The organism is Mycobacterium sp. GA-2829, from assembly GCF_001499965.1.
GTDB lineage: Bacteria > Actinomycetota > Actinomycetes > Mycobacteriales > Mycobacteriaceae > Mycobacterium.
The window spans coordinates 114572-172056 of sequence record NZ_LQIT01000002.1 but is presented as its reverse complement, the minus strand read 5'-3'; the positions used below and the strand labels follow the sequence as shown (position 1 = coordinate 172056).

56 protein-coding genes and 1 pseudogene (1 of these 57 cut by a window edge) are annotated in these 57485 nt (G+C 68.2%); 32 read left to right on the top strand and 25 right to left on the bottom strand.

The features are described from left to right. The 7 genes in view from AU194_RS02690 to AU194_RS02660 are tightly spaced (at most 10 nt apart) and all read right to left on the bottom strand, a layout consistent with a single transcriptional unit that may run on beyond the window. Nucleotides 1-277 carry the 5' portion of a metal-sulfur cluster assembly factor gene (locus AU194_RS02690; RefSeq protein ID WP_059087670.1) on the bottom strand. 62 nt of this gene lie to the left of the window's left edge, so only the first 277 of its 339 coding nucleotides appear in the window; the start codon lies at nt 275-277; the stop codon falls past the left edge of the window. After that, nucleotides 274-732: a Fe-S cluster assembly sulfur transfer protein SufU gene (gene sufU, locus AU194_RS02685; protein ID WP_059087669.1), complete on the bottom strand. Its 459-nt coding sequence runs from the start codon at nt 730-732 to the stop codon at nt 274-276. The genes AU194_RS02690 and sufU overlap by 4 nt, the downstream gene beginning before the upstream one ends. Nucleotides 733-736: 4 nt before the next feature. Further along, nucleotides 737-1990 carry a cysteine desulfurase gene (locus AU194_RS02680; RefSeq protein ID WP_059087668.1) on the bottom strand — a complete coding sequence of 418 codons (1254 nt, stop codon included), beginning with the start codon at nt 1988-1990 and terminating at the stop codon, nt 737-739. A gap of 10 nt (nt 1991-2000) precedes the next feature. Beyond that, a complete protein-coding gene (gene sufC, locus AU194_RS02675; protein ID WP_059087667.1) occupies nt 2001-2789 on the bottom strand; it encodes a Fe-S cluster assembly ATPase SufC in 789 nt (262 codons plus the stop codon). After that, on the bottom strand, nt 2789-3979 hold the full coding sequence (sufD, locus tag AU194_RS02670; RefSeq protein WP_059087666.1) for a Fe-S cluster assembly protein SufD: 1191 nt from the start codon (nt 3977-3979) through the stop codon (nt 2789-2791). The genes sufC and sufD overlap by 1 nt, the downstream gene beginning before the upstream one ends. Then, nucleotides 3980-5443, bottom strand: a complete 1464-nt coding sequence (sufB, locus tag AU194_RS02665) for a Fe-S cluster assembly protein SufB (RefSeq protein ID WP_059087665.1) — start codon at nt 5441-5443, stop codon at nt 3980-3982. Continuing rightward, nucleotides 5440-6255, bottom strand: coding sequence for a metalloregulator ArsR/SmtB family transcription factor (locus AU194_RS02660; protein WP_197417491.1), 816 nt, complete (start codon nt 6253-6255; stop codon nt 5440-5442). Before AU194_RS02660 ends, sufB begins: the two co-directional genes overlap by 4 nt. A gap of 33 nt (nt 6256-6288) precedes the next feature. Here AU194_RS02660 and mptB point away from each other — a divergent pair, with 33 nt between their 5' ends. From mptB to AU194_RS02645, 3 genes are read left to right on the top strand one after another with little or no spacing between them, the layout of a single operon-like run. Further along, nucleotides 6289-7989, top strand: coding sequence for a polyprenol phosphomannose-dependent alpha 1,6 mannosyltransferase MptB (gene mptB, locus AU194_RS02655; RefSeq protein ID WP_197417497.1), 1701 nt, complete (start codon nt 6289-6291; stop codon nt 7987-7989). Then, nucleotides 7986-8918, top strand: coding sequence for an ABC transporter ATP-binding protein (locus AU194_RS02650; RefSeq protein ID WP_059087662.1), 933 nt, complete (start codon nt 7986-7988; stop codon nt 8916-8918). The genes mptB and AU194_RS02650 overlap by 4 nt, the downstream gene beginning before the upstream one ends. Before the next feature lie 46 nt (nt 8919-8964). Next, complete coding sequence (locus AU194_RS02645; RefSeq protein ID WP_059087661.1) at nt 8965-9741, top strand: ABC transporter permease; 777 nt, start codon at nt 8965-8967, stop codon at nt 9739-9741. Here the strand turns inward: AU194_RS02645 and AU194_RS02640 are convergent. Beyond that, nucleotides 9709-10338 (bottom strand): hypothetical protein, encoded by a 630-nt coding sequence (locus tag AU194_RS02640; protein WP_059087660.1) that lies wholly within the window; start codon nt 10336-10338, stop codon nt 9709-9711. The genes AU194_RS02645 and AU194_RS02640 overlap by 33 nt on opposite strands. A gap of 84 nt (nt 10339-10422) precedes the next feature. Here AU194_RS02640 and AU194_RS02635 point away from each other — a divergent pair, with 84 nt between their 5' ends. The 4 genes from AU194_RS02635 (at nt 10423) to AU194_RS02620 (ending at nt 14702) form a co-directional block, all read left to right on the top strand. Next, nucleotides 10423-11004, top strand: a complete 582-nt coding sequence (locus AU194_RS02635) for a TetR/AcrR family transcriptional regulator (protein WP_059087659.1) — start codon at nt 10423-10425, stop codon at nt 11002-11004. Between the two features lie 21 nt (nt 11005-11025). Beyond that, on the top strand, nt 11026-12054 hold the full coding sequence (locus AU194_RS02630; RefSeq protein ID WP_059087658.1) for a heme A synthase: 1029 nt from the start codon (nt 11026-11028) through the stop codon (nt 12052-12054). Between the two features lie 844 nt (nt 12055-12898). After that, nucleotides 12899-13873 (top strand): quinone oxidoreductase, encoded by a 975-nt coding sequence (locus AU194_RS02625; RefSeq protein ID WP_059087693.1) that lies wholly within the window; start codon nt 12899-12901, stop codon nt 13871-13873. 52 nt (nt 13874-13925) lie between these two features. Next, on the top strand, nt 13926-14702 hold the full coding sequence (locus AU194_RS02620) for a DeoR/GlpR family DNA-binding transcription regulator (protein WP_197417490.1): 777 nt from the start codon (nt 13926-13928) through the stop codon (nt 14700-14702). Here AU194_RS02620 and AU194_RS02615 read toward each other — a convergent pair whose 3' ends face one another. Together AU194_RS02615 and AU194_RS02610 are read right to left on the bottom strand one after the other, a co-directional pair. Continuing rightward, nucleotides 14703-15464: an inositol monophosphatase family protein gene (locus AU194_RS02615; RefSeq protein ID WP_231743129.1), complete on the bottom strand. Its 762-nt coding sequence runs from the start codon at nt 15462-15464 to the stop codon at nt 14703-14705. 11 nt (nt 15465-15475) lie between these two features. Then, complete coding sequence (locus AU194_RS02610) at nt 15476-16291, bottom strand: BtpA/SgcQ family protein (RefSeq protein ID WP_059087657.1); 816 nt, start codon at nt 16289-16291, stop codon at nt 15476-15478. Between the two features lie 154 nt (nt 16292-16445). On the opposite strand from AU194_RS02610, the gene AU194_RS02605 reads away from it, so the two are divergent. The 7 genes and pseudogenes from AU194_RS02605 to arfB all read left to right on the top strand — a co-directional run bounded on the left by AU194_RS02605 (nt 16446) and on the right by arfB (nt 23332). Next, on the top strand, nt 16446-17930 hold the full coding sequence (locus AU194_RS02605) for an FGGY-family carbohydrate kinase (protein WP_059087656.1): 1485 nt from the start codon (nt 16446-16448) through the stop codon (nt 17928-17930). Next, nucleotides 17930-18715, top strand: a complete 786-nt coding sequence (locus AU194_RS02600) for an SDR family NAD(P)-dependent oxidoreductase (protein WP_059087655.1) — start codon at nt 17930-17932, stop codon at nt 18713-18715. Before AU194_RS02605 ends, AU194_RS02600 begins: the two co-directional genes overlap by 1 nt. Nucleotides 18716-18774: 59 nt before the next feature. Then, nucleotides 18775-20106: an ABC transporter substrate-binding protein gene (locus tag AU194_RS02595; RefSeq protein ID WP_059087654.1), complete on the top strand. Its 1332-nt coding sequence runs from the start codon at nt 18775-18777 to the stop codon at nt 20104-20106. A gap of 43 nt (nt 20107-20149) precedes the next feature. After that, nucleotides 20150-21010, top strand: a complete 861-nt coding sequence (locus tag AU194_RS02590; protein WP_059087653.1) for a carbohydrate ABC transporter permease — start codon at nt 20150-20152, stop codon at nt 21008-21010. Continuing rightward, complete coding sequence (locus AU194_RS02585) at nt 21010-21825, top strand: carbohydrate ABC transporter permease (RefSeq protein WP_059087652.1); 816 nt, start codon at nt 21010-21012, stop codon at nt 21823-21825. Before AU194_RS02590 ends, AU194_RS02585 begins: the two co-directional genes overlap by 1 nt. Nucleotides 21826-21843: 18 nt before the next feature. Further along, nucleotides 21844-22890, top strand: a complete 1047-nt coding sequence (locus AU194_RS02580; protein WP_059087651.1) for an ABC transporter ATP-binding protein — start codon at nt 21844-21846, stop codon at nt 22888-22890. 9 nt (nt 22891-22899) lie between these two features. Then, nucleotides 22900-23332 (top strand): annotated as a pseudogene (gene arfB, locus AU194_RS02575) (alternative ribosome rescue aminoacyl-tRNA hydrolase ArfB). Here arfB and AU194_RS02570 read toward each other — a convergent pair. Then, nucleotides 23333-24265 (bottom strand): heme o synthase, encoded by a 933-nt coding sequence (locus tag AU194_RS02570; RefSeq protein ID WP_059087650.1) that lies wholly within the window; start codon nt 24263-24265, stop codon nt 23333-23335. Nucleotides 24266-24543: 278 nt separating this feature from the next. Between AU194_RS02570 and tkt the strand changes: the two genes are divergently transcribed. From tkt to AU194_RS02540, 6 genes are all read left to right on the top strand, one after another. Continuing rightward, nucleotides 24544-26634, top strand: a complete 2091-nt coding sequence (tkt, locus tag AU194_RS02565; protein WP_059087649.1) for a transketolase — start codon at nt 24544-24546, stop codon at nt 26632-26634. Nucleotides 26635-26657: 23 nt separating this feature from the next. Next, complete coding sequence (gene tal, locus AU194_RS02560) at nt 26658-27776, top strand: transaldolase (protein ID WP_059087648.1); 1119 nt, start codon at nt 26658-26660, stop codon at nt 27774-27776. A gap of 6 nt (nt 27777-27782) precedes the next feature. After that, entirely contained in the window at nt 27783-29327 is a 1545-nt protein-coding gene (gene zwf / locus AU194_RS02555; protein ID WP_059087647.1) for a glucose-6-phosphate dehydrogenase, read from the top strand. A 61-nt stretch (nt 29328-29388) separates the two neighbouring features. Further along, entirely contained in the window at nt 29389-30300 is a 912-nt protein-coding gene (gene opcA, locus AU194_RS02550) for a glucose-6-phosphate dehydrogenase assembly protein OpcA (RefSeq protein ID WP_059087690.1), read from the top strand. Then, entirely contained in the window at nt 30297-31034 is a 738-nt protein-coding gene (gene pgl / locus AU194_RS02545; RefSeq protein WP_059087646.1) for a 6-phosphogluconolactonase, read from the top strand. Before opcA ends, pgl begins: the two co-directional genes overlap by 4 nt. Before the next feature lie 184 nt (nt 31035-31218). Beyond that, nucleotides 31219-31593: a hypothetical protein gene (locus tag AU194_RS02540; protein ID WP_059087689.1), complete on the top strand. Its 375-nt coding sequence runs from the start codon at nt 31219-31221 to the stop codon at nt 31591-31593. Here AU194_RS02540 and ppc read toward each other — a convergent pair. The 8 genes from ppc to AU194_RS02505 form a co-directional block, all read right to left on the bottom strand. After that, nucleotides 31590-34382 (bottom strand): phosphoenolpyruvate carboxylase, encoded by a 2793-nt coding sequence (gene ppc / locus AU194_RS02535; RefSeq protein WP_059087645.1) that lies wholly within the window; start codon nt 34380-34382, stop codon nt 31590-31592. The two genes, AU194_RS02540 and ppc, sit on opposite strands and share 4 nt — an antisense overlap. A gap of 73 nt (nt 34383-34455) precedes the next feature. Further along, nucleotides 34456-34632: a hypothetical protein gene (locus AU194_RS32110; RefSeq protein WP_197417489.1), complete on the bottom strand. Its 177-nt coding sequence runs from the start codon at nt 34630-34632 to the stop codon at nt 34456-34458. Nucleotides 34633-34682: 50 nt separating this feature from the next. Beyond that, nucleotides 34683-34916 carry a preprotein translocase subunit SecG gene (gene secG / locus AU194_RS02530; protein WP_059087644.1) on the bottom strand — a complete coding sequence of 78 codons (234 nt, stop codon included), beginning with the start codon at nt 34914-34916 and terminating at the stop codon, nt 34683-34685. Nucleotides 34917-34947: 31 nt separating this feature from the next. Further along, entirely contained in the window at nt 34948-35742 is a 795-nt protein-coding gene (gene tpiA / locus AU194_RS02525) for a triose-phosphate isomerase (protein WP_059087643.1), read from the bottom strand. Continuing rightward, entirely contained in the window at nt 35739-36959 is a 1221-nt protein-coding gene (pgk, locus tag AU194_RS02520; protein WP_059087642.1) for a phosphoglycerate kinase, read from the bottom strand. The genes tpiA and pgk overlap by 4 nt, the downstream gene beginning before the upstream one ends. Before the next feature lie 6 nt (nt 36960-36965). Beyond that, on the bottom strand, nt 36966-37985 hold the full coding sequence (gap, locus tag AU194_RS02515) for a type I glyceraldehyde-3-phosphate dehydrogenase (RefSeq protein WP_059087641.1): 1020 nt from the start codon (nt 37983-37985) through the stop codon (nt 36966-36968). Nucleotides 37986-38062: 77 nt separating this feature from the next. Next, on the bottom strand, nt 38063-38719 hold the full coding sequence (locus AU194_RS02510) for an ABC transporter substrate-binding protein (RefSeq protein WP_059087640.1): 657 nt from the start codon (nt 38717-38719) through the stop codon (nt 38063-38065). A 27-nt stretch (nt 38720-38746) separates the two neighbouring features. Next, nucleotides 38747-39940, bottom strand: coding sequence for an MFS transporter (locus AU194_RS02505; protein WP_059087639.1), 1194 nt, complete (start codon nt 39938-39940; stop codon nt 38747-38749). Between the two features lie 24 nt (nt 39941-39964). On the opposite strand from AU194_RS02505, the gene AU194_RS02500 reads away from it, so the two are divergent. Both AU194_RS02500 and AU194_RS02495 read left to right on the top strand, forming a co-directional pair. Beyond that, entirely contained in the window at nt 39965-40540 is a 576-nt protein-coding gene (locus tag AU194_RS02500) for a TetR/AcrR family transcriptional regulator (protein WP_059087638.1), read from the top strand. A 44-nt stretch (nt 40541-40584) separates the two neighbouring features. Further along, entirely contained in the window at nt 40585-41940 is a 1356-nt protein-coding gene (locus AU194_RS02495; protein ID WP_059087637.1) for an HNH endonuclease signature motif containing protein, read from the top strand. A 25-nt stretch (nt 41941-41965) separates the two neighbouring features. Here AU194_RS02495 and lpqB read toward each other — a convergent pair whose 3' ends face one another. The 6 genes from lpqB to AU194_RS02465 are packed head-to-tail and all read right to left on the bottom strand — an operon-like array spanning nt 41966 to nt 48306. Next, on the bottom strand, nt 41966-43711 hold the full coding sequence (lpqB, locus tag AU194_RS02490) for an MtrAB system accessory lipoprotein LpqB (protein WP_197417496.1): 1746 nt from the start codon (nt 43709-43711) through the stop codon (nt 41966-41968). A 14-nt stretch (nt 43712-43725) separates the two neighbouring features. Continuing rightward, nucleotides 43726-45384: an MtrAB system histidine kinase MtrB gene (gene mtrB, locus AU194_RS02485; RefSeq protein ID WP_059087688.1), complete on the bottom strand. Its 1659-nt coding sequence runs from the start codon at nt 45382-45384 to the stop codon at nt 43726-43728. A gap of 49 nt (nt 45385-45433) precedes the next feature. Further along, nucleotides 45434-46120: a two-component system response regulator MtrA gene (gene mtrA, locus AU194_RS02480; RefSeq protein WP_059087635.1), complete on the bottom strand. Its 687-nt coding sequence runs from the start codon at nt 46118-46120 to the stop codon at nt 45434-45436. Between the two features lie 59 nt (nt 46121-46179). Next, nucleotides 46180-46809 carry a dTMP kinase gene (locus AU194_RS02475; RefSeq protein WP_059087634.1) on the bottom strand — a complete coding sequence of 210 codons (630 nt, stop codon included), beginning with the start codon at nt 46807-46809 and terminating at the stop codon, nt 46180-46182. 37 nt (nt 46810-46846) lie between these two features. Further along, a complete protein-coding gene (locus AU194_RS02470) occupies nt 46847-48115 on the bottom strand; it encodes an amidohydrolase (protein ID WP_059087633.1) in 1269 nt (422 codons plus the stop codon). Further along, entirely contained in the window at nt 48112-48306 is a 195-nt protein-coding gene (locus tag AU194_RS02465; RefSeq protein WP_059087632.1) for a hypothetical protein, read from the bottom strand. Before AU194_RS02465 ends, AU194_RS02470 begins: the two co-directional genes overlap by 4 nt. A gap of 42 nt (nt 48307-48348) precedes the next feature. Here AU194_RS02465 and AU194_RS02460 point away from each other — a divergent pair, with 42 nt between their 5' ends. The 10 genes from AU194_RS02460 to AU194_RS02400 all read left to right on the top strand — a co-directional run bounded on the left by AU194_RS02460 (nt 48349) and on the right by AU194_RS02400 (nt 57453). Then, nucleotides 48349-48954, top strand: a complete 606-nt coding sequence (locus tag AU194_RS02460; protein ID WP_082698445.1) for a WXG100 family type VII secretion target — start codon at nt 48349-48351, stop codon at nt 48952-48954. Further along, entirely contained in the window at nt 48951-49238 is a 288-nt protein-coding gene (locus AU194_RS02455; RefSeq protein ID WP_082698444.1) for a WXG100 family type VII secretion target, read from the top strand. Before AU194_RS02460 ends, AU194_RS02455 begins: the two co-directional genes overlap by 4 nt. A gap of 17 nt (nt 49239-49255) precedes the next feature. After that, nucleotides 49256-53887, top strand: coding sequence for a toxin glutamine deamidase domain-containing protein (locus tag AU194_RS30890; RefSeq protein WP_231743128.1), 4632 nt, complete (start codon nt 49256-49258; stop codon nt 53885-53887). Further along, nucleotides 53887-54297: a hypothetical protein gene (locus AU194_RS02420; protein WP_231743127.1), complete on the top strand. Its 411-nt coding sequence runs from the start codon at nt 53887-53889 to the stop codon at nt 54295-54297. The genes AU194_RS30890 and AU194_RS02420 overlap by 1 nt, the downstream gene beginning before the upstream one ends. Next, nucleotides 54290-55108, top strand: coding sequence for a hypothetical protein (locus AU194_RS02415; RefSeq protein ID WP_059087625.1), 819 nt, complete (start codon nt 54290-54292; stop codon nt 55106-55108). The genes AU194_RS02420 and AU194_RS02415 overlap by 8 nt, the downstream gene beginning before the upstream one ends. A gap of 69 nt (nt 55109-55177) precedes the next feature. After that, nucleotides 55178-55693 (top strand): hypothetical protein, encoded by a 516-nt coding sequence (locus AU194_RS02410; protein WP_059087624.1) that lies wholly within the window; start codon nt 55178-55180, stop codon nt 55691-55693. Nucleotides 55694-55801: 108 nt separating this feature from the next. Then, nucleotides 55802-56161, top strand: a complete 360-nt coding sequence (locus tag AU194_RS30885; protein ID WP_082698442.1) for a hypothetical protein — start codon at nt 55802-55804, stop codon at nt 56159-56161. Nucleotides 56162-56488: 327 nt separating this feature from the next. Continuing rightward, entirely contained in the window at nt 56489-56638 is a 150-nt protein-coding gene (locus AU194_RS31595; protein WP_157575859.1) for a hypothetical protein, read from the top strand. A gap of 9 nt (nt 56639-56647) precedes the next feature. Next, the gene (locus tag AU194_RS02405) at nt 56648-56911 is read left to right on the top strand and encodes a hypothetical protein (RefSeq protein ID WP_059087623.1); all 264 of its coding nucleotides are present in this window, start codon (nt 56648-56650) and stop codon (nt 56909-56911) included. 182 nt (nt 56912-57093) lie between these two features. Then, the gene (locus AU194_RS02400) at nt 57094-57453 is read left to right on the top strand and encodes a hypothetical protein (protein WP_157575858.1); all 360 of its coding nucleotides are present in this window, start codon (nt 57094-57096) and stop codon (nt 57451-57453) included. The last annotated feature ends 32 nt before the right edge of the window (nt 57454-57485 follow it).

Below are 57485 nucleotides of genomic sequence, written 5' to 3'. Positions count from 1 at the left end.
CCCACGGCGGATTCCACACCCAGTTGATCTTGATCTCCTTGACCAGGCCCGCCCCGACGAGCGCCGTGCGGGACTGGTCCTCGATCACGTCGGTCAGCGGACACGCCGCCGAGGTCAGCGTCATGTCGATCAGCGCGACATCACCCGCGTCGCCCTTCTCCACGTCGAGTCCGTAGACCAGTCCGAGATCGACGACGTTGATACCGAGTTCGGGGTCGACGACGTCGCGCATCGCCTCCTCGATGTCGGCGAGCAGTTCCTCGTTCGGTGCGGTCATCTCTTCTCCTCCGAATCGTCCGACGCCTGGGCCACGGCATCCTTGAAAGCCATCCAGCCGAGCAGCGCGCACTTCACGCGTGCCGGGTACTTCGAGACGCCCGCGAACGCGACACCGTCGCCGATCACGTCCTCGTCCCCTTCTATGGTGCCGCGCGAGGAGACCATCTCGGTGAACGCCGCGACCGTCTTGAGCGCATCGCCGACGGACTCCCCGATCACCAGATCGGTCAGCACCGACGTCGACGCCTGACTGATCGAGCAGCCCTGTCCGTCGTAGGACACGTCCGCCACCGTCTCGCCGTCGTCGGTCAGCGCCACCCGCAACGTCACCTCGTCGCCACAGGTGGGGTTGACGTGACGCACCTCGGCGCCGAACGGCTCCCGCAGCCCGCGGTGGTGCGGATGCTTGTAGTGGTCCAGGATCACTTCCTGATAGATCTGCTCGAGTCGCATCCGCTCACCTACCGAAGAAGTCCACGGCGTGGCGGACACCCGCCACCAGTCGCTCCACCTCGTCGAGGGTGTTGTAGACCGCGAACGACGCCCGTGCGGTGGCGGTGATGCCGAACCGCTGGTGCAGCGGCCACGCGCAGTGGTGGCCGACGCGCACGGCGACCGCGTCGTCGTCGAGGACCTGGCCGACGTCGTGGGCGTGGATCCCGTCGACGACGAAACTCACCGGTGACCCGCGATCGGTCATCGAGAGCGGACCGACGATGCGGACACCGTCGATACCCGAGAGCCCTTCCAGCGCAGCGGCCACCAGCTCGGCCTCGTGCGCCTCGACCTCGGCCATGCCGATCGTCGACAGGTAGCGCGCGGCCGCGGCCAGCCCGACGACCTGTGAGGTCATCGGCGTGCCCGCTTCGAAACGCTGCGGTGCGGGCGCATACGTGGCGCCCGCCATGGTGACGGTCTCGATCATCGACCCGCCGGTGAGGAACGGCGGCATCTGCGCCAGCAGTTCACGCCTGGCGTAGAGCACGCCGATCCCGTTGGGCCCCAACATCTTGTGACCGGAGAACGCCGCGTAGTCCACACCGAGCGCGTGGAAGTCGATCGGCTGGTGCGGCACCGACTGGCAGGCGTCGAGCACGGTCAGCGCGCCGACCGCCTTGGCCCGGGCCACCAACTCGGCGACCGGCGCCACCGCGCCGGTGACGTTCGAATGATGACTGAAGGCAACGACTTTCACCCGCTCATCGAGCTGAAGCGAATCCAGGTCGATGCGGCCGTCGTCGGTCACCGAGTACCAGCGCAGCGTCGCCCCGGTACGGCGGGCGAGTTCCTGCCACGGGATCAGGTTGGCGTGATGCTCGAGTTCGGTGGTGACGATGACGTCACCGGGGCCCACCGAATACCCGTCGAACCGGTTGTCGCCCAGCACGTAGGCGACGAGGTTGAGCGCCTCGGTGGCGTTCTTGGTGAACACCAACTCGTCGGTGTCGGCGCCGACGAACGCGGCGATGTCGGCGCGACCGGCCTCGTAGGCGTCGGTCGCCTCCTCCATCAGCTGATGCGCACCGCGATGCACCGCGCCGTAGGACGTGGTGAGGAAATCGCGTTCGGCGTCGAGCACCTGCAGCGGACGCTGCGACGTGGCACCCGAATCCAGGTACGCCAGTTGCTGTCCACCGCGCATCACCCGCTTCAGGATCGGGAAGTCCGCACGGATTCTTGCCACGTCGAGCCGGTTTGCCGCGGTCGTCATGGCAGCCCCCTTACGCGCCGGTGGCCGCAGCCTGCTCACTGAACCGCACGTACCCGTTGGTCTCGAGCTCGTCGGCGAGTTCGGGGCCACCGGATTCGACGATCCGGCCACCGACGAACACGTGCACGAACTGCGGCCGGATGTAGCGCAGGATGCGGGTGTAGTGGGTGATCAGCAGGATGCCGCCGTTCTCGGTCTCGGCGTAGCGGTTGACGCCCTCGCTCACGATGCGCAGCGCGTCGACGTCGAGGCCGGAGTCGGTCTCGTCGAGGATCGCGATCTTCGGCTTGAGCAGCGACAGCTGCAGGATCTCGTGGCGCTTCTTCTCGCCGCCCGAGAACCCTTCGTTGACACTGCGTTCCGAGAACGCGGGGTCGATCTCGAGGTCGCTCATCGCGCCCTTGACCTCTTTGACCCAGTGCCGCAGCTTGGGCGCCTCACCGCGCACGGCGGTGGCGGCGGTGCGCAGGAAGTTCGACATCGAGACCCCGGGTACCTCGACCGGGTACTGCATCGCCAGGAACAGCCCGGCGCGGGCGCGCTCGTCTACACTCATCTCGAGGACGTCCTGCCCGTCGAGCGTGATCGAGCCCGACGTCACCGTGTACTTCGGGTGACCGGCCACCGCGTAGGACAGCGTCGACTTACCGGACCCGTTCGGGCCCATCAGTGCGTGGGTCTCCCCCGAGTTCACGGTGAGGTTGACGCCCTTGAGGATGGGCTTGGCCGCGTCTTCGCCTCCGACGGCTTCGCCGGCGGCGACGCTCACGTGCAGATCTTTGATTTCCAGCGTGGACATTACGAATTGTTTCCTTCGGTGAGGGCTAGCTCGCGTTCGATGGCGTCGGTCAGGCGTTCGCGGACCGCGGGCACCGCGATCTTGCCGATGATCTCGCCGAAGAAGCCGCGCACGATCAGTCGGCGCGCCTGGTCCTCGGGGATCCCGCGAGCCTGGAGGTAGAACATCTGCTCGTCGTCGAATCGGCCGGTGGCGCTGGCGTGTCCGGCGCCGACGATCTCGCCGGTCTCGATCTCGAGGTTGGGCACCGAGTCCGCGCGGGCGCCGTCGGTCAGCACCAGGTTGCGGTTCACCTCGAAGGTGTCGGTGCCGGTGGCCTCGGCGCGGATCAGCACGTCGCCCACCCACACGGCGTGCGCGTCGGGCTTGTTCGAATCCGGATCCCCTTGCAGCGCACCCTTGTACAACACATCGGATTTGCAGTTGGGGTGGGCGTGGTCGACCAGCAGCCGCGATTCGAGGTGCTGACCGTCGTCGGCGAAGTAGGTGCCGAGCATCTTCGCGTCACCACCTGGCGCGGCGAACCGCACGTTCGCCGTCGTGCGCACGACGTCACCGCCGAGCATCACGTTGACGTGACCGAGGGTCGCATCCTTGCCGAGGCGGGCGTGGTGGGCGCTGACGTGGACCATGTCGTCGGCCCAGTCGGCGATCCAGATGACGCCGAGGCCGGCCGAATCGCCGACGATGATCTCGACGTTGTCGGCGTAGGTGCCGCTGCCGCGCAGGTCCACCACGACGATCGCGCGCGACAGTTCCTCGACGCGGATCTGCAGATGCCCGTAGGCGGTTTCGCCCTCGCCGGGTCCGTCGACGGTGATCTCGATCGGTTCGGCGACCTCGGTGTCCCGGCCGACGGTGACGATTGTCGCCGACTCGAACGACGAGAAAGCCTGCGCGGCAACACGATCAGCGGGGGCGCCGGCCTGGCCGAGGCGCTGGTCGCCGCGCGCCACGGTGTCGACCGTCACGCCGGGGCGTTCGGTGACGCGGATCTCGGCGCGGCCGGTGGGCTGCGCCGAGCCGTCGTGCAGGCCGCGCAGACGCCGCAGCGGGGTGAACCGCCAGATCTCGTCGCGGCCGCCGGGCACCTCGAACGCGTTGACGTCGAACGAGGTGAACACCTCACCCTTGTTGAGCGCCGAGCCTGCGGGCGTGCCTTCCACCGCTGTCTGCAAAGGGGAACTCACTTAGCCCACAGCTCCTTCCATCTGCAGTTCGATCAGCCGGTTGAGCTCGAGTGCGTACTCCATCGGGAGTTCCTTGGCGATCGGCTCGACGAAGCCGCGCACGACCATCGCCATCGCCTCGTCCTCGGTCAGGCCGCGGCTCATCAGGTAGAACAACTGGTCCTCGCTGACCTTCGACACGGTGGCCTCGTGACCCATCGTGACGTCGTCCTCGCGGATGTCGACGTACGGGTAGGTGTCGGAGCGGCTGATCGTGTCGACAAGCAGCGCATCGCATTTCACGCTCGAGCGCGAACCGTGCGCACCCTTGTTGACCTGGACCAGGCCGCGGTAGGAGGCGCGGCCACCGCCGCGGGCCACCGACTTGGACACGATGTTGCTCGAGGTGCGCGGCGCCAGGTGCAGCATCTTGGCGCCGGTGTCCTGGTGCTGACCCTCCCCCGCGAACGCGACCGAGAGCACCTCGCCCTTGGCGTGCTCACCGGTCATCCAGACCGCCGGGTACTTCATCGTGACCTTGGACCCGATGTTGCCGTCGATCCACTCCATGGTGGCGCCCGCCTCGGCCCGCGCACGCTTGGTGACCAGGTTGTAGACGTTGTTCGACCAGTTCTGGATGGTCGTGTACCGGCAGCGGCCGCCGGGCTTGACGATGATCTCCACGACGGCGCTGTGCAGCGAATCGCTCTTGTAGATCGGCGCGGTACAGCCCTCGACGTAGTGCACGTAGGCGTCCTCGTCGACGATGATCAGCGTCCGCTCGAACTGGCCCATGTTCTCGGTGTTGATCCGGAAGTACGCCTGCAGCGGGATGTCGACGTGCACACCCTTGGGGACGTAGATGAATGAACCGCCGGACCACACCGCGGTGTTGAGCGCGGAGAACTTGTTGTCGCCGGCCGGGATCACGGTGCCGAAGTACTGCTTGAACAGCTCCGGATGCTCCTTGAGCGCGGTGTCGGTGTCGAGGAAGATGACGCCCTGCTTCTCCAGATCCTCACGGATGGAGTGGTAGACGACCTCGGACTCGTACTGCGCGGCGACACCCGAGACCAGGCGCTGCTTCTCCGCCTCCGGGATACCGAGCTTGTCGTAGGTGTTGCGGATGTCCTCGGGCAGGTCATCCCATGTGGCGGCCTGCTTCTCGCTGGACCGCACGAAGTACTTGATGTTCTCGAAGTCGATGCCGTCGAGGTTGGAGCCCCAGTTCGGCATCGGCTTCTTGTCGAAGGTGCGCAGGGCGCGCAGGCGGATGTCGAGCATCCACTCGGGCTCGCTCTTCTTGGCCGAGATGTCGCGCACGACGGCTTCGGAGAGCCCTCGCTGCGCGCTGGCGCCCGCGACGTCGGAGTCGGCCCAGCCGTAGCCGTAACGGCCCAGCGAGGCGATGGCCTCCTCCTGCGACAGCGGCTCGCCGATGGTGTGTTCGGGCGTGACGCTCGTCGTGTCCGGGGTGGCGGTCATGTCGACGCTCCTTGATCGGTCGTGACGGATCCGGCGCGGGCTGTGCGCCGGAGGGGTGCTGCGTTGTCGGGCAGCAGTGGTACGTGGGTGGTGCAGGCACAATCGCCGTTGACGATCGTGGCCAGCCGCTGTACGTGCGTTCCGAGGATCTCGGAGAACGCTTCGCGCTCGGCCTCGCACAGCTCCGGGAACTCCTCGGCGACGTGCGACACCGGGCAGTGGTGCTGGCAGATCTGCACACCGTCGATCGGGCCGCTGACCCGCGCGGTGGTGGTCGCGTATCCGGCCTGGGTGAGCGCGTCGGCCACCCGGTCGGCAGTCGATTCAACACCATCACCCCCCTCGGTTACTCCCGAGAGGATGGTGTCGATGCGCCGGCGGGCGAACGTGCGCACCGCATCGTCGCCGCCGATCTCGCGCAGCTGGCGGATCGCGGCCACCGCGAGGTCGTCGTAGGTGTGGCCGAGTTTCGCGCGGCCGGCCGCGGTGAGCCGGTAGCGCTTGGCCGGACGGCCCCGCCCGGTGTGCTGCCACGCCGCCGCCGGTGCGGCCTGCGCGTCGCCCGCCTCGATCAGCGCGTCGAGGTGCCTGCGCACGCCCGCCGCCGAGATCCCGAGGCGTTCGCCGATCGCCGATGCGGTGACCGGACCCTGCAGCAACAGTTGGATGATCGCGGTGCGGGTATGCCCGTCCGAGACGTGCGCAGCAGACACGCCGACAGCCTCGGTAGGGATTTTCACAACACCATTGTGACGGAATTCGGAGACCGGTTCCACCAAGGTCACCCTTAGTCGGAGCGTGACTTTGCACATAGCCGCGGCGGTTAGTCTGCTCGAATGGCTCGTATGGCCGGGCGGCTGCAGTCCTTCAGTTCCTCGATCGCCCGCTGGCACGGCGACGAGCGCACTGTCGGCTCCCCCCTGACCGAGGCCGACCTGGTCGCGTTGCGTCGCACCCGCCTGTTCGGGGCGACGGGCACCGTGCTGATGGCGATCGGCGCCCTCGGCGCCGGGGCCCGCCCCGTGGTGCAGGACCCCACCTTCGGTGTCCGGTTGCTCAACCTGCCGTCGCGCATCCAGACCGTCTCGCTGACCATGACCACCACCGGCGCGGTGATGATGGCGCTGGCCTGGCTGATGCTCGGCCGGTTCGCGCTCGGCAGCCGCCGGATGTCGCGCAGCCAGACCGACCGCACCCTGCTGCTGTGGGCGATTCCGCTGCTCATCGCCCCGCCGATGTACAGCAAGGACGTCTACTCCTACCTCGCCCAGAGCGAGATCTCGCTGCAGGGCCTCGACCCCTACAAGGTCGGGCCGGCCACCGGGCTGGGCCTCGACCACGTGTTCACGCTGTCGGTGCCGAGCCTGTGGCGCGAGACCCCGGCGCCCTACGGCCCGCTGTTCCTGTGGATCGGGCAGACCATCTCGTCGATCACCGGCGAGAACATCGTCTGGGCGGTGCTGTTCCACCGGCTGGTCGTGCTGGCCGGGGTCGGGCTGATCGTGTGGGCCACTCCGCGGCTGGCCCGCCGCTGCGGCGTCGCCGAAGTCAGCGCGCTGTGGCTGGGACCGTGCAATCCGCTGCTGTTCATGCACCTGGTCGCGGGCATCCACAACGAGGCGCTGATGCTCGGGCTGATGCTCGCGGGCACCGAATTCGCGCTGCGCGGAGTCAGCAACATCACATCCGACAGACCGCTGATCCCCCGACCGTTGCGGCTGCCGTCGGCGCCGTGGACCCGCTGGTATCCGATGGCGATGCTGCTCGCGGGGACCGTGCTGATCGCGCTGTCCTCACAGGTGAAGCTGCCGTCGCTGCTGGCGCTCGGATTCGTCGCGATGGCGCTGGCCTGCCGCTACGGCGGCACCGTGAAGGCGTTCTTCCTGGCCGGCGGCTCGCTGACCGCGGTCGCCGTACTGGTGATGGCGATCATCGGCTGGGCCAGCGGGCTGGGGTTCGGCTGGCTGTTCACCCTCGGCACCGCCAACGTGGTGCGCAGCTGGATGTCCCCCCCGACGCTCATCGCGTTGGGCACCGGGCAGGTCGGCATCCTGCTCGGCCTCGGCGACCACACCACCGCGATCCTCGCGCTCACCCGCGCCATCGGCGTCAGCATCATCGCCGTGCTGGTCAGCGGCCTGCTGCTGGCGGTGCTGCGCGGCAAACTGCACCCGGTCGGCGGCCTGGGGGTGGCGCTGGGCGCGACGGTCCTGCTGTTCCCGGTGGTGCAGCCCTGGTACCTGCTGTGGGCGGTCATCCCGCTGGCCACCTGGGCCACCCGCCCCGGCTTCCGCGGCGCGACGATCGCGATCACGCTGATCGTCGGCATCTTCGGACCGACCGCCAACGGCGACCGGTTCGCGCTGTTCCAGATCATCATGGCCACCTTGGCGAGCACGGTCGTCGTCGTGTTGTTGATGGCGCTGACCTGGCGGCGGCTGCCCTGGCAACCGTTGCCCGAGGGCGATCCGCCCGCCATGCCGGGTCCCTCGGAACCACCGCAGGCACGGCCCGCCACGCCGGGCGCATACGCTGATTCCCCGTGACCACATCGTCGGCCGGCCCCGTGCGTCTGCGCGGGGTGACCAAGCGCTACGGGTCGACCACCGCGGTCGACGGCCTCGACCTCGACGTGCACCGCGCCGAGGTGTTGGCGCTGCTGGGGCCCAACGGCGCCGGGAAGACGACGACGGTCGAGATGTGCGAGGGCTTCCTGCGGCCCGATTCGGGCACCATCGAGATCCTCGGGATGAACCCGGCCGCGCACAACAACCGGGTCCGCGAGCGCATCGGCGTGATGCTGCAGGGCGGCGGTGGTTACCCCGCGGCCCGCGCCGGCGAGATGCTCGACCTCGTCGCTGCCTACGCCGCCGACCCGCTGGACCCGCGCTGGCTGCTCGACATCCTCGGACTCACCGACGTCGCGCGCACCACCTACCGGCGACTGTCCGGCGGCCAGCAGCAGCGCCTGGCGTTGGCCTGCGCGATCGTGGGCCGGCCGGAGCTGGTGTTCCTCGACGAGCCGACGGCCGGGATGGACGCCCACGCCCGCATCGTGGTGTGGGAGCTGATCGACGCGCTGCGCCGCGACGGGGTGACCATCGTGCTGACCACCCACCAGCTGACCGAGGCCGAAGAGCTGGCCGACCGCCTGGTGATCATCGACCACGGGGTGGCGGTCGCGACCGGCACCCCCGCGGAGCTGATGCGCACCGGCGCCGAGAACCAGTTGCGGTTCAGCGCGCCCCCGAAACTCGATCTGTCGCTGTTGATCTCGGCGCTGCCCGAGAGCTACCGGGCCGCCGAGACCTCGCCGGGTGAGTACCTCGTCGAGGGACACGTCGACCCGCAGGTGCTGGCCACCGTGACGGCCTGGTGCGCCCGGGTCAACGTGCTGGCCACCGACATGCGCGTCGAGCAGCGCAGCCTCGAGGACGTGTTCCTGGACCTCACAGGCCGGGAGATGCGGAAATGAGTGACACCCCCGATCTCACCGCAGCCTCGACGAAGGGTGGGCGCTCGTGACGACCAACCAGTTCGCACCGGGTACGTTCACCCCGGACCCCAGGCCCGCCGCGGTGTCGAAGATGCTGGCGGCACAGTTCGGCCTCGAGCTGCGGCTGCTCCTGCGCAACGGCGAACAGCTGCTGCTGACGATGTTCATCCCGATCACGCTGCTGGTCGGGCTGGTGCTGCTCCCGCTCGGCGATTTCGGCGACGACCGCGCGGGCACGTTCGTCCCGGCGATCATGGCGCTGGCGGTGATCTCGACGGCGTTCACCGGCCAGGCCATCGCGGTTGCCTTCGACCGCCGCTACGGCGCGCTGAAACGCCTTGGCGCGACGGCACTTCCGGTGTGGGGCATCATCGCGGGCAAATCGCTGGCCGTGGTGGCGGTGGTGTTCCTGCAGTCGATCCTGCTGGGCGCCATCGGCCTCGCGCTGGGCTGGCGTCCGGAGATCCTGGGCCTGGTGCTGGGTGCGGTGATCATCGCGCTGGGTACCGCGGGGTTCGCCGCGCTGGGCCTGCTGCTCGGCGGCACGCTGCGCGCTGAGATCGTGCTGGCGGTGGCCAACCTGCTGTGGTTCGTGTTCGCGGGTCTGGGCGCGCTGACGCTGGAGGGTCAGGCGGTGCCGAACGCGCTGGCGTGGGCCGCGCGGCTCACCCCGTCGGGTGCGCTGACCGAGGCGCTGACCCAGGCGATGACGCTGTCGGTCGACTGGTTGGGCCTGGCCGTGCTCGCCGTCTGGGGTGGCGTGGCCGCCCTATGCGCGCTGCGCTGGTTCCGCTTCACGTGAGACCAGGGTCGGCAGCAGGTACTCGAGCTGGCCGACCTCCTCGATGTTGTGCCGGATCCACGCACGCAGCTTGTCGTCCGGGAAGTGACGTGACACCAGTCGGTTGACCGGAGCGAGCAGCGGAGATCGCGCCCCGAGGTCCATCACCGTCACGTAGTGCGCACCGTCGGCGCCCGCCGACCAGGTGTGCTCGAGCTGGAAGTACACCGCCCCGCCGAGCCGCTTCACCAGCCGGATCCCGGTCTCGTCGAGCTTCTCGACGCGGGCCACCTCGTCGATCTTGCATTCGGGCCGGCCGCCGAAGGCCTCCACCATGCGGAACCGCGCGCCGTCGGCCGCCCCGCCGCCGGGTGCGGGTCGGGCGAGCTCCCACGCGATGTGGTCGATCGGGTGCCAGGCCAGATACCGGTCGATCACCTGCCCGCCGTAGGTCATCGTCTCCCCGAGGTGGGTGAACCAGTCGAGCAGCATCGCCGGTGTCAGCCCGGCGAGCGGCCGATGGTCGATGGTCACGCGTCGGCGGCCGTGGGGTGCGGTGAGGACGCGCACGGTCGCGGTGTCGACGGTGCGCAGCGGATAGAGGACGGGACGCGACATGATGACCTCCTAGGAAACGGTTTCGTATCTTGACGGTAGAACCGCGCGTTAAGATACGCAAACGTTTCCTTGAGAGGTGGACGAATGGGCAGACGCCACGGGGCCGAACTCGGCGCCGCGATCCGCTCGGCCGTGCTGTCGCTGCTGGCCGAACACGGACCGGCAGGCGTGACGATGGAGTCGGTGGCCGCCGCGGCGCGGACCAGCAAGCCGGTGCTGTACCGGCGCTGGCCCGACCGCGCCGCCCTGCTGCGCGACACGTTGATGGGCGTCGCGACGACCGCGATCCCGCACGCCGACACCGGCAGCTACCGCGACGACATGCTGGCCGTGCTGCGCGGTTGGGTCGCGTTGTTCACCGGACCGCAGGCCGCGGTGATCAAGGCCGCCGTCGCGGCCGCCGCCCACGATCCCGAACTGGCGGCGGCGTTCCGCGACGACGTGATCGGCTGGCGCAAACAGGAGATGGCCGCACTCCTGCAGCGCGGCGTCGCGCGAGGCGACGTGCGCACGGATGTGCCGGTGGAGATCGCGCGCGAACTCGGTCAGAGCGTGCTGTGGCACCGGCTGCTGATCACCGGCGACCCGATCACCGACGACCTCGTGGTGCAGCTCGTCGACGAGGTCCTCGTCCCGTTCGTCTCCCCTACTACGACTCGTAGTTAGTGGTGCTCTACCATCGGGTTCGTGCCCGTCAGACGACTCTTCCTGCGGCTGGTCGACCTGCTGCCGCTGCCCAGTCTGCGGGTCCAGCGCGCGATCGCGGTGGCCGTCATCCTCACCCAGGGCGGCATCTCGGTCACCGGGGCGATCGTCCGCGTCACCGCATCGGGCCTCGGCTGCCCCACCTGGCCGCAGTGCTTCCCCGGTAGCTTCACCCCGGTCCCGCACGCCGAGGTGCCCGGTATCCATCAGGCGGTCGAGTTCGGCAACCGCCTCATCACGTTCCTCGTCGTGCTGACCGCCGCCGCCGCGGTGCTGGCCGTCACCCGCGCGCGGCGCCGCCGCGAAGTGCAGGTCTACGCATGGCTGATGCCGGCCTCGACCGTCGCGCAGGCCGTGATCGGTGGCATCACCGTGCTCACCGGACTGCTGTGGTGGACCGTCGCGATCCACCTGCTGGTCTCCATGGCGATGGTCTGGCTGTCGGTGCTGCTGTTCGTGAAGATCGGCGAACCCGACGACGGCGTCCGCGTCCGCACCGTGCCGAAACCCCTGCGCCAGCTCGCGGCGCTGTCGGCGGTCGTCCTGGCCGCGGTCCTGGTGACCGGCACCTTTGTGACCGGGGCGGGCCCGCACGCCGGCGACAAGAGCATCGAACAACCCGTTCCCCGGCTGCAGGTGGAGATCACCACGCTCGTCCACCTGCACTCGGCGCTGCTGGTCGCCTACCTGTCGCTGCTGGTCGCGCTCGGTTTCGGGCTGCTCGCGGTCCGCGCGCCGCGACCCGTGCAGCTCCGACTGGGCGTGCTGGTCGCGATCGTCGTCGCCCAAGGCACGGTCGGTGCGGTCCAGTTCGCCACCGGTGTGCCCGCCGCACTGGTCGCCGTCCACGTCGCCGGGGCGGCCGCCTCGACGGCCGCGACGGCGGCGCTATGGGCGTCGATGCGACAGCGGTCCAAGACCGAGGCGCTCGAGCGCGGACTCGACGGCGACGGCGAAGTCGCGTTCGCAGCCCGCGCGGGTGGCGGCGTCGAGCTGCCGAAAGCCCAGTGACGGTTCGACCAGTTCCACCTCGAGGACCCGCGCGTCGCGGTGGTCGCCGATGACGTCCACCCGCGCGTAGAGGAACTCCGACCGTTCGATCCCGATGACCGCCGCCGCCGCATTCAGCGCCGCGTAGCCCAGATCCCAGAGCTCGACGTCGGGTTCGGCGGGTCCGAGCGTCTCCAGCGCGTAAGTCCCCGACTCGTCGAACTCCGGCGGCCCGGCCGGGGGCAGGATCGCGGCCTTGGTGAACGCGTGTGAGCGCTGCCCGCCGAGGAAGACCAGCGCCGTCTCGCCGTACTCCACGCCGCCGTCGTAGGGCTGCACGAGCACCGCGCGGCCCTGCGCCTGCAGCTGCTCGGCGTGGGCGGCCGCGGCGTCGCGGTCGCGGAAGCGTTGCGCCCCGACCGAACCGCCACCGACCGCGGGTTTGACCACCACCTCGCCCGCGGGGATCTCGACGGTGTCGGTGGCCGTGAAGTAGGCCGTCGGCACGGTCGGCACGCCGCGCTCGGCCAGGTCGACGAGATAGTGCTTGTCGGTGTTCCACGCCACCACGGCGGGACCGTTGAGCAGGTGACGGACCCGCCCCGTCCACGCCAGGAACTCGTCGAGCCGCTCGATGTAGTCCCAGGTGGCCCGCAGGATCACCACATCGGCCTCGAGTGTGGCGGGGTCGTCCCAGGACAGCCAGCGCGCGTGCAGACCGCGGGTGCGCAGGGCGGCGATCAGCCCGTCGTCGTCCCCGTCGCTCGTCGGCAGCGCCGGGCAGGCGGCCAACACGATGCGCGGGTGGAACAGGTCGGGCCGGGCGAGCTTCACCCCGTCATGCTAGGCGGGGATGATGGTGCCCATGTACGCCATCGAAGTCGCCGAGACCGGCGGTCCCGAGGTCCTCACCCACGTCGAGAAGGACCGGCCCACACCCGGCCCCGGCCAGGTCCTCATCAAGGCCGAAGCCATCGGCGTCAACTTCATCGACACCTACTTCCGGTCGGGTCTGTACCCGCGGGAGGTGCCGTTCGTAGTGGGCACCGAGATTTGCGGCACGATCGAGGCCGTCGGCGACGACGTCGCGGCACTGCAGGTCGGCGATCGTGTCGTCACGGACAAGGCGCTCGGTGCCTACGCCGAATACGCCCTGGCGCCCGCCGATTTCGTGGCCTACGTGCCGGACGGAGTGGCGCCCGAGGCCGCCGCCTCGGCCCTGCTGAAGGGGATGACCGCGCACTATCTGATCACCTCGACCTATCCGATCGCCCAGGGCGACACCGTGCTTCTGCACGCGGGCGCCGGCGGGGTCGGGCTCATCCTGACCCAGTGGGCCACCAGCAAGGCCGCCAAGGTCATCACGACGGTGTCGACACCGGAGAAGGCCGAAATGTCCCGCCGGGCCGGGGCGTTCGAGGTGCTCGACTATCCCGACGATCCGCAGGAGTTCGGCGCCCGGATCCGCGAGCTCACCGGGGGCAACGGGGTGGCGGCGGTGTACGACGGCGTCGGCGCGGCGACATTCGAGGCCAGCCTGGCCAGTCTCGCCGTCCGCGGCACGCTCGCGCTGTTCGGCGCCTCCAGCGGACCCGTCCCGCCGTTCGACCCGCAGCGGCTCAACCAGGCCGGTTCGGTGTACCTCACCCGGCCGAGCCTGGTGCACTACACGCGGACCCCGGACGAGTTCTCCTGGCGTGCGGGCGAAGTGCTCGACGCGATCGCCAAGGGCACGATCACGGTGACCGTCAGCGAGCGGTATCCCCTGGCCGACGCCGAACGCGCGCACCGTGATCTGCAGGGTCGCAAGACGGTCGGGTCGGTGGTGTTGATCCCGTAACAATCGTGTGATCGGGTGTGAAGTTTTCACACCCGTGGCATACGCTGAAGCGGTGTCCCCGCTGAACGCACAGGCTCGCCGCGCGGCGATCGCCGCCAGGATCGACACCGACCGGGAAGTCGACTTCGCTTCTCTGGCTGGGGAATTCGGCGTGTCCGAGATGACGATCCGCCGGGACATCGAGCGGCTGGAGGATCAGGGCGTCGCGCGCCGGGTGCTCGGCGGGGCGATCGCGTTCGGCGGCAAGTCGACCGAACCGTCGTTCGCCGCGCGCGCCGCCGAAGCGGCCGACGAGAAAATCCACATCGCCAGCGCGGTGGCCGATCTGCTGCATCCGCACGAGACGGTGATCCTCGACAGCGGCAGCACCGTCCTCGCGGTCGCCCGCGCCATCCGGGGCCGAGGGCTCGGACTGACCGTGATCACCCCGAGTGTGCTGGTCGCCGTAGAACTCGCCGACGAACCCGATACGACGATCCTGCTCACCGGCGGCAAGGTGCGCCCCGGCGAACTGAGCCTCATCGGCGCCGAAGCCGAGGACTTCTACCTGCGCTACAACTGCGACACCTACGTGATGGGGATCGCCGGCGTCGACGGGAAACGCGGCGCGTCGGAGTACCACCGCGAGGAAGGCAACGTCAAACAGGCCGCGATGCGGTCGGCGGACCGGGTCATCGTGGCCGCCGACGCGACGAAACTCGGCCGCGTGCAGTTGATCAACGTCGCGCCGGTGTCGTCGATCTCGGTCCTCGTCACCGACGGCCCGCCCGCACACCCGACACTGGAGACGTTGCGGGACAGGGGCGTTCAGGTGGTCTGCGTCGGCTGATCAGACCCAGGCCGCCGATACCGCGTCGTCGCCGTCGCCGGGCCGGTACACCGTCGCCCCCGCCTCCTCGGCGATGAGCGCACCCGCGGCCCAGTCGTGCACAGCGAGATCGGCCTCGACGAACGCGTGCAGGCTGCCCTGGGCCACCAGGCACAGGTCGACCGCCGCGGCGCCGAACCGGCGCATGTCGGTGTAATCGGCGATCACCGAGCCGAGTTCGCGGACCTGGCGGCGACGCCGGTCCGGGTCGTACGACAGCCCGGTACCGATCAGCCGTGCCGTGGTCGCGGGCAGCTGCAGCGGCAGCACCGCCCGCTGCGCGGGGGAACGCAATTGCGCTCCCCCGCCTCGGGCGGCACTCCAGAGGGATCCCAGCGCGGGCGCGGCCACCGCACCGGCCAGCCAGGCGCCGTCCGAGATCCGGCGCACCGCGACGGAGGTGGCGAAGTACGGGATGAGCCGGGTGTAGTTGGTGGTGCCGTCGAGTGGATCGATGACCCACTCGAATCCGCTCGTCCCGGTGTGGGCAGGCAGCTCCTCGCCGAGCAGCGAGTCGGCGGGCCGCACCTCGTGGATGGCCTCGCGCACCGCCTCCTCGGCGGCCCGGTCCACCGGGGTGACCACGTCCCCGGCCGCACTCTTGGTGCTCACCGTGATCGGTTCGCCCAGCCGGGCCAGGCACAGTTGGGCGCCGATCCGGGCGGCGACCGCGGCGAGGTCTTCGAGGTCGCCCGGCGACGGTGGGATCTCCCGCCCGCTCACGATGCGCGGCTTCACAGCGTGGCGCGGAAGTCCCGCACGGCGGTCATGAGCTCGGTGACCCGGGACGCGACCGCGCGGTTCTCGAACACCCCGTCCTCCTTGAAGTAGGTCCCGACGATCGCGCCGTCGGCGATCGAGAGCTGCTCGGCCGCGTTGTGGGCGCGCACACCGGTGTTGACGAACACCGGGACGTCGCCGGCCTCGGCCTTGACGATCTGCAGCGCCTGGGAGTCGGTGGCCGCACCGGCGGTCAGGCCGGAGACGCAGATGCCGTCGGGCGCGGTGGCGAACACCGTGGTCTTGGTGATCGACGCGAGGTCCCGGTTGGCCAGGTAGGCCGCCGATTCGGGCACGATGTTGAACAGCAGCTTCACCCCGGCGCCGCCGACGCGCTGGCGGTGCCGGGCCACGGCGCCGACATTGGTGTCCCACAAGCCGAAGTCGCTGGCGTACACCCCGGTGAAGATCTCCCGCACCCACTGGGCGCCGGTGGCGACGGCGAGGTCGATCGAGGCGCGGCCGTCCCATAGCACGTTCACGCCGTACGGCAGCGTGAGGTCGGGCAGCAGTTCGCCGATGATGCGTGCCATCGTGATGGCGGTGATGGGTTCGGTCTTGGTCAGGTACGGCAGGCTGAACTCGTTGGAGATCATCACACCGTCGACGCCGCCTTCGCGCAGCGCCGCGAGTTCCTCCCTGGCACGGTCCACCACCGCGCGCAACCCGGCCGCCGAGTCGTATCCCGGGTCGCCGGGCAGCGCGGACAGGTGCAGCATCGCGATCACGGGCTTGCGCACCGCGAACACTTCATCGAGCCAATTGGTCATGGAACGCCTCTCACGGTTGTCGACGACATCCTGGATGTTATTAAATAACAGTCAACGCGCGGCCACACAGCGATTTACGTGACGGTTACACACAACGTGTGAGAATCTAACAGATACGCGGTACGGTCAGCACCCGAGCGGATGAGAGGACGGGATGTCGCAGTTCACGATCGGTGTCGACATCGGCACCACGGGAACCAAGACGGTGCTCATCGACGTCGGGGCGGCGCGCATCGTGGCCCAGGCGTCGCGGGAGAGCCGGCTGTTCGCCGACGCCCCCGGACACGCCGAGGCCGATCCTGCACAGTGGATCGACAACGCACACAGCACGATTCGCGCAGTGCTCGACGAGTCCGGCGTGCCCGCGAATCAGGTGGGTGCGCTCGCCACCACGGGTATGGTGCCCGCGGTCGTCCCGGTCGACGGTGACGGCGCCCCGGTCCGACGGGCCATACTGCAGAACGACGCCCGCGCCACCGAGCAGATCGAGCGGTTGCGCGCGGCACTCGACCCCACCGACGTCCTGGCCGCCACCGGATCGGCGATCACCCAGCAGTCGGTGGCGCCCACCGCGATGTGGTTGCGCGACAACGAACCCGAGACGTGGGCGCGCACCGTGCGCCTCGTCGGGTCCTACGACTGGGTGCTGATGGCGCTGGGCGCCGCCCCGCACGTCGAACTGAACTGGGCCATCGAATCGGGCCTGGCCACCATCGACGCCCAGCGTTACGAACCCGTCTATGCCGCAGCCGGTCTGGGCGCGGACATCGTCCCCGACGTATTGGTGCCCGGCGCGCAGGCGGGCACACTGAGCGCCGCCGCGGCCGCGGCCACCGGTCTACCCGAAGGGCTTCCGCTGATCGTCGGCGGCGCCGACCATGTGCTGTCGGCGTACGCGGCGGGGGTCAACGCCGCAGGCGACTGGCTGGTGAAACTCGGTGGCGCGGGCGACATCCTGGCCGCCAGCGACACCCCCGTCATCGACGGCCGGCTCTATCTGGACGCGCACCCGGTCCCGGGGCGGTGGCTGCCCAACGGCTGCATGGCCACCAGCGGCAGCCTGATCCGGTGGTTCCAGACCCTGACCGGTGGTGTGGACCTTCTGCAGCTCGACGACGAGGCCGCAGGCCGCCCCGCCGCCGAAGTGCTCTGTCTGCCCTACTTTCTCGGTGAGAAGAGCCCCCTGCACGATCCGGATCTGCGGGGTGCGTTCGTCGGCCTCGACCTGGCTCACACCCGCGCCGACATGTACCGCTCGGTGCTCGAGGCCATCGCGTTCGGGTTCAAGCACCACACCGACGTGTTCGCCTCGATCGGAGTCCCGCTGAGGCGGGCCATGGTCACCAACGGCGGCAGCAAGTCGGTGCTGTGGAAGCAGATCCACGCCGACGTGCTGAACACCGCGCTGTATCCGGTGATCGGCCATCCCGGCGCCTCGCTCGGCGCCGCGGTGATCGCAGGCATCGGTGTCGGCGCCATCGACGACTGGGACGGTGTGCAGCGCTTCCTCACCCTCGGCGACGCCGTCGAACCCGACCCCCGCAACGTCGACCGGTACGCCGAGGCCTATGCGCAGTGGCGCACCCTCGGTGATCTACTCACCCCCGTCTCCCATCAGCTCGCTCGAAAGGCTCCGTGATGACCGCCGCCTCCCCCGCCCCTCAGACCGCCGTCGTGACCGGCGCCGGATCCGGGATCGGGCGTGCCATCGCGACGACGCTCGCGGGCCGCGGCTGGCGGGTCATCGTCACCGACGTCAATCTCGCCGGCGCCGAGGAGACCGTCGCAGGACTGACTCCGGGCGGCGGCCACGAGGCCCGGCAGCTGGACGTGACCGACGCCGCGGCGGCCGGTCGGCTGGCCGACGACGTGGCCGACCGGTTCGGCCTCGACGCGTGGATCAACAACGCCGGGATCTCGGCGATGGCGCGGTTCGTCGACGTCACCCCGGACCAGTACGACCGCTCGCTCGACATCAACACCAAGGCGGTGTTCTTCTGCGGGCAGGCCGCCGCCAGGGCGATGATCCGCACCGGCCGGGCGGGCACGATCGTCAACACCGCGTCGATGGCCGCCAAACAGGGCCGCGTTCCGTTCCTCTCGGACTACGTGGCATCGAAATTCGCCGTGCTGGGGCTGACCCAGGCCATGGCCTTCGAACTGGCCGCCGACCAGATCACCGTGAACTGCGTGTGCCCGGGCTTCGTCGCCACCCCTATGCAGTCCCGCGAACTCGAGTGGGAGGCCAAGCTCACGGGTTCGACGCCGGATGCGGTGCGACAGAGCTGGGTCGACGCCACCCCGCTGGCCCGGCTGCAGACACCGGATGACGTCGCCCGTGCGGTGGCCTTCCTGGTGTCCGAGGACGCCCGGTTCATCACCGGCGAAGCGCTCTCCGTCAACGGCGGTGCGTACATGGATTGAGCCGGGACCCGCCGACCCGGTGCACTCGATCCAGTCCAACCAGTAGGAAGTGAGAACCCATGAAGATCCCGATGCTCGGCCGGCGCCCAGCGCGGCGTAGCGCCGCGCGATGGCTGCCGGCAGTCGTCGCGACCACCTCCCTGGTCCTGGCCGGGTGCGCCGGCTCCGGCGGATCCGGCGATGAGCAGAGCTCCTCGGGGCTGGGTGACATCCCGACCGACACCAACGCCACCGTGCGCGTGCTGATGGAGAACGTGCCCGACACCGACATCGTTTCCGGCATGGTCGGTCAGTTCAACGAGAAATACCCCGACATCAAGGTCCAGATCGAGACCATGACGTTCGACCAGATGCGCGACCGGTTGGTGTCGTCGTTCCAGGCCGCCGAACCGGCATACGACCTGATCGTCGTCGACAACCCGTGGATGGACGACTTCGCCGCGGCCGGCTTCCTCGAGCCACTGAACGACCGCATCTCGTCGACCCCCGACTACCAGCCCGACGACTTCTTCCCGTCGCTGACCGACATCACCGACGTCGACGGCACCACCTACGGGGTGCCGTTCTACAACTACGCGCTGGGCTACATCTACAACAAGCCCGATCTCGAGGCCGCCAAACTGCAGGTCCCCACCGACCTCGACGCGCTGGTCAGCACCTCGCAGCGGCTCAAGGACGGCAACCGCGCGGGCATCGCCATGCAGCCCCAGCGCGGCTACAAGATCTTCGAGGAATGGGCGAACTGGCTGTTCGCCGCGGGCGGGTCGATCTACGGCGAGGACGGTAAACCGTCGCTCGACACCGAAGAGGCCGCCCGCGCCCTGAACGCCTACATCGAGACGTACCGCACCGCGGCGCCGGCGAACAGCCTGTCGTGGGGCTTCGACGAGGCCTTCCGGTCGGTCTCCGGCGGGAACGCCGCCTCGATGATCGGCTACAACTGGAACCTGCCCGCCCTCAACGACCCGGCAGGCGCCTCCGGCGAACGCGCGGGCCAGTTCGCGCTGGCGCCGATCCCGGGCGGCAAATCCGCACTGGGACTGTGGAGCTGGGCGATCCCGGCGAACTCGGCGGCCCCTGACGCGGCGTGGGCGTTCGCGTCGTGGATCACCTCCCCGGCCGTCGACGCCGAACGTGTCGCCGCAGGCGGCGCGGTGATCCGCAAGGGTTCGCTGACCGATCCCAAGGTGCTCGCCGACGGCTACGGCGAGGAGTACTACCGCACCGTCGGTGAGATCCTGGCCGACGCCGCCCCGCTCACCCAGGGACGCGGCGGCGAGGAGATGATCCAGGCCGTGGGCACCGAACTCAACGACGCCGCGGCAGGCAACAAGAGCGTCGCCGACGCACTGCGGGACGCGCAGGCGGCTGCGGAGCGAATCCAGAAGTGACACACGGGAATCCGGCGGCCACGACTCAGACGGGCACGGCCGCATGAAATTCAAGTACGGCATGCTGATGCCGCTGCTGGCCCTGTTCAGCGTGGCCGTCGGATTCCCGCTCTGCTATGCGGCCTACCTCGCGGTGACCGACTACCGACTCACCGATCGGCAGGCCCCGGACTTCGTCGGCGTCGCCAACTTCGGCACCGCACTGAAGAATCCGGCGTTCTGGGAGGCGTTCGGCACCACCGCGATCTACGTCGTGGTGGCCGTCGCCGGAGAACTCGTCATCGGTTTCGCGCTCGCCCTGGCACTGCACCAGCAGCGGTGGGCCAAGGACCTGTCCCGGGCGATCGTTCTCGCGCCGATGTTCATCACCCCGATCGCCGTCGGGCTGATCTTCCGCTTCCTGCTCAACGACCAGATCGGCGCGATCCCGGCGCTGCTGCACGCCGTCGGCGCCGACTACGACTTCTTCGGCTCGGGCAAGGCGCTGCTGACGCTGGCGTTCATCGACGTCTGGCAGTGGACGCCGTTCATGGTGCTCCTCATCCTGGCCGGGCTGGAGTCGATGCCCAAACAGCCCATGGAGGCCGCCCGCGTCGACGGCGCAGGCCCGGTCTACCGGCTGCGCCGGGTGCTGATCCCGATGCTGGCGCCGGTGCTGACCGTGGCGGTGCTGCTGCGCTCGCTCGACGCCCTGCGGGTGTTCGAGTACGTCTACGCCACCACCCGCGGCGGGCCGGGCACCGAGACCCAGACGCTGCAGTACTTCATGTACCTCGAAGGCATCCAGTTCTTCCGGCTCGCGCAAGCCAGCGCGATGGCGTTCATCGTGCTGGTGCTCGTGCTGGCGGTGATCGTGGTGGCCTTCCGCGCGATGGAACGCAACCGCGAGAGGACCACCGCCTGATGACCCGGCCCCGTCCCCTCGAGGTCCTGCGCGTCGCCGTACTCACCGCGGCGCTGGTGTTCGTGCTGTTCCCCATCGCCTGGGTGGCGCTGGCGAGCTTCAAGACACCGGCGCAGATGTCCGAACCGTTCCTCGTGTTGTTCGGCCCCACCATGGACAACTGGCGGGCGGTGTTGCACTCCGGCATCTTCGCCGCCGCCGGACGCAGCGTGCTCGTCGGTGTCGTCACCGTGGCGGTGAGCTTGGTGGTCGGCAGCATGGGCGCCTACGTGATCGCCAAATACCGGGCCGGCGGCTCGCTCACCCGGTTCGGGATGCTCGCCGCCCAGGTCGTCCCGCCCGCGGTCATGGTGTTTCCGTTCCTGACCATGGCGCAGGCGCTGCGCATGACCGACACGCTGCTGCCGGTGATCTTCGCCCACCTGTCGTTCGTGCTGCCGCTGGTGACGTGGTTCCTGATCGGCTTCTTCGAGGCCGTCCCCGCCTCGCTGGAGGAGCAGGCGCGCGTCGACGGGTTCACCCGCTGGCAGGCGTTCCGGCTGGTGGTGCTGCCGCAGGTGCTGCCCGGGATCGGCGCCGCAGGCATCTTCGGGTTCACGTTGAGCTGGAACGACATGTTCTACGGGCTGATCCTGGCGCCCGGCAACGCCGCGATCCTGCCGGTGGCCATCTCGAACTTCAACACCTTCCGCGGCGTCCAGATCGGCACGATGAGCGCCGCGATCATGATCGCCATCGTCCCGGTGGTGATCGCCAGCTTCTTCATCCAGCGACGCCTGGTCCAGGGGATCAGCGGCGGCGCGGTCAAGTACTAGTAGCGAGGAACTTTTCACATGGCATCGGTCACCTTCTCGAAGGTCACCAAGGCATACGGCGACGCCACCGTGGTGTCGGGTCTCGACCTGGAACTCGCCGACGGCAGCATGACCGTGCTGGTCGGCCCGTCGGGCTGCGGGAAGACCACCTCGCTGCGCATGCTGGCAGGGCTGGAGACGGTCAGCTCGGGGGCGATCCGCATCGGTGACCGCGACGTCACCGCGCTGGAGCCCAAGGAACGCGACATCGCGATGGTGTTCCAGAACTACGCGCTGTACCCGCATCTGTCGGTGCGCGAGAACATCGCCTTCCCGCTACGCGCCAAGCGCATCCCGCGCGCCGAGGCCTTGAAGCGCGCCGACGAGATCGCCGAATCGCTCGGCCTGGGCAAGCTCGTCGGCCGCAAACCGAAGGATCTGTCCGGCGGCCAGCAGCAGCGGGTGGCGATCGGCCGCGCCATCATCCGCGAACCCTCGGTGTTCCTGTTCGACGAACCGCTGAGCAACCTCGATGCCAAACTGCGGGTGGAGACCCGCACCGAACTGCTGCGGCTGCAGCGCCGGCTCGGCATCACCGCCCTCTACGTCACCCACGACCAGGAGGAGGCGATGACGCTGTCGGACCGCATCGTGGTGATGCGCGACGGGCGCATCGCCCAGGCCGCTCCCCCGGCCGAGGTCTACCAGCGGCCCGCGGACACGTTCGTCGCCACGTTCGTCGGCAGCCCGAAGATGAACCTGATCACCGGCGCCGTGTCGGGCGGGGAACTGCGCGGCGACGGGCTGCGCATCGCCGTCGGCGGACCGGACGCCGCGGCGGTGACGATCGGCATCCGACCCGACGATCTGACGCTGTCCGCGGCCGACGAGGGCGCGGCGACGGTGGAACTGGTCGAGCTGCTGGGCCCTCGCGCGATCGTCACGGTGCGTGCCGGCGCCGAACGGCTGACCAGTGTGGTCACCGCGGCCGAACTCACCGGCATCGCACCCGGCACCGCGGTGGACCTGTCCGCCCGGCCCGACGACGTGCACCGGTTCGATCGGGACAGCGGTACGCGCCTCTAATCTGGTGCGGTGCGGACCGACCTCGTCGTGACACCGGCGCTGGTGGTACCGGCCTCGGAGCTGAGCGAGCGCTTCTCCCGGTCGTCGGGTCCGGGCGGACAGGGCGTCAACACGGCCGACAGCAGGGTCGAGCTGTCCTTCGACGTGGCCCGCTCACCGGCGATCCCTTCGCACCTGCGCCACCGGATACTGTGCCGGCTGCGCGGCCGGCTCTCCGCGGGCGTGCTGACCGTGACGGCCAGTGAGCACCGCACGCAACTCCAGAATCGCGCGGCCGCGCGCGAACGGATGGCGAGGATGCTGCGCGACGCCGCCGCGGCTCCCCCACCGACGCGTCGGCCGACCCGGCCCACCCGGTGGCGCGAAAGAGCGGCGGATCGGTGAGAAGAAGCGCCGGGGCACGATCAAGCAGGGCCGCCGCGGCGGCTGGGATCAGACCTAGCTAGAGGTGCAGCAGCGTGGGTAGCGCCAGCACCGAGTCGACCGCCAGCGCGGCGAACACCACCGCCAGGTAGTTGTTCGACTGCAGGAAAAGCCGCAGCGGCTTGACCGGCTCACCGCGCTTGACCCCGCTGTAGAGCTGGTGGGCCATGACCAGGAACCAGGTCCCCGCGAGCAGCGCGACCGCGGCGTACAGCCAGCCGGTGGCCAGCGCCAACAGCAGCGTGGTCAGGACGGTCAGCCAGGTGTAGACGAGGATCTGCCGGGTCACCTGACGTTCGGTGGCGACGGCGGGCAGCATCGGCACCCCGGCGGCCTTGTAGTCGTCCTTGTAGCGCATCGCCAGCGCCCAGGTGTGCGGCGGCGTCCAGAAGAAGATCACCGCGAACATCACCAGCGCGGGCCACTGGATGGTGCCGGTGACCGCGGACCAGCCGATCATCACGGGCATGCAGCCGGCGGCACCGCCCCAGACGACGTTCTGGGAGGTGCGGCGTTTGAGCAGCAGGGTGTAGACGAAGACGTAGAACGCGATCGTGGCCACGGCCAGCAGCCCGGACAGCAGGTTGCTGGTCACCCACAGCCACGCGAACGACGTGACGGACAGGATGAGCCCGAAGATCAGCGCATGGCGGGTCGGCACGGTGTCGCGGGCCAGCGGGCGGCGCGCGGTCCGCTTCATCTTCTTGTCGATGTCGGCGTCGGCGACGCAGTTGAGCGTGTTCGCACCCGCGGCGGCCAGCATCCCGCCGATCAGCGTGTTGAGGATCAGCAGCGGGTCGACCGTGCCGCGATCGGCGAGCAGCATCGCCGGGATGGCCGTGACCAGCAGCAGCTCGATCACGCGCGGCTTCGTCAACGCCAGATAGGCCAACACCGTGGTGCGGATGCGAGACGGCGCCCCATGGGTGAGGTGGCGCTCGCGGATGCTCACGCAGTCAACTCCTCGTTGTTGGCGGTGGTCCGATGTCGGTGGTCTTCCGCTTGGTGATCAACACAGCCGCCGCACAACATCTACTACGCACGATGGTAGACCGCGCGGGAACCCGCGGATGACCGCAGGGTCGTTTCAGCATCACACCGTAGCGAGCCGGCGAATTCCCTCCGCATGCACGATGCGGCGCCCCGCCCCGGAGCACTAGGGTTGGTGGGGCGGTCTGAGGGACTACTCGTACGGCCGCTGCCCGAACATGCCACCAAGGAGCGAGCCACGTGACCACCGTCGACGACATCGCGACGCTGACCGAACCCCACCACCCCGACGACTGGAGCGAGCTGGACACCGTCGCGGTCGACACCGTGCGGGTGCTGGCGGCCGACGCCGTGCAGAAGGTCGGCAACGGCCACCCCGGCACCGCGATGAGCCTCGCGCCGCTGGCCTACACCCTGTTCCAGCGGCAGATGCGCCACGATCCGAGCGACGTGCACTGGCTGGGTCGCGACCGCTTCATCCTGTCGTGCGGACATTCCAGCCTCACGCTGTACCTGCAGCTGTACTTGGGCGGGTTCGGTCTGGAGCTCGAGGACATCGAGTCGCTGCGCACGTTCAAGTCCAAGACCCCGGGCCACCCCGAGTTCCGCCACACCAAGGGCGTCGAGATCACCACCGGCCCGCTGGGCCAGGGCCTGGCCTCCGCGGTGGGTATGGCGATGGCCGCACGGTTCGAGCGCGGACTGTTCGACCCCGACGCCGCACCGGGCACCAGCCCGTTCGACCACTTCATCTACGTGATCGCCTCCGACGGTGACATCGAGGAAGGCGTGACCAGCGAGGCGAGTTCGCTGGCGGGCACCCAGCAGCTCGGCAACCTGATCGTCTTCTACGACAAGAACCAGATCTCCATCGAGCACGACACCAACATCGCGCTGTCCGAGGACGTCGCGGCCCGCTACCGCGCCTACGGCTGGCACGTGCAGGAGGTCGAGGGCGGCGAGAACGTGGTGGGTATCGAGGCGGCCATCGAAGAGGCCAAGAAAGTCACCGACAAGCCGTCGTTCATCGCGCTCCGCACGATCATCGGCTATCCCGCGCCCAACAAGATGAACACCGGCGGCGTGCACGGCTCGGCACTGGGTGACGACGAAGTGGCCGCGGTCAAGAAGGTGCTGGGCTTCGACCCCGACAAGACCTTCGAGGTGCGTCCCGAGGTCATCGAGCACACCCGCAAGCTGGTCGAGCGTGGCCGCGAGGCGCACGAGAAGTGGCAGCCCGAGTTCGACGCCTGGGCCGAGCGTGAGCCCGAACGCAAGAAGCTGCTCGACCGGCTGACCGCCGAGGAGCTGCCCGACGGCTGGGACGCCGACATCACCTACTGGGAGCCGGGCAGCAAGGCCGTCGCCACCCGCGCGGCCTTCGGCCAGGTGCTCAACGACGTCGCCCCGCATCTGCCGGAGCTGTGGGGCGGTTCGGCCGACCTCGCCGGCAGCAACAACACCACCATCAAGGGGGTGAAGTCCTTCGGTCCGCCGTCGATCTCGACCGACGACTTCTCCGCCGACTGGTACGGCCGGGTGCTGCACTTCGGCATCCGCGAGCACGCGATGGGCTCGATCCTCTCGGGCATCGTGCTGCACGGACCCACCCGGGCGTTCGGCGGAACGTTCCTGCAGTTCTCGGATTACATGCGGCCCGCTGTGCGGTTGGCATCACTGATGGACATCGACACCATCTACATCTGGACCCACGATTCGATCGGCCTCGGCGAGGACGGTCCGACCCACCAGCCGATCGAGCATCTCGCCGCGCTGCGGGCGATCCCGAACCTGTCGGTGGTCCGCCCGGGCGACCCGAACGAGACGGCGTACGCGTGGAAGAGCATCATCGCCCGCGGTAACGGCAGCGGGCCGGTCGGTTTCATCCTGACCCGTCAGGGCATCCCGGTGCTCGAGGGCACCGACAGCGACGGGGTGGCGCGCGGCGGCTACGTGCTCGGCGGCGGTGACGCCACCGGCGCCGACGTGATCCTCATCGGCACCGGTTCGGAGCTCCAGCTGGCTGTGGAGGCCAAGAAGCTGTTGGCGGACAAGGACATCACCGCCGCCGTGGTGTCGATGCCGTGCGTCGAATGGTTCGAGAGTCAGCCCAAGGAGTACCGCGACAGCGTGCTGCCGCCCAACGTCTCCGCGCGCGTCGCCGTCGAGGCCGCCGTCGCGCAGAGCTGGTACAAGCTCGTCGGCGACACCGGGGAGATCATCTCCATCGAGCACTACGGGGAGTCCGCCGACGACAAGACGCTGTTCCGCGAGTTCGGCTTCACCGCCGAGGCGGTGGCCGCGGCAGCGGAACGCACCATCAACAACTAGCCGGAAGGCAAGAGGCGAGAAAAATGACGCAGAATTCCAACCTCGCGGCGCTCAGCGACGCCGGTGTATCGGTATGGCTCGACGATCTGTCGCGCGAGCGGCTGCAGACCGGCAACCTGCAGAACCTGATCGACACCCGCAGCGTCGTGGGAGTGACGACGAACCCGTCGATCTTCCAGGCCGCGCTGTCGAAGGGTGACGCCTACGACGCGCAGATCGCCGAACTCGCCGAGCGCGGCGCCGACGTCGACGCCACGATCCGCACTGTCACCACCGACGACGTCCGCAACGCGTGCGACCTGTTCGCCAAGGCCTACGAGGCCTCGGGCGGGGTGGACGGCCGGGTCTCGATCGAGGTCGACCCGCGGCTGGCGCACGACACCGACAAGACGATCCTGCAGGCCATCGAGCTGTGGAAGATCGTCGACCGGCCCAACCTGCTGATCAAGATCCCCGCCACCGAGGCCGGGCTGCCCGCGATCACCGCGGTGATCGCCGAGGGCATCTCGGTCAACGTGACGCTGATCTTCTCCGTCGAACGCCACCGCGCGGTGATGGACGCCTACCTGGCGGGTCTGGAGAAGGCCAAGGAGGCCGGTCACGACCTGTCGAAGATCCATTCGGTCGCTTCGTTCTTCGTCTCCCGCGTCGACACCGAGATCGACAAGCGGCTGGAGAAGATCGGGTCCGAGGAGGCGCTGGCGCTGCGCGGTCAGGCCGGCGTGGCCAACGCCCGGCTGGCCTACGCCGCCTACGAGGAGGTGTTCGTCGGGGGGTCGCGGTTCGAGGCGCTCAAGGCCGCGGGCGCCCGCGTGCAGCGGCCGCTGTGGGCGTCGACCGGGGTGAAGAACCCCGACTACTCCGACACCCTCTACGTGACCGAACTGGTCGCACCGAACACGGTCAACACCATGCCGGAGAAGACGCTCGAGGCCGTCGCCGACCACGGCGTCGTCACCGGCGACACCGTCACCGGCAAGGCCGACGAATCGCAGGCGGTGTTCGACAAACTCGACGCGGTCGGCATCGACGTGCGTGACGTGTTCCTCGTCCTCGAACAGGAGGGCGTCGACAAGTTCGAGAAATCGTGGCAGGAGTTGCTCGAAGCCACCCAGGGCCAGCTGGACGAGAAGAAGTCCTGAGCCGGCATGGGCGCAGACGCTGTCGCCACCGAGTGGCGTAATCCGCTTCGGGACAAACGCGACAAGCGGATGCCCAGGATCGCCGGACCGTGCAGTGTCGTCATCTTCGGCGTGACCGGTGACCTGGCCCGCAAGAAGTTGATGCCGGCGATCTACGACCTCGCCAACCGCGGTCTGTTGCCGCCGACGTTCTCGCTGGTCGGGTTCGCCCGGCGGGACTGGGCCGACGAGGACTTCTCGCAGGTCGTGTACGACGCGGTGAAACAGCACGCCCGCACACCTTTTCGCCAGGAGGTCTGGGACCGGCTGTCGGAGGGGATCCGGTTCGTCCAGGGCACCTTCGACGACGAGAAGGCGTTCGAGCAGCTCTCCGAGACGCTGAACAAGCTCGACGCCGAACGCGGCACCGGCGGCAACCACGCGTTCTATCTGTCCATCCCGCCCAAGGCGTTTCCGCAGGTGCTCGAACAGCTTTCGCGCACGGGTCTGGCCAACAAGATTGACGGCCACTGGAGCCGCGTCGTCATCGAGAAGCCCTTCGGTCATGACCTCAAGAGCGCCGAAGAACTCAACGCCATCGTCAACAACGTCTTCCCCGAGTCGTCGGTCTTCCGGATCGATCACTATCTCGGTAAGGAGACCGTGCAGAACATCCTCGCGCTGCGGTTCGCCAACGAGCTCTTCGAACCGGTGTGGAATTCGCACTACGTCGACAGTGTGCAGATCACGATGGCCGAGGACATCGGGCTCGGCGGGCGTGGCGGTTATTACGACGGTGTCGGCGCCGCACGCGACGTCATCCAGAACCACCTGCTGCAGCTGTTGGCGCTCACCGCCATGGAGGAGCCCGTCAGCTTCTCCCCCGACGAACTGCAGGCCGAGAAGATCAAGGTGCTCTCGGCCAGCAGGCTCGTCGAGCCGCTGGACGAGACCACCTCGCGGGGCCAGTACACGGCGGGATGGCAGGGCGGCGAACGGGTCGTCGGGCTCCTGGAGGAGGAGGGCTTCTCGAAGACCTCGACCACCGAGACGTTCGCGGCGATCACCGTCGACGTCGACACGCGCCGCTGGGCCGGCGTCCCGTTCTATCTGCGAACCGGAAAGCGGTTGGGCCGCAGGGTCACCGAGATCGCGCTGATCTTCAAGCGGGCGCCGCATCTCCCGTTCGACGCGACCATGACCGAGGAGCTCGGACAGAACGCGTTGGTGATCCGCGTGCAGCCCGACGAGGGCATCACGTTGCGGTTCGGTTCAAAGGTGCCGGGCAACCAGATGGAAGTTCGCGATGTCAGCATGGACTTCTCCTACGGATCCGCGTTCGCCGAGGAATCGCCCGAGGCCTACGAGCGGCTGATCCTCGACGTCCTCCTGGGGGAACCGTCGTTGTTCCCGGTCAACGAGGAAGTCGAACTGTCGTGGAAGATCCTCGACCCCGCGCTGGACTACTGGGCGTCCCACGGGAACCCGGACCCGTACGAATCCGGCGGCTGGGGGCCGGAATCCGCGTTTGAGATGCTGCGCCGGACCGGCCGTGAGTGGAGGCGGCCGTGACGAGCGCTCGCGCGAGGAACCGACAAGCACTGACGAGCGCTCGCGCGAGGAACCGATACTGATGATCATCGACCTGCCCGACACCAATACCGGTGCCATCAACAAGAAGATCCAGGCGCTGCGCGAAGAGGGCGGCGCCATCACGCTAGGCCGTGTCCTGACCCTCGTCATCGCTCCGGACACCGAGGCCGTGCTGGAGGAATCCATCGACGCGGCCAACGCGGCGAGCCGCGAACACCCGTGTCGCGTCATCGTGGTCGCCCCCGGTGACCGACGCGCGGAGAAGGCCCGGTTGGACGCCCAACTGCGGGTCGGCAGCGACGCCGGCGCCAACGAGGTCGTCGTGTTGCGGCTCTCCGGGCCGCTGGCCAATCACGCCAGCAGCGTGGTGATGCCGTTCCTGCTGCCCGACACACCGGTAGTGACGTGGTGGCCGGACGTCGCGCCTCCGGTCCCCGCGCAGGACCCGCTCGGCCGGCTGGCGATCAGGCGGATCACCGATGCCACCAACGCCGGCGAACCCCTGGCGGCGATCAAGTGCCGGTTGAAGGGCTACACCCCCGGAGACACCGACCTGGCGTGGAGCCGCATCACGTACTGGCGCGCGCTGCTCACGGCGGCGGTGGACCAGGCGCCCCACGAGAAGATCAACTCGGCGCTGGTGTCCGGCTTGGAGACCGAGCCCGCGCTGGACGTCCTGGCGGGCTGGCTGGCCAGCCGGATCGACGGGCCGGTGCAACGCGCCGTCGGCGAGCTCAAGGTGGAACTGGTGCGGGACAGCGAGACCATCACCCTGAGTCGCCCGCAGGACGGCATCACCGCGAAGATCACCCGAACCGCCAAGCCGGAGGCTCTGATTCCGTTGGCGCGCAGGGAGACCCGTGAGTGCCTGGCCGAGGACATGCGCAGGCTGGACGCCGACGAGATCTATTTCGAGGCACTGCAAGGTATCGAGAAGGTGCAATACGTATGACGGCCTCGATCAAGCGCTACCCCGACAGCGATGCGCTGGTCGCCGCGGTCGGCGACCGCCTCGCCGACGAGATCGTCGCGGCCGTCGAACAGCGCGGGCGGGCGAACATCGTGCTGACCGGCGGTGGCACCGGCATCAAACTGCTGGTCCGCCTCGGCACCCACGACGACCGCATCGACTGGGCCAAGGTGCATCTGTTCTTCGGCGACGAACGGTACGTCCCCGAGGCCGACGACGACCGCAACGACAAGCAGGCCCGCGAAGCGCTGCTGGACAAGATCGACATCCCGTCTGCGAATGTGCACGCGATGCCCGCCTCCGACGGCGAGTTCGGGGACGACCTCGACGCCGCAGCACTGGCCTACGAGCAGGTGCTCGCCGGCCAGGCCGAATCCGGCGAGCCCACACCGGTGTTCGACGTGCACCTGCTCGGTATGGGCCCCGAAGGACACGTCAATTCGCTGTTCCCGCACACCATCGCGGTGCGCGAGACCACCCGCATGGTGGTCGGTGTGCCCGACTCCCCCAAACCACCGCCGCAGCGAATCACGTTGACGCTACCCGCTGTTCAGCGGTCCCGCGAGGTGTGGCTGGTGGTCTCCGGGGACGGTAAGGCAGAGGCGGTGGCCGCGGCGGTAGGCGGCGCCGACCCTGACGACTGGCCTGCCGCGGGCGCGGTCGGCCGCGAGGCGACGGTGTGGTTCCTCGACGAGGGCGCGGCGTCGCGGCTCTGAGGCATCACTCGTCGCCTGCCGGTTCGGCGCGGGCGTCGGCGTAGCCGGCCGCATAGTCGGCGATCCGGCGGAGCACATCACCGCTCACCGACGGCCTCGTAGGGTTCACGCATTCGCGGGACTGCACGACAATTGAGACGCAGACGCGACGTAGACGGTTCCCCGACCCGTCATAATGGCGATCATGGTGGACAGAAGCGGCCGGAATACCACGCGTACGGGCACTGAGCGCATCAGAAAGCTCGCGCAGGCGGCGCTTAACGCCGACGTGACGGTCGAGCAGGTCGACACCATCCTCGACGGGCTCAGCGACACCCTCGACGACCTCAACAACTCCACGGCCAATCTGGACGCCACACTCGAACGGTTCAACGAGACCATCAACCAGATCAACGCGCTGGCACCGCGACTCAACGCGGTGGTCGACCGGATGGAGGGCATCGTCACCCGAGTGGAGCGCCTCGTCGGCATGGGTGAGGTGGTCCTCGGTCCCGTCGCGGCGACCGAGAACGCCGTGCGCGGCGCGGTGAACGCGTTGCGCCGGACGGCCGGTATCTAGCCGCTGTTGCGCAACGCGGTGGCCAACCCGCTCATCGTGAGCAGGATGCCGCGCTGGACCCGCTCGTCGTCGTCACCCGAGCGGTAGCGCCGCAGCAGTTCGACCTGCAGGTGGTTGAGCGGCTCCAGGTAGGGGAAGCGGTTGAACACCGACCGGGCCAGCGCCGGGTTGTCGGCCAGCAGATCCTCCTGACCGGTGATCAGCTTGTGCATCCGGATGGTCCGCGCATGCTCATCGGCGATCTTGTCGAACACCCGACGCCGCAGATCCTCGTCCTCGACGAGTTCGGAATACCGTGCCGCCAACCCGAGGTCCGATTTGGCCAGCACCTGCGCCATGTTGGACAACACGGTGCGGAAGAACGGCCAGCGCCGGTAGAGGTCCTGCAGCACCTCGAGGCGATCGTCACCCTCTTCGATGTACTGCTCGAAGGCGCTGCCGGTGCCGTACCAGCCCGGCAGCATGACACGCGACTGGCTCCACGACAGCACCCACGGGATCGCCCGCAGGTCCGAGATCGACGTCGTCGGTTTCCGCGACGCAGGCCGGCTGCCGATGTTCAGCGCCCCGATCTCGCTCACCGGGGTCGAGGCTTTGAAGTAGTCGACGAAACCCGGTGTCTCGTGGACGAGTTCGGCGTAGGCACGCTGCGCACGCGCGGCGAGGTCGTCGAGCACCTCGTACGCGGGGCCCGCTTCGTCGCCGAGGCCTTCGACGTCGAGCAGTGTCGACTCCAGCGTCGCGGCCACCAGCGTCTCGAGATTGCGGTGCGCGGTACGCGGTTCGGCGTACTTGGCGGCGATCACCTCACCCTGTTCGGTGATCCGCAGCGAGCCGTTCACCGCGCCGGGCGGCTGCGCCAGGATGGCGTCGTAGCTGGGCCCGCCGCCGCGGCCGACGGTGCCGCCGCGACCGTGGAAGAGCCGCAACCGGATACCGGTCTTGCGGGCGGATTCGACGAGGTCGAGTTCGGCGCGGTACAACGCCCAGTTCGCGGCGAGGTAGCCGCCGTCCTTGTTGGAGTCGGAGTAGCCGAGCATGACCTCCTGGCTGTCCCCGCGGGCGGTGACCATGCCCCGGTACAGCGGAAGGTCGAGCGCCGCCTCGAGGATCGAGGCACCGCGCTGCAGATCGTCGATGGTCTCGAACAGCGGGACGATGCCCACCGGCGCGTACGGTTCGTCACCCGAGACATCGAGCAGCCCTGCCTCTTTCAGCAGGATCGCGGCTTCGAGCATGTCGGAGACCGACTCGCACATCGAGATGATGTAGTTGGGCACCGCGCGCGGGCCGAACACCCGCACCGCCCTGGCCGCGGCCCGCACGATGCCGAGTTCCTTCTGCGCCAGCTCCGACAGCTCGGCTCGTTCCGAGGTGAGCGGACGCCGGGTAGCCAGTTCGGCGATGAGCACGTCGACACGTTCAGGTTCGCTCAGCGACGCGTAGTCGTCGTGGACGCCCGCCCACGCCAGCAGTTCGGCGACGACCTCCTCGTGGACGTCGGAGTTCTGCCGCATGTCCAGTCCGGACAGGTGGAAACCGAAGACCCGCACGGCTTCCCGTAGCCGCAGCAGCCGGTCGTCGGCCAGCACCGCGCTGCCGTGGGTGCGCAGCGAGGCGTCGATGACGTCGAGGTCGGCGAGCATTTCCTCGGGCGCCTCGTAACGCTCCAGGCCGAGGTCGAGTTCGTGTTCGGGTTGTTCGTCGAGGACGTCGTGCGCGGTGGCCGTCAGCCGGGCGTGGATCACGCGCAGCGCGCGGCGGTACGGTTCGTCGGCCCTGGCCGATTCGTGGCAGGCGTCGGCGAGCGCGCCGAGACCGTCGGTGACCGGAACCAACCGCGCGGACATCGACAATTCCTGTTCGAGCGCGGTCAACTCGGTGAAGTAGTGCTCGAACGCGGTGTAGGCAGCGCGAGAGGTGGCCAGCCGCACCACATCCGCGGTGACGTTCGGGTTGCCGTCGCGGTCGCCGCCGATCCACGAACCCGGCCGCAGGATCGGTTCGGCCAGCAGGTCGGCGTCGGGCCACCGCGTCTGCAGCGCGGCGCGGACCTCGGCGTTGACGCGCGGGATGACGTCGAAGAACGCGGCCTGGTAGTAGCGCAGACCGGTCTCGATCTCATCCTGGATCTTCAAGCGTGACAACCGGATCAACGCGGTCTGCCACAACGTGAGGATGTGGCGGCGCAGTTCGAGCTCGACGTTGCGGCCGTCGTCGGTGGTGTCGTGACCGTGTGCGCGCAGCCGCATCAACTCGGTGATGCGGTGCTGGGTGTCGAACACCGTGCGCCTGCGGGTCTCGGTCGGATGGGCGGTGATGACCGGCGACACCAGCGCCCCTGCCAACGCGTCGACGACCTGCGCGGAATCCAGTTGGGCGGAATCGAGTTTCGCGTAAGTGGCGGCGAGGCTGCTGTTCTGGGGCGGTTCACCGGCGGCCACGTGGACGGCGCGGCGGCGTTCGCGGTGGATGTCCTCGGCGACGTTGGCGAGCAGGGCGAAGTGCGTGAACGCGCGGATGACCGGTATCGCGTCCTTGGCCTCGATCCCGTCGAACATGCCGGCCAGTTCGGTGCGGTCGATCTCGGAGCGGCGCACCCGGAACGATTCCACCCGCGCGCGCTCCACCAGGTCGAAGACGTCGTCGCCATTCTGTTCCCGCACCGTGTCACCGAGGATCGCGCCCAGCAGGCGGATGTCCTCGCGCATCGGTTCGGTGGCTTCGCGGCCGACTTCGGTACGGGTCACCGAGCCGATCGGTTCGAGTGCTTCTGGGAGGTCAGCCATGCGTTCCAGTATCGGTGTCCTGTGGACCCACCGCATCGTGGGCAGGTCCACAGGACGACTTGATCACGTTGTGTCAGACGCCGCTGTCGGGTTTGTCCGCGCCGGTGATGTCGCGCTCGTGCTGGGCGCGACGCGCCATCTCGTCGTCGTCGATGGGGCGCGGTTCCTTGGCGTGTTCGCGACGGTCGGGGTGCACCTCTTCGGTCGGCACCATCACGTCGCTGATATCGGGGTTGTCGTCTTGAGCCATGCTTGTTCGATACCCACCCCGCACCGGCGGCAACCGGCGTGTGAGAAAGGTCAGCTGTACTTGATCTGCAGCGCGACGCCGATGATCGAGACCACCCAGATGCCGACGACGAACAGGGTCAGCCGGTCGAGGTTCTTCTCGACGACCGTGGAGCCCGAGAGGCTGGACTGCACGCCGCCACCGAACAGGGTGGACAGACCGCCGCCCTTGGCACGATGCAGCAGCACCAGGAGCACCACCAGCAGACTGGTGACGATCAACGTGATCTGCAGCGCTAAAACCATGGGCGACAGCCTACCGTCCCGTTCGGAGTGGTCAGGGCAGGGGCCCGCCGGCGGCGATCGCCGACAGCGTCGCGAACTGCTCACCGTCGAGCGAGGCCCCACCGACGAGCGCACCGTCCACGTCGTCCTGCGCGACGATCTCGCCGACGTTCTTGGCGTTGACCGACCCGCCGTAGAGCACCCGCACGCCCGCAGCGAGCTGCGGCGACGCCAGGGAGCCCAACTCGTCGCGGATCGCCTTGCAGACTTCCTGCGCGTCGGACGCACCCGCCACCCGGCCGGTGCCGATCGCCCACACCGGCTCGTAGGCGATGACCGCCTGTCCGATCTGCTCGGAGGTCAGGCCCGCCAGCGAGCCGCGGAGCTGTTCGACGCAGTGCTCGACGTGGTTACCGGCCTCACGCACCTCGAGGTGCTCACCCATACAGATGATCGGCGTGATGCCGTGCCGGAACGCCGCGGCGGCCTTGGCGGCCACCACTTCGTCGCTCTCGTTGTGGTACGTCCGCCGCTCGGAGTGGCCCACGACGACGAAGCTGCAGCCCAGCTTGGCCAGGAAGGCCCCGCTGATCTCGCCGGTGTAGGCGCCGGAGTCGTGCTGGGACAGATCCTGCGCACCGTAGGTGAGTCGGAGCTTGTCGCCGTCGACCAGCGTCTGCACGCTGCGCAGATCGGTGAACGGCGGGATGACCGTCACGTCGACCTTGTCGAAGTACTTGTCGGGCAGTGAGAACGCGATCTTCTGCACCAGGGCGATGGCCTCGAAGTGGTTGAGGTTCATCTTCCAGTTGCCCGCTATCAAAGGCCTGCGTGCGGCTTTCGTCATTCCCTACCACCCTCCAACACCTCGATGCCGGGCAACGTCTTGCCCTCCAGATACTCCAGTGACGCGCCGCCCCCGGTGGAGATGTGGGAGAACCCGTCCTCGGCCAGCCCGAGCTGGCGTACGGCCGCGGCGCTGTCGCCGCCACCGACGACGCTGAACGCACCCTTACCTGTGGCACCGATGATGGCTTCGGCCACACCCTTGGTGCCCGCGGCGAAGGCGGGGAACTCGAACACACCCATCGGGCCGTTCCAGAACACCGTCTTCGCATTCGACAGCAGAGCGGTGAACCGCTTCACCGACTCCGGACCGATGTCGAGGCCCATCTTGTCGTCAGGAATGCGGTCGGCGGCAACGGTTTCCGGCTCTGCGTCCGCGGCGAACTTCTCGGCCACCACGATGTCGACGGGCAGATGGATCACGTCGCCGTAGTCCTCGAGCAACTTGCGGCAGGTGTCGATCATCTCCTCCTGCAGCAGCGAGGAACCCACCGAGACGCCTTGGGCGGCAAGGAAGGTGAAGCACATCCCGCCACCGATGATCAGGCTGTCCGCCTTGGTGGCGAGGTTCTCGATGACCGCCAGCTTGTCGGACACCTTCGACCCGCCGAGCACCACCGCATACGGGCGGTCGGTGGAGCTGGTGAGCTGTTCGAGCACCTTCACCTCGGCGGCCACCAGCGTGCCCGCGTAGTGCGGCAGCAGCGTCGCGATGTCGTACACCGAGGCCTGCTTGCGGTGCACCACACCGAAACCGTCACTGACGAACGCTCCGTCATCTCCGACGAGTTCGACCAGCGCCTTGGCCAGCTTGAGCCGCTCGGCGTCGTCCTTGCTGGTCTCCCGCGGATCGAAGCGGATGTTCTCCAGCAGCAGCACGTCACCGTCGGTGAGGCCCTCGGCACGGGCCAGCGCATCGGTGCCCACCACGTCCCCGGCCAGCTGCACGTGCCTGCCGAGTTGCTCGCCGAGCGCGGCGGCCACCGGCTTGAGCGAGTACTTCGGGTCCGGGCCGTCTTTGGGCCTGCCGAGGTGGGCGGTGACGATGACCTTCGCCCCTGCCTCGGCCAGCGCTTTCAGCGTCGGCACCGAGGCGATGATGCGGCCGGGGTCGGTAATCGACTCCCCGTCCAGGGGGACGTTGAGGTCGGAGCGGACCAGCACACCCCGACCCTCAACGCCCTCCTTCAGGAGATCGTCGAGCGTCTTGACGGCCATCGGGCGCTACAGCGACTTGCCGACGAGCGCGACCAGGTCCACGAGTCGGTTGGAGTAGCCCCACTCGTTGTCGTACCAGGAGACGACCTTGGCCTGGTTGTCGATGACCTTGGTCAGGCCGGCGTCGTACAGCGAGCTGTGCGGGTCGGTGACGATGTCGCTGGAGACGATCGGCGCGTCGTAGTACTTGAGGATGCCCGCCAGGGGTCCCTCGGCGGCGGCCTTCATCGCGGCGTTGATGTCGTCGACGCTGGCCGACTTGCTCAGCTCGGCGGTGAGGTCGGTGACCGAACCGGTGGGGATCGGCACGCGCAGCGCGTAGCCGTCGAGCTTGCCCTTCAGCTCGGGCAGCACCAGGCCGATGGCCTTGGCGGCACCGGTCGAGGTCGGCACGATGTTGATCGCGGCGGCGCGGGCGCGGCGCAGATCCTTGTGCGGGCCGTCCTGCAGGTTCTGGTCCTGCGTATAGGCGTGGATGGTGGTCATCAGGCCCTTGACGATGCCGAACTCGTCGTTGAGGACCTTGGCCAGCGGGCCGAGGCAGTTCGTGGTGCAGGACGCGTTGGAGATGATGTTCTGGCTGCCGTCGTACTTGTCGTCGTTGACGCCGAGCACGATCGTGATGTCCTCGTCGCTGGCGGGCGCCGAGATGATGACCTTCTTCGCACCCGCGTCGAGATGGCCCTGGGCCTTGTCGCGCTTGGTGAAGATGCCGGTGGACTCGACGACCACGTCGACGCCCAGGTCACCCCAGGGCAGGGCCGAGGGGCCCTCCTTGATCGACAGACCCTTGAGCGCGTCGCCACCGACGTTGATGGTCTCGCCGTCGACGGAGACGTCGAACGGGAGCCGGCCGAGGATCGAGTCGAACTTCAGCAGGTGGGCCAGCGTCTCGTTGTCGGTGAGGTCGTTGACCGCGACGATCTCGACGTCTTTGTTCTTGCCTTCGAGCTTCTGGGCCGCCAAGGCCCGGAAGAAGTTGCGGCCGATGCGGCCGAAGCCGTTGACGCCTACCCGGATGGTCACGTGGTTCCCCTGTCTGCCTGGCGGTGTATTGCTCGGTGATCAGCCTAGTGGGGCCGATTTGGCGACGCGCGGGCTGGTCAGTGCACGGCCAGACTCTGGTCGGCGTACGGATTGCCCAGCCATTTGCGCCGGATCTCCTGCAGCGTGCCCGCGTCTTCCAACTCCGCCTGAGCGACGGTGACGCGGCTGAGCATCTGCTGGTCGTGGCCGGCCACCGCGATCGCGACGTGTTCGATGGTCAGGCCCTGCTGCACGACGTCGAAGTCCCGTGAGTCCTTGGTCAGCGCGGTGAGCGTCGGAGCCAGCGCCACGATCGCGTCGCAGCCGTCCGCCTGGAGGCGGTCCTGCACGGTGACGGACCCGGGTTGCGACTGCGCGTACTGTTCGGCGCTGCTCCCCCGCTGCACGGCGACGGTGAGGCCGTCGAGATCGGCGACGGCGCGGATGTCGGGGTGCCGTGCGGCGTCGACCGCGAGCGCCTGGCCGGTGATCACGTAGGGCGGTGCGTAGGCGGCGCGGTCGTCGGTGGCGGTGAGGCCGCCGACCGCGCAGTCGACGTCGCCGGTGCTCAGGGCGTCGAGAACGCTGGCCGAGTCGGCATGGTGGACGAACTCGAGGCTGTCCCCCAGCGACTCGGCGACGGCCGTCATGAGGTCGATGTCGAGGCCGGACTCACCGTCGGCGTCGACGAACGGCGGATTCGAGACCACGATGCCGACTCGGAGAGTGCCCATAGGAGCCACGGTAGTCGCGGCCTGACGTCAGCAGACCGCGACGGTTTCTTCGGACGGCGCGCCGGTGCGGCGCCGCAGTTGCACAGCCGCGACGGCGATCGAGGCCGCCGACAGTGCAGTCGCGATCGCGAATGCGGGTGCGTAGGCCGCACCGTTGATGACCGCCCCCAGGACGGTGGCGCCGAGCGCCTGGCCGAACATCAACGCGACGAACAGCATCGCCGTCCCGGCCGCGGCGTGTTCCGCGTCGATCGCCGTGGTCCACAGGATGAGTGACGAGGTGGCGGCGGTGAACCCCCAGCCGAACGCGAAGCAGCCGAGCAACGCCGCGGCGGTGAGGTGCGGAACGATGGTGAGGAGCAGGACTGCGCCGGTCATCACGGAGACGGTGAGGATCCAGGACACCACCGGGCTGAGGCGGGCCAGAGCTTTGGCGGTCAGCAGCAGGGCGGCCGAGCCCAGGCCGAGCACGATCCATGCGGTGATGGTGCCGCGCTGCGAGCTGACGCCGGTGTCGACGAGCAGGCTGCGGCCGTACGTCCACACTGCGCTGGAGCCCGCGCCCATGAGGATGGCGGCGGCGATCGGTCCCGCGTGCGCGGCGACCCACCTGCCCGACGGGCGCGGCTTGCGCTCGGGCTGCGGTCCGGTCCCGGAGCGGTCGACGGCCAGGACGGCCACCGCGCATCCGGCGGTGAGCACGCCGATCAGCACCCACGTGAGGCGCCATTGCGGGAGCAGCAGCAGCGCGAGCGCACCCGCGGCCACCAGGCCCGGGCCCGTTCCGGCGTTGACCATCGACTGTGCGCTGTCGACGCGACGGGGTTCGACGTTGCGGGCCACGATGCTGACCAGCGCCGGGGAGGCGAGACCCGCACCGGCGGAGCTCAGGACTGCGAAGACGCTGAAGACCGCGACGCCGGGGGCCGCCGACATCCCCCACACCCCGCCGCAGGCGGTGACAGCGGCGGCCACGATGAGCACCCGCGGCATCCGGCTACCGAGGGCGAACCCGGCGGTCGCGGCTGCGCAGTAGAGCAGCGACGACGCCGAGAAGATGTAGCCGGCGCCTGCCGCGCCGAGGCCCAGGTCGGCCTGGATGTCGGGTAGGAACAAGCCGTACGCCAGTCGCACGAGGCCGTACATGGCGGCGATGAAGCCGGTTCCGAAGGCGATGACCCAGAGGTCCCGCCCGCCGACTAACGAAAACGATCGTTTCACTTCCGCCAGTCTAGGCTTAGCCCCATGCCGGTGCGCAAGAGCTCCGAGGACCGACTGCTGGATGCGGTCGACGACCTGGTGTTCTCGCGTGGGATCGAGTCGACTCCGGTGGATGCGGTGCTGGCGCGGGCGGGGGTGTCAGCGGCGACGCTGTACCGCGGCTTCCGGAGCAAGGAGGCGTTGATTGCGGCCGCCCTGGAGCGTCGCCACGAGCGGTGGCGTGAGGTGTGGGAGCGTGCGATCGCGGCCGCGCCCGATGACGAGGAGCGTCTGCTCGCGGTGTTCGATGCGGTCGACAGCTTTGCCCGGCGGCGCGACGGCGCGCGGTGGTGCGCCTTCCTCGGCACCGCGGCCGAGTACGCCGCCCCGCCCGCGGAGCTCGCCGACGCCGTCGCGCGCGATACGAAGTATCTGCGTAAGCGGTTGCGGGAGTTGGCTTCTCAGCTCCCGTGCGCGGACCCGAACGGGTTGGCCGAGGCGGTGCTGGTGGTGCTCACCGGCGAACTCGCGATGAGGCTGCGCGACACCCGACGCCGGCGGTCGACGGTGGGGCGCGGCATCGCGAAGACTGTCATCGCCGCGGCTGTGCCCGGTTCATAGCGCTCAGGCGCTACTTGTCAGACCCTCGCACTAGTGTTCGAACTATGGATGGAGGGTTCGGTACAACGGTCGACGACCTGGTGTCGGCCGTGGCTGAACTGCAGGCCGCCTCCGTCGACACCCTGACCCCCGCCGAGGCGCTCGCCGAACTCGACCGCATCAAGACCGCCCTGTGGGCGGTACCGGCCGTCGAGCATCGGTTGACCAGCCGGGTGATGGAAGCCGCGCCCAACGACTTCGGGGCCACCTCGCACAAACACCTCCTCGCCAACGCGCTGCGGGTGTCGCTGCGCGAGGCCGGCGAACGCCTCGCCGATACCCGGCAGCCGGGTCCGAGGCAGACGCTGACCGGGCAATTCGTGCGCCCCGAACTCCCCCACACCGCCACCGCGGTCGCCGAAGGCGCCATCAGCACCGCCCACGTGCGGATCATCCAGGACTTCATCAAGAACCTACCCATCTGGGTGTCGTTTGCCCGCCGCGACGACTACGAACGCGACCTCGTCGGGCATGCCCGAGTGCTGCGGCCCGACCAGTTCCGCAAAGTCGCCGAGGCACTGATGGGGTTCATCGACCAGGACGGCACCGAACCCGACCACGAGACCATGCAGCGCCGCCGCGAATTCACCCTCGGCCGCCAACAAGCCGACGGGATGAGCCGCATCTCCGGCTACATCACTCCCGAAGCCCGCGCCTACCTCGACGTCGCCCTCGAGAAATACGGCGCCCCCGGGGTGAACCTGCCCCACGACGACGCCGTGGTCGCTGAGGTCTCCGGCCGTGACGAACGCACCACCGGTCAACGCCACCACGACGCGCTGACCACCGCCCTGCGCCTGGCCATCGAATCCGGCGCCATGGGACAGTTGGCCGGCGTCCCGGCGACGATCGTGGCCAACGCCAACCTGGCCGACCTCGAACGCGGCACCGGGTGGGCGTTCACCGGCGGCGGCAGCCGCCTACCGATCCGCGACCTCATCCGCATGGCCGGTCGCAGTCGGCACTACCTGGCCATTTTCGACGACCACCACGAAGAGGTCCTCTACTTCGGCCGCGCCCGCCGGTGCGCCACTACAGCGCAGCGGTTGGCGCTCTTCGCCCGCGACCGGGGCTGCACCTACCCCCAATGCACGGTGCCGTTCTACGGCACCGAAGCCCACCACACCGACGACTTCGCCACCGGCAACGGCCAAACCAACATCAACACCATGGCCCTGGCCTGCCATCCCGACAACCTACTCATCGCCAACACCGGATACACCACCCAACGCCCCGGCGACGGCCGCACCTACTGGATCCCACCCGCCCACCAAGACACCGGCCAACCCCGCGTCAACAACCACTTCCACCCCCAGCGCTACCTCACCGACAACAACAACGACGATGACGAACCCGAATAATGTTGTGTGCGTGGGGTTCCGAGGACTACCCGGGGAGGACCGGCACGGTGCCGGCCACCATCAGCGGGCGCACCTCGGTCCAGGTCGGGTCGCCTTCGGCTGTCGAGGGCGACAGCTGAACCACGCCTCGGGCATCTGCGACGTACACCGTGGACGGGTTGGCGGCCACCGTGGTCACCGGCATGGCGAGGTTGCGGCTCGGCCCGTCGGAGTTCACCCCGTCGAGGTTGACGTAGGACACCGGGTGTTGCGGATCCGTCCGGCTGACCACGATGTCGTCACCGGTTCGCCAGGACAGGGACACGACCGTGTCGCCCAACCCGTATCCGAGGCGGCGCGGGTACGTCAGCGCGAACTGGCCGCCCTGGGTCTGTTCGACCGACGCGAGGATCACCTGGCCGCCGATCACCATCGCCGCGCGGGTGCCGTCCCGGGAGAGCTGCAGTTCGGTGATCGGGCCAGGGAACTTCATCGCGACCGGCCCGGCGTCGACGGGGAGCCGCGCCGGCTGCCCGGAGGCGTCCTGGATCACCCGGACCACGTTGGCGCCGTCGACGACCACCCACACCGCGTTGTCGAGCGACCAACTCGGGCGGGTGAGGCTGCGGCCTTCCATCGCCTGGTTGGCACGCCCGCCGAGCGGGCCGATCCACAGCGTCGACTGCACGTCCGGGGCGCCCGGCCGCAGCACCACCACCGAGGCGGCGTCCTGACCGCTGCGCGACAGGGCCGCCGACACCTGGTTCGGCGCCTGCCCGAACGAGCCCGGGACGCGCGGCGCCCGCTGTCCGTCGATCGAGACGAGCGAACCACCCACCAGGGCGTGCAGCCCCGCCGCGGCGCCGGCGAATGCGCCGGGGTCGGTGGCGGCGACATCGGAGGTCTCCCACCCGTCGGCGAACCGGTCGTCGAGCGGGGCGCCGTCGGCGTTGATCACGTACGGGCCGTTGATACCCGCGCGGTTGAGCGTCCAGATGATCTGCGCCGCAAGCAGTTGTCTGCTGTGCGGGTCGGTGGTCGACAGGTTCTCCAGGTCGATCCGTGCGCCGCCGTACCCCCGGCCGATACCGGTCTTGCCGCCGTCGGCGCGGGTGACCGGACCGCGCAGCCGCAGCGGCGGCGCCAGCAGGTTGCGGACGGTGTTGGCCATCTCGGGGCGCGCCCCGGACATCAATTTGGAGACCAGTTCGGTGGCCACCTGATCGGGATCGGACACCGCCACGTACCGCGGATCGGGGACGACCGTCGCGCCGGTCGGGTCGACGAAGTAGAGCGTATTGCGTTTGTAGGTGGACTGGAACTGCTGCCAGTCGAGGAACACCCCGTTCGGCAGCCGGTCGATGCGCCAGCCGTCCGAGGTCTTGACCAGTTCGATGGGGCCGGGGTCGGGCAGCGCGCCCGCCCCGGTCTCGAACACGCCCATGTCCGACAGCGAACCCAGGATGTCGGCGCGCATTCTCACCGAGACTCGTTCGGGCTCACGGGTTTCGACGAACACCACGCGGTCGATCAGCAGAGCGCTACCCGCATCGTCCCATTCCCGCGAGGCCGACTCGGTGAGGAACTGCCGTGCGGCGAGGTGGCGGTTCGCCGGATCGCCGGTGGCCTTGAGGAACTCTCGCAACAGGACGTCGGGGTCCATGCCGGGCGTCGGTTTGGGCAGGCTCGGCGGCGCGGGCCGGTCGACGGTGCCGATCGCCTGCGGCGCCGACGAATTGGGCACGCCGGCACATCCGGATACGACCACGGCCAGGACCAGCAGGCACACCACTGCCCAGAGACGTCTCACACCGTCTCCCCTGCCGGCTGCCGATCGCGTCCACCACGCTGCGGCGCGCGGTCGGGCGCAATGGGCTTCAGCGGCAACGGACTCGTCGTCACCTTGTGCCCGCGCACCAGCGGCAGCGTCAACCGGAAGCACGCACCGTTACCGGGCTCGCCCCACGCCTCCAGCCGACCCTGGTGCAGGCGGGCGTCCTCGATGCTGATGGCCAGGCCGAGTCCCGTTCCGCCGGAACGGCGTACACGCGAAGGATCCGACCGCCAGAACCGGCTGAACACCAACTTCTCCTCGCCCGGCCGGAGCCCGACCCCGTAGTCGCGGACCGTCACTGCGACGGTGTCCTCGTCGGCGGCCATGCGGATGCGCACCGGTTTGCGTTCGGCGTGGTCGATCGCGTTGGCGATCAGGTTGCGCAGGATCCGCTCCACCCGGCGCGGATCCACCTCGGCGATGACCTCCTCGGCGGGCTGGTCGACGATCAGTTCGACCTCCGCGTCCTGGGCGAGGTGGCCGACGTTGTCGAGCGCGCTGCGCACCGTGCTGCGCAGGTCGACCGACTCGACCGACAGTTCGGCGACACCGGCGTCGTGGCGGGAGATCTCCAGCAGATCGCTGAGCAGGGTCTCGAACCGGTCGAGCTCGCTGACCATCAGTTCGGTGGAACGCCGCAGCGCGGGATCGAGGTCCTCGCTGTGGTCGTGGATGAGGTCGGCGGCCATCCGCACCGTCGTCAACGGGGTCCGCAGTTCGTGGGAGACGTCGGAGGTGAAGCGGCGCTGCAGGTTCCCGAACTCCTCGAGCTGGGTGATCTGGCGCTGCAGGCTCTCGGCCATGTCGTTGAACGACACCGCCAGCCGGGCCATGTCGTCCTCGCCGCGCACCGGCATCCGCTCGGACAGATGCCCTTCGGCGAACCGTTCGGCGATCCGCGAGGCGGACCGCACCGGCAGCACGATCTGGCGGGCCACCAGCAGCGCGATCGCGGCCAGCAATCCGAGCAGCACGACACCGCCGGTGGCCATCGTGCCGCGCACCAGCGTGATCGTCGACTCCTCGTTGTTCAACGGGAAGATCAGGTACAGCTCGAGGTTGGCGACCTCCGAGGCCGTCGGGCTGCCGACGATGAGCGCGGGTCCGGAGAAGCCGTCGGCGTTGACGGTCGCGTACTGGTAACTGACCTGACCGGCCTTGACGAAGTCACGCAGCGCCTCGGGCACCTGGCTGACGGGTCCGGCCGCGGTGGCGGCGCGCGGGCCGTCACCGGGTACGACCAACACGGCGTCGTAGGCACCCGCGAGTCCGCTACCCGCGTCGGCCTTGCGGTCGATCAGCGTGTTGCGCGCCAACTGCAGGCTGCTGTCGAGGGAGCGCGACTCCTCGCCGCTGACGATCCCGCCCACGGTGCTGCGGGCCTGCTCGATCTCCTCGGTCGCGGCCTTGACCTTGACCTCGAGGATGCGGTCGGTGATCTGACTGGTCAGCACGAAGCCGAGCACGAGGATGACGGCGAGGGAGAGCCCCAACGTCAGGCTCACGACGCGCAACTGCAGGGAACGCCGCCAGACCAGGCTCAGCGCCCGGCCCAGCGCGGCGAGGCCGCGGATCAGCGGTCCCGACCGCCAGAAGCCACCCCGGATACGACGCCGTCCGCCGAAGATCACGGCCACCGCCGAGCGGTGAATATCACGGCCACGGCCGAGCCGTGCAGGATCACGGAGGTCCGGCCTTGTATCCCACTCCTCGAACGGTCAACACCACCTGCGGGTTCTCCGGGTCCTTCTCGACCTTGGCCCGCAACCGCTGCACATGCACGTTCACCAAACGGGTGTCAGCGGGGTGACGGTATCCCCACACCTGTTCGAGCAGCACATCTCGAGTAAACACCTGGCGCGGTTTGCGTGCCAGCGCCACCAACAGGTCGAACTCCAGCGGTGTCAACGAAATCTGCTCGCCCTGCCGGGTGACCTTGTGGGCGGGCACGTCGATCTCCACATCCCCGATCGACAGCAACTCCGCGGGCTCGTCCTCGTTGCGGCGCAGCCGGGCGCGCACGCGGGCGACGAGTTCCTTCGGTTTGAAGGGTTTCATCACGTAGTCGTCGGCCCCGGATTCCAGGCCGAGGACGACGTCGACGGTGTCCGTCTTCGCGGTGAGCATGACGATCGGCACACCGGAGTCCGCACGGAGCACACGGCAGACGTCGATGCCGTTCATGCCCGGCAGCATCAGATCCAGCAACACCAGATCCGGGCGCAGTTCCCGGACGGCGGTGAGCGCCTGGGTGCCGTCGCCGATGACGGCGGTGTCGAATCCTTCCCCGCGCAGCACGATGGTGAGCATCTCGGCGAGCGAGGGATCGTCGTCGACGACCAGAATCCTTTGCCTCATGGTGTCCATGGTGTCACCAGATCGCGATAAAACCCCGCTACCACGCAGGGCGTTTCTCCTGTCGCTGCTCAGGCGGTGAGCTTCCCGGTCAGCGCGACGGCGTCGACGTCGGCGCCGGTGACGATCCAGCGCCCGCACCAGTCGGCTCCAGCGAGCGCGCGATAGACCTCGCCGGTGCGCCGTTGCAGCCCGTCGTCGCGTTCGTATGCGTCGCGGGTCCGGTCGGCCTCCTGCGCTTCCCGACGTTCGGCGCGCGCGGCGGCGAGCTCCGTCGGTACGTCGAGCAGGATCTGCCAATCGGCGCGCGGCAACCCCAACCGGTCGTACTCCAGGGCGCGCACCCACTCGACCACCTCGCCGTCGCCCTGCTGGTGCAGGCGTGCCGCGCTGTAGGCGGCATTGGAGGCGACGTAGCGGTCGAGGATCACCACGTCGTAGGCCGCGGTCAGGTGGCCGATCTCGTCGCGGGCGTCGGCGCGGTCGAGTGCGAACAGCACCGCCATCGCGTACACCGATTCGGCGAGGTCGCCGTGCCCGCCGTGTAGCGCCTCGGCCGCCAGGTCCGCGGTGACCGAGCGGTGGTACCGCGGAAAGGCCAGCGTCGCAACCGAAAGACCAGTCCCCTCGAATGCCGACCGCATGCCGTTGGTCAGGGTCCGCTTGCCGGCGCCGTCGACACCCTCGATCGCGATGAGCACCCGGCGAGCGTATCCGGGCCCGGGCCGGTTGCGGGGGTCAGCCGTCGGGCGCGAGCCAGGCCAGCGCCGCTACTACCAGCGCCTGAGTCGCGGTGTCGAGAGTCGGCTGGATCACCGGCGCGAAGTTCGGCGAATGGTTCACCGCGATGTCCTGCTCGACGCGTCCGGCCTCGGCGGCACGGCGGAAGGCCGCCCCATCGATGCCGCCGACGCCCCAGTACGTGTAGGGCACCCCGAGCGCCTTCGGGATTTCGCTGAAGTCCTCACTGGCGGCGCCCTGCGGCATCTCCCAGCACTTGTCACCGAAGTAGGAGGCGAACGCGTCGTGGACGCGGGTCGTGGCGCCGGGGTCGTTGTCGGTGAGCGGGAATCGGTCGAACAACTCGAACTCCGGTTCCCGCGGCGATCCGGAGGCCACGCACTCGGCCGCGACGATCCGGCGGATCGCGTCGAGGACCGTGGTGCGCGTCCGGTCGCTGTAGGTGCGGATGTTCAACTGCAGCACCGCCCGGTCCGGGATGACGTTGCTCTTGCTGCCCGATTGGATGCTGCCGACGGTCAGCACGACGGGCTCTGTCGGGGCGACCTCACGCGAGACGACGGTCTGCAACCGCAGCACGATCATCGCGGCGAGCACCACCGGATCCACCGATGACTGCGGCATGGACCCATGAGCTCCCCTGCCGTGCACGGTGATTCGCATACTGTCCGCCGCGGCGAGGAACGGCCCGGAGTGGACGCCGACCATCCCGGCGGGTATCGGCAGCACATGCTGCCCGAGTGCCACGTCGACCGCAGGCAGCGCGTCCGCCAGGCCGTCGTCGACCATGGCCCGGGCACCGTCAGCAGTCTCCTCGGCCGGCTGGAAAAGGGCGACCACCGTCCCGTGCCAATGCTCGGTGCCGTCGGCGAACAGCTGGGCCGCCCCGAGTAAGGCAGTCACGTGAACATCGTGTCCACAGGCGTGCATCACCGGGACGTCGTGACCGTCCCTGTCGGTGCTTCGGACCGTGCTGGCGTAATCCAGACCGGTGTCCTCCGCGACCGGCAGCGCATCCATGTCGGCGCGCAAGAGCACGGTGGGGCCGGGGCCGTTGGCGAGCACGCCGACCACCCCGGTGCCGCCGATGCCGTCCTGCACGCGGTACCCCAGCCCACCGAGCCGGTCGACGACTCTCCGGGCCGTTCCGAACTCCTGATGCGACAACTCGGGGTGGGCGTGCAGGTCACGGTATAGCTCCTGCTGGCCGTCGCGGATATCCGCGAGCCCGGCGAGCAGCCGGTCGGCGGAAGTGGTAGACGTCACACTTCCGCGTATACCTGCTCAGTTCCGTCCGAAACCCAGGCCTTCCCAATGTTGGACGCCGCGGATGACCCTTCGAGGGCCTCCGCGGCACATTGGTGCATCGAACCCCCTTCGACCGCCGATAAGCTCTCAATCGCCGGCAGCGGCGTTTGCTGTGACCGCAACTCGCCATCGGCCTTGGCGAGATCCACGGATTCACCGTCGAAGCACAGCCTGATTCCTGGAGGTTCCGAATGGGGCAAGCAGTGGAAGTCGTCGTCTCGGAGCTGAACTCGGCATCGGTGCGGCTGGCCGATGCCGGGCAGCGCCTGCAGGACGGGCTGTCGAGTGTGGACCTCGAGGTCGACCAGCTGCTGGGGTCGGGCTGGAAAGGCGGCGCGGCGTCGGCGTTCGGCGGTGAGTGGGACAAGTGGCACAGCGGCGCGGGACAGGTCGTGCGCGGGTTGCAGACCATGTCGGATCTTTTGCGGATCGCCGGGCGCGAGTACGCGAAGACCGATGAACAGGCCGCGGGAGCGCTCGGCTCGTCGATGCAGGCGACGGGTACCGGCGGTGGTGCGTCGGGCGGGGGTGCGGCGACGACGGGCACCGCGGGCGCTGCGGGCGGCCCGGGTGTCGCCGAGTTGGCGCAGCAGATGAATCTGACCGAACCGGCGGCCGCAGCGCCTGCCGCGCAGCTCGGTCAGGCGCTGCCGACGGTTGCCGAGGCGGTGCAGGGGGCGGCCGGGCAGTCCACGCAGTTGGCCGGCGGACTGGCTCAACAGGCCGCCGCGCTGGCCCAGGAGATCGTCGAGCTGGCGCAGCAGGGTGACGACGAGCCGGGCGAGGAGCAGTTGTGACACAGCTGGTGGTGGACTTCTCGAAACTGCAGGCGGCGATCGACCACATGCGGGAGTTCCATCGGGATGTCGCCGAGACCCTGGAGGACGTCGACCGCACGATGGCCGCACTGCGCGCGACATGGCACGGTGAGGCGTCGGAGGCGCAGGCCCAGTCGCAGCAGCAGTGGGAGGACGGCGCCGAGCAGATGAACAAGGCGCTGGCGCAGTTACAGAAGATCGCGGACACGGCGCGCAAGAACTACTTGGACGCGGTCGCGAAGAACGGTCAGATGTGGGCGTAGGCCACGCGGGCTCCGGTGTGCGCATCGAGGTCGAACCGGACGCGTTGATCGACGCGGGCAAGCAGATCGGTTCCCTCGGTGAACAACTGGACGCGCTGTCGGACGCCGTGGGGCAGATCGTGTCGTCGGGCATCGCGTCGGGCACCGATCCCGCCGGATTGAACTTCGGGCTGCTGTACGGCGATCAGGCACAGGAGTTCGCCCATGCGGTGGCCGAGGCGGCCAACGCGTTCAAGTCCGTGGGCTACATGCTCGTGGCGACGGGTTACAACTACAAGAACGCCGACGCCTCGTCGACCGTGGGCGGTTCGGGCCCGACGGGCAGCGCCGGTGACCCGCCGGCGGAGACCAAGGCGGCCGACGCCGCAGCCGGACCTGATGGGACTGGCGTTCCGCCACCGACGAAGTGGCATCTGATCGTGCCGTTCCTGAACGTGATCCCAGGCGGGATGTTCGCCAGCGCCGCCTTGACGTGGCCGTCGGGCAGTCCCGGGAGGCTCCGGCTCGCCGCCCGACAGTGGGAGAACATCGGCAAAGGGCTGTCGATCTTCGACGACCTGCTCACCCCAATGAAAACCACTGTGGGTCAGCAGCAGATCCCCGAAGGCGAGCGCATCGGCCAAGCGCTCGACAACCTGGGCGGTGCGGTGACGAAGCTGTCGGATTCGGCCGGGATCCTCGCCACGCAGATCGACGATTTCGCCCGAGGCGTCGAGGAGACCCAGAACGCCATCCGCAGGCTGCTCGACAGGATCTCGCTCGGTGGCGCCTGGGACGTGGTGAAGGGCGTCTTCACCGGCGAGGCGGACGACATCCTGCGCGAAGTCGCGAACGACGTCGGCACCGTCCTCAACAACTTCCAGGATCAAGTCAAGGGCATCGTCGGCCTTCTCGGGCAACTGACGTCGGCCATCGGGGATGCGGTCACGTCGTTGCAGGAATGGGTACGGCCACACCTGGTCGAACTGCTCGGCGACGACGTCGGTAACGCCCTCGCCGACGTGTTCACCCTGTACACCGATTTCCAGGTGGGGTTGACGACGGGGTTGATCAACACGGTGGCGAGCACCGTCGCGCTGGCGGACCCGGACACCTGGAAGGGGATGGCCGACGTTGCGCTGTCGGTCGCGAGAGATCCTTCGACGGCGCCCGCAGTCCTGGCCAACATGGGCAAGGAGTTCGTCGCGTGGGACAAGTGGTCCGGTGACCACCCCGGCAGGGCGGCGGGTGAGGCGGCGTTCAACATCGGGTCGTTGTTCGTTCCTGGTGGCGCGTTCTCGAAGACGGGCACGCTGGCCAAGGGCTTGCGGACGACCCGCGGGCTGCTGAACGACGGCAAGATTCCCGGCCTGCGTGGACTCGGATCCGGCAACGGGACACCGAATCTCGACAACGTGCCGGACCTCGAGAGCGTGCGGTCGGGGGTGCCGAACGTTCCGGAGGTGCGGCCGCCGGGCATCCCCGAGTCGGTGTTGAGCCCGACGGTGCCGCACCGAACCGACGAACCGTCGGCCCCGCGTGGTCTCGAGGGGCCGGCAGGCCCGCCCAATCCGCCGGGGTCTGCGGCCACCACCCCAGATGGGGGTGGTGACGGTCCGACAGCGCGCGGCGGCGGCGACGGTCCGCCGCCACCGCCGCCCGGGACCGCTTCCGGCCCAGCGGATTCTGCTCCGGGTCGGACCGATGGACCGCCGTCGCAGTCGCCCGCTTCCGGTGGCTCGCCTGGACCGACGCATCCTGTCGATTCGCCGACGTCGCCTAATCCGACCGCTGCCCCAGATCAGCCCGCCGCGCCGCACACACCCGACGCCTCGAGCCTGGCCGCGCCGCACGACGCGCCTTCGCACGCGCCCAGCACGCACGAGTCTCAAGCTCCACAGGCCAACCACACACCCACCGGCGGAAGCCATTCCGATGCCGGCACCGCCCCACCGGCCAACATGCACGCCGGAGATCCTGCGCCGAGCCAGAACGGTTCGAGTGCAGGCGAATACAACGGCCGGGCGGATAGTCCTACGCACGCTCCCCCGGCTGAACATCACAACGGGCAGGATCGCCCGGTAGCGGATGCGAATGCTCCTGAGGCGCAGACGCATACGCCGAGTGACGGCAATGCCGGGCGGCATGACGCCGGCAATGGCAGTGCGCCGCCACCGGTGGGGATGGCTGGGGTCGGACCCATGGCAGCGCACGCGCCGGGGGCGACGCATACGCCGAGTGCGACGCACACTCCGGACGCGCCCGCGCGGACCCCGGAGGGGCGGGGACCGGAAACGCGGACACCAGAGTCGCGGGCGCCGGAGATCAGGTCCCCGGAGACCAGGGCGCCGCATACCGGTACGCCGGAAAGCCCACGCACGCAACAGCCTTCGGCTGCGGGTCCGACGCATACTCCGACGGCACCGGTGAGTCCTGCCGCGGCGGCACATACGTCGGGCGCAGGAAATCAACCGACACCCACCAGGCCGGAGCCACCGAGTCCGCGGCCGGACATCGAGAGGCGGGACGCGCCCCCTCCGTCGCATTCGACTACGCACGACACACCGAACGCCGCACCGAACGACCGCCCGGGCAGCCAGCCTGACCAGCCGAACCCGAACGACAACGCGGGCGGAAGTCAAGGACAGACGCAGCATTCACCGCTGTCGGGCAACCCGGCGGATGCGCGGACTTATGGACCGCACGAATTGAGGCCTGTAGAGGACCCTGCTTACCAGTCCGCCGTAGAGGAAGCGCTGCGGGATTCTGACGGCAATTTCGTCCGCCACGCCGACCCGCGTGTCAACGACTACGGGAACCTCGTCAACGACGGCGGTCCCACAGTTCAGGGGCGCTCCAACAATTGCCTGGACTGCTCGCTGTCGGCGTTGTCGTCCTTCCGAGGAGATCCGACAGTATCCGCACCTCGGTTCCCCGACCGACTGCCCGACGGCGAGATCGACCGGAATTCGGGTGAGCAGAGTGGGCTTCGCCGTGCAGCGGAGTGGATCGGCCGAGAGATGCTCGAGTTCCCAGGACGTAGCATCGCCGATCAGTTCAAAGCACTGCATCAGTACGTGGACAACCTGGGGCCAGGATCGGCCGCGTTGGTGCACAACGGCTGGCATGCACGCGATCTCGATACCGGTCACCACCTGTACCACCCCGACGGCTCTCCAGTGACCAACGGTTCGCACGCAACCGTGGTGGTGTATCCCGAAGACGCTGCAGGGCCAGTCTGGTGGGACCCTCAACAGGGCATCACGTCCGACCATCCGCCGGCATGGATGACCGAAGACTCGTCGTTCTTACATTTCACCCCGATCGAACCTGATCAAGGAGCGCACAATGGCGGAACTGCAGACCAGGGAACAAGCTCTGGCGTATCTGGCGGAGATGTCACCGACCGAGACGTTTCAGGTTCAACCGTTCCCGCACGGGTGGGTGTGCACGAAGATCTTGTCCCCGCAGCAGATGGCTTCGGGAGAGGCGGTGGGACTAGCGAGGCTGGTGATCGATTCGGAGACCGGGATCGTGTACGTGTACCCGAGTTGGTCGGAAACGATGGTGGCGGACGCGCACACGACCTTCAAGGAAACGGGGGTCAACCGAGCGGGTCGTCAGATCTATCCTCACCAATGGCGCATCACGATTCGACGGATGCGGGAGGACGAGGAGCGGATCGAGTACCAGATGACAGCGGAATCGCTGACCGATCCTCCGGAGCCGAACCAAGAGCATCCGTTGACGATCGACAAGCACACGTACCTCTGCAATCCGACGGACTGGTTGTCGAGCGTGGCGATGTCGCACGCGGAGTGGATGAGCCGGCAGAACCAGGGGGTGTGGCCGGAGCTGGACACGACCGAGGTGTAGGGGACGGCGCCACCCTGCCCGGCTCCATCCCCCCGGATAGTTCTCCCGCCTTCGCCGACGGCGGGGACGGTTCTCGCACGTACTCCTTGATGGACGAAACGTCGCACACGACGGCATACGCGCCCGAACAACTCGGCGACAACCAACGTGTTCTCGACGCGCTCGACCGCCACGGGATCAGCAAGAGCGACTTCGTCGACCTCATCAACAAGCCGACCGACAGTCTGACACCGGACCAACGCGACCTGATCAACGCCGTGCGCGACGATCTGCCTACGCCCACTCCCGACACTGTGATGCAGAAGGTGATTCCGCCCGCGCACTTCGACGAATCCGGGAACCTGGAGCAGAGCCGCGCCGACGACTACATCATGGAGAACTCGTACATCCGGCCGGATCGCGTGGGTGGCTCGGTCACTGTCGCCGACGACACGGCGCAGTTGTCATCGCCGCAGCAGATCCACGACGGCTTGCGCCTGGACTATCCCGACACACCCTTCGCTCCGCACGACCCCGGAACGCACCTCATTCGGTTCCAAGCCGACCCGGATTCGCCCGACTCATACGAAGTTCCGCGCAATTCGGACATGGGCGGCAGCACCGATTACGACGCGTGGGACGATCCGTTCACAGGCAACGCCTTCACCAAATCCGTTGACGATGTCATTCCCGAATACATCGCCAAAGACGTCAGGATGCGTGAAGGTGCCGAGATGTGGGAGGTACTCGATGATGGGACACAACGTCTGGTGGCGGTGCTCAACGGTCAGTCATGGATCCCGCAGGGGAACTGATGGCTGAATTCCCCGTCACCGGCGCAATAGCCGAGTACCGCGGACAGCGATACCGAGTCGCGTTCAGCGGCGACGACTGGGTAGCGCTGCGCGCAGACCCGGCAGACATCGCGGATGGATTCGAATCGGGCGAGTCCTCGGTCGGGCAGGGCCAGTACCGGCCGTGGGTGAAAGTCCCGCGCACTTCGCTCGACGGTCTGTTTCATGTACGTGCACAGGGAAAGTTGAACGGTCACACCGTTTCCCTCCAGGAGCGCTTGCCCGACGGAAGCGTCGAGGTCGAATTCGTCGGTCCTCCGCGGGTCGCCAAAGAACTCGGGTTGCGCGGAGACCAATTCATGGGATGGACGGGTACCGTCGCCCTCGAGGACCTCACCGACATCGAAGTCGAGGAAACCCGCCGTGCCTGAGCCAATCGTCTTACAGAAACTGCTCAACTCGAATACGGCTACGGCCATCGTCGAAAACGGTCATGACCAGGTCGGCGGCTACGTCACCATGGCATCAGAGGTAGCCGGCCTACGAACTCCGGCTGATCTTTTAGGCGCGTATGGGGTAACTGGAGCACCCGAATTCGTTGACGTCGTGCGCTTTTCGCAGCCTCGCTTGGCAACGTTCAGTGCACCGTCCGGCGGTGAGCGGCCATGGCACACGTTCGCGAACGGCTTCCTGGCCGGAGATTCGTTGGCCCAAGTGTGGATCATGGGCCGAACGCGCTACCCCTACGGCGCCGAGTACTGGCGGATCAGGTCGGACGGCGAGCAGAAGCGATTGTCCCGCTATGAGGGAGCCGCCCGCGGTTGGCATCGAGCTCGGCAGTGGCGTCCACCGAGTACGGTTGTCGGCACCATGGCGCGGTGGCGTGGCGGCGAGTTCCTTGCCGACGTCATGACCGATGGCGTGCTGCTGACACTGCTCGCCGCCGAGGCGCCACCGGGGTTCGAACAGATCCGGCCTGGCGCTTGGTCGGCGACCGTGCCATTGACGGAATGCGCGGTGTTCGAGCGGGTGTACACCGCCGAGCTCGACGGCATTCCCATCCGTTTGCTGCGCACCACACAAGGGCGCGCGGAGGTTTTATTGCTGTCGGATGACCCAGCGGACGCCGAACGAGTCGGCGCTCATTTCGCGGAGCCGGGAGTCTTCGAGTTGGCCGTCGAGGCAAAACGATTGGCGAACGTTCGAGGAGTCGAGAATCAACTGACTCCTGCCAGTCAGTGAGGGTGACACTGCTACGAGTGCTCGACGAACGACCGGCGTCGCGCGACCTCATCCCGACGAAGGAGCGCCATGGTTGAGCTGCAAACGAGAGATCAAGCGCTGTCCTATCTGGCACAGATGTCACCCACGGGGAGATTTCATGTCCAGCCGTTCAAGGACGGGTGGCTGTGCACAGACGTCCTGACTCCAGAGCAGATGGCGTCGGGAGATGCGACGGGACTAGCGAAGCTGGTGATCGATTCGGAGACCGGCGTGGTGTACGTGTACCCGAGTTGGTCGGAAACGATGGTGGCGGATGCGCACACAACCTTCAAGGAAACAGGGGTTAACCGGGCGGGACGTCAATTCTATCCGTATCAGTGGCACATCACGATCAATCTACGCTATGAGGACGATGAGCGGATCGAGTATCAGATGACAGCAGAATCGCTGACCGATCCCCCGGAACCCGTTGACCATCGAGAAGAACACATACCTCTGCAATCCGACGGACTATTTGTCCAGCGCGCGGCTATGTCGCACGCGGAGTGGATGAGTCGGCAGAACCAGGGAGCGTGGCCGGAAGTGGACACCACCGAGGTCTAGATGTCGACGACATACTGCGCCCTGCTCAGGCGCCGTCCGGAAACGAAACCAAGTCATTCCAGGTGTCCGTCGCCGGATGGCGCGTGATCACAACCGAAGGCGCGACCAATGTTTGACATTTTGCTGATCGACATACTTGGCGACGTCGATCAATCCGGACTCCGGCGGTTACGAGAGCATCTGCATCTCAGCGCGTTTGGGCGCTTGACCGACGAGTTCGATCAGCAATTCGGTTCCCGAACTATCGAGTGCCCGAGCGGGCATCGTGCGAAGATCGTGCTCTACCGTGAATTCGATTGGTCGTGGCAAGTCCAAGTAGTTGCCAGCACGGCTTCTTCGGCCGACGAACTCGCGTCTCTCAAAGCCGAGCTGCTCAGTGGTATCAGGGCGGCGAACTATTCGGCGAAAGTGGAATACGAATCACCACCAGCCAGTACGCGATCGACCACCCGCGACGGTGAGAGATGAATTTGAGTGAACCCAGTGGACACTCCCTACGTTTCGCGATGCGACCGAGAGTCGCCTCGTCAGGTGACCGTGCCAGCAGATATCACCGGCGATATCGCTTCTTGGAGTCGCATCGTGCTCACTTCATGTGACAGATGTGACTGCTGCGACCCACAGACGATCAACCCGCGGTTGGAGAGTGCGGCGTGGTCGGACGCACGACTCCGTCCCGGCGTGAGACTGCTGTGATCTTGAAACCGAGCGAAGAGTCCGTGGGACTTCACGCTCTATGGGACAGACGAGGGAACCTCGGTTATAAAGTCATGTTCAGCGAAGGCGTCTACAAAGGTGGACAGAGGCCGCTACTTTCTCATCGACCAACTATTGAACTCCGCGGACGTTGAACACCTCGGGCAGATCGCCGCCGAGATTCGCGAGGACTACCCCAATGTCACCTACCCGCAGCTCGATCCGTCCGACTTGCACGTCGAGAAGTGAGGTGTCGCAGTGAATGAGAGTGAGCTGGTGCGAGCCCTCGCCACAATCGGCATTCCGCGGGACGTGCTCGCGATCGGCGGCCGCGCGGACTACTCATGGTGTCTCGAACGATCGGCCGACGGGATGTGGGAGGTCTATTGGTATGAGCGCGGCGCGAAGAACAGCCTCGTCCGACTGAACTCGGAAGCGGACGCATGCTTCCAGCTGCTGGGCCGCATGACCTACAGCCAACTGCTCGCAGACGCCATCGCATTCAAGGCCGCGGACCAATGAGAGCACCAGAGATCGCAAATGCGCTGATGTCACGTCTCCGAAAAGGCCACGGACTTTCCGTGCCGTACGCGCGCAGATGGGAGATCGGTGGATGCGAACCACTTCACTCGGTACGCGCACAATCCGATGGAGTCAGAGTCTTATCCGAGGGATTGGAACGTCTCGCCCGGCCGCTGACGCCGATGAACGACGGCCTGCTCGTCGGCGAAGCTCCCGACGCGCTGTGGGTCGCAATCAGCCGCGATACCGGCGGTGACGGTCCACCCGACGCCTTCCTGTTGGGCCGTTACGGTGACCGGCACGCTCAGTACATCGGCAACACACCGGGCGTCATCATCAAACTTCTCGCGGGAGTCCAGCGGCCGGTGGATGTGTCGCCGATCGGGCCCGATCTACAAGTAGGGTTCCCCGGTCTGAGGGACCGCGAGCTCACTTACGTCGGCAGCTGGCAATGGGGCATCCATGGCGAGGCGCGCGACGACGAGTTCGTTCGCCGTGCTGCCGCCGCGACGCTGTCCGTCATCCGCGCCAACACGGAGTAAGTCATCGGGACAGGACGCCCCCGCGGGCGCGT

Excerpts from the sequence above, each read along its gene's own strand:
- AU194_RS02600 (WP_059087655.1), top strand. The coding sequence starts at position 17,930 with ATGACCGCCGCCTCCCCCGCCCCTCAGACCGCCGTCGTGACCGGCGCC.
- AU194_RS02605 (WP_059087656.1), top strand. The coding sequence starts at position 16,446 with ATGTCGCAGTTCACGATCGGTGTCGACATCGGCACCACGGGAACCAAG.
- AU194_RS02495 (WP_059087637.1), top strand. The coding sequence starts at position 40,585 with ATGGATGGAGGGTTCGGTACAACGGTCGACGACCTGGTGTCGGCCGTG.
- AU194_RS02680 (WP_059087668.1), bottom strand. The coding sequence starts at position 1,990 with ATGACGACCGCGGCAAACCGGCTCGACGTGGCAAGAATCCGTGCGGAC.
- AU194_RS02595 (WP_059087654.1), top strand. The coding sequence starts at position 18,775 with ATGAAGATCCCGATGCTCGGCCGGCGCCCAGCGCGGCGTAGCGCCGCG.
- AU194_RS02590 (WP_059087653.1), top strand. The coding sequence starts at position 20,150 with ATGAAATTCAAGTACGGCATGCTGATGCCGCTGCTGGCCCTGTTCAGC.
- AU194_RS02400 (WP_157575858.1), top strand. The coding sequence starts at position 57,094 with ATGAACGACGGCCTGCTCGTCGGCGAAGCTCCCGACGCGCTGTGGGTC.
- pgk (WP_059087642.1), bottom strand. The coding sequence starts at position 36,959 with ATGGCCGTCAAGACGCTCGACGATCTCCTGAAGGAGGGCGTTGAGGGT.
- AU194_RS02585 (WP_059087652.1), top strand. The coding sequence starts at position 21,010 with ATGACCCGGCCCCGTCCCCTCGAGGTCCTGCGCGTCGCCGTACTCACC.
- tal (WP_059087648.1), top strand. The coding sequence starts at position 26,658 with ATGACGCAGAATTCCAACCTCGCGGCGCTCAGCGACGCCGGTGTATCG.
- sufU (WP_059087669.1), bottom strand. The coding sequence starts at position 732 with ATGCGACTCGAGCAGATCTATCAGGAAGTGATCCTGGACCACTACAAG.
- sufC (WP_059087667.1), bottom strand. The coding sequence starts at position 2,789 with ATGTCCACGCTGGAAATCAAAGATCTGCACGTGAGCGTCGCCGCCGGC.
- AU194_RS30885 (WP_082698442.1), top strand. The coding sequence starts at position 55,802 with ATGTTTGACATTTTGCTGATCGACATACTTGGCGACGTCGATCAATCC.
- sufB (WP_059087665.1), bottom strand. The coding sequence starts at position 5,443 with ATGACCGCCACCCCGGACACGACGAGCGTCACGCCCGAACACACCATC.
- AU194_RS02635 (WP_059087659.1), top strand. The coding sequence starts at position 10,423 with ATGGGCAGACGCCACGGGGCCGAACTCGGCGCCGCGATCCGCTCGGCC.
- AU194_RS02420 (WP_231743127.1), top strand. The coding sequence starts at position 53,887 with ATGGCTGAATTCCCCGTCACCGGCGCAATAGCCGAGTACCGCGGACAG.
- AU194_RS02625 (WP_059087693.1), top strand. The coding sequence starts at position 12,899 with ATGTACGCCATCGAAGTCGCCGAGACCGGCGGTCCCGAGGTCCTCACC.
- AU194_RS02510 (WP_059087640.1), bottom strand. The coding sequence starts at position 38,719 with ATGGGCACTCTCCGAGTCGGCATCGTGGTCTCGAATCCGCCGTTCGTC.
- ppc (WP_059087645.1), bottom strand. The coding sequence starts at position 34,382 with ATGGCTGACCTCCCAGAAGCACTCGAACCGATCGGCTCGGTGACCCGT.
- opcA (WP_059087690.1), top strand. The coding sequence starts at position 29,389 with ATGATCATCGACCTGCCCGACACCAATACCGGTGCCATCAACAAGAAG.
- AU194_RS02580 (WP_059087651.1), top strand. The coding sequence starts at position 21,844 with ATGGCATCGGTCACCTTCTCGAAGGTCACCAAGGCATACGGCGACGCC.
- AU194_RS02610 (WP_059087657.1), bottom strand. The coding sequence starts at position 16,291 with ATGACCAATTGGCTCGATGAAGTGTTCGCGGTGCGCAAGCCCGTGATC.
- AU194_RS32110 (WP_197417489.1), bottom strand. The coding sequence starts at position 34,632 with ATGGCTCAAGACGACAACCCCGATATCAGCGACGTGATGGTGCCGACC.
- AU194_RS02410 (WP_059087624.1), top strand. The coding sequence starts at position 55,178 with ATGGTTGAGCTGCAAACGAGAGATCAAGCGCTGTCCTATCTGGCACAG.
- AU194_RS02660 (WP_197417491.1), bottom strand. The coding sequence starts at position 6,255 with ATGTGCAAAGTCACGCTCCGACTAAGGGTGACCTTGGTGGAACCGGTC.
- AU194_RS02640 (WP_059087660.1), bottom strand. The coding sequence starts at position 10,338 with ATGTCGCGTCCCGTCCTCTATCCGCTGCGCACCGTCGACACCGCGACC.
- secG (WP_059087644.1), bottom strand. The coding sequence starts at position 34,916 with ATGGTTTTAGCGCTGCAGATCACGTTGATCGTCACCAGTCTGCTGGTG.
- AU194_RS02540 (WP_059087689.1), top strand. The coding sequence starts at position 31,219 with ATGGTGGACAGAAGCGGCCGGAATACCACGCGTACGGGCACTGAGCGC.
- zwf (WP_059087647.1), top strand. The coding sequence starts at position 27,783 with ATGGGCGCAGACGCTGTCGCCACCGAGTGGCGTAATCCGCTTCGGGAC.
- mptB (WP_197417497.1), top strand. The coding sequence starts at position 6,289 with ATGGCCGGGCGGCTGCAGTCCTTCAGTTCCTCGATCGCCCGCTGGCAC.
- mtrA (WP_059087635.1), bottom strand. The coding sequence starts at position 46,120 with ATGGACACCATGAGGCAAAGGATTCTGGTCGTCGACGACGATCCCTCG.
- AU194_RS02500 (WP_059087638.1), top strand. The coding sequence starts at position 39,965 with ATGCCGGTGCGCAAGAGCTCCGAGGACCGACTGCTGGATGCGGTCGAC.
- pgl (WP_059087646.1), top strand. The coding sequence starts at position 30,297 with ATGACGGCCTCGATCAAGCGCTACCCCGACAGCGATGCGCTGGTCGCC.
- tpiA (WP_059087643.1), bottom strand. The coding sequence starts at position 35,742 with ATGACGAAAGCCGCACGCAGGCCTTTGATAGCGGGCAACTGGAAGATG.
- AU194_RS02460 (WP_082698445.1), top strand. The coding sequence starts at position 48,349 with ATGGGGCAAGCAGTGGAAGTCGTCGTCTCGGAGCTGAACTCGGCATCG.